General features: G+C 53.3%; 56 protein-coding genes (1 of these 56 running past the window's edge). 7 read left to right on the top strand and 49 right to left on the bottom strand.

Annotated features, from left to right (window positions below; translation table 11 throughout):
* Window positions 1-951: the 5' portion of a glycosyltransferase family 2 protein gene (locus B5E84_RS13200; protein WP_087223499.1), read on the bottom strand. The gene continues 69 nt to the left of window position 1, outside the view; 951 of the gene's 1020 nt are visible here — the first part of the coding sequence; it begins with the start codon at window positions 949-951; the stop codon falls past the left edge of the window.
* Window positions 952-964: 13 nt separating this feature from the next.
* Window positions 965-1768 (bottom strand): CPBP family intramembrane glutamic endopeptidase, encoded by an 804-nt coding sequence (locus tag B5E84_RS13195; RefSeq protein ID WP_087223497.1) that lies wholly within the window; start codon window positions 1766-1768, stop codon window positions 965-967.
* Between the two features lie 122 nt (window positions 1769-1890).
* On the opposite strand from B5E84_RS13195, the gene arcC reads away from it, so the two are divergent.
* The gene (arcC, locus tag B5E84_RS13190; protein WP_087223495.1) at window positions 1891-2829 is read left to right on the top strand and encodes a carbamate kinase; all 939 of its coding nucleotides are present in this window, start codon (window positions 1891-1893) and stop codon (window positions 2827-2829) included.
* Between the two features lie 130 nt (window positions 2830-2959).
* Here the strand turns inward: arcC and B5E84_RS13185 are convergent, their stop codons facing one another.
* From B5E84_RS13185 to B5E84_RS13140, 9 genes are all read right to left on the bottom strand, one after another.
* The gene (locus tag B5E84_RS13185) at window positions 2960-4384 is read right to left on the bottom strand and encodes an AbgT family transporter (RefSeq protein ID WP_087223493.1); all 1425 of its coding nucleotides are present in this window, start codon (window positions 4382-4384) and stop codon (window positions 2960-2962) included.
* Between the two features lie 76 nt (window positions 4385-4460).
* A complete protein-coding gene (locus B5E84_RS13180; protein WP_087223533.1) occupies window positions 4461-5627 on the bottom strand; it encodes a M20 metallopeptidase family protein in 1167 nt (388 codons plus the stop codon).
* A 737-nt stretch (window positions 5628-6364) separates the two neighbouring features.
* Window positions 6365-6877 carry a MarR family winged helix-turn-helix transcriptional regulator gene (locus B5E84_RS13170; RefSeq protein ID WP_087223491.1) on the bottom strand — a complete coding sequence of 171 codons (513 nt, stop codon included), beginning with the start codon at window positions 6875-6877 and terminating at the stop codon, window positions 6365-6367.
* A gap of 65 nt (window positions 6878-6942) precedes the next feature.
* Window positions 6943-7965: a DMT family transporter gene (locus tag B5E84_RS13165; RefSeq protein WP_087223489.1), complete on the bottom strand. Its 1023-nt coding sequence runs from the start codon at window positions 7963-7965 to the stop codon at window positions 6943-6945.
* A 123-nt stretch (window positions 7966-8088) separates the two neighbouring features.
* Window positions 8089-8868 carry a PhzF family phenazine biosynthesis protein gene (locus tag B5E84_RS13160; protein ID WP_087223487.1) on the bottom strand — a complete coding sequence of 260 codons (780 nt, stop codon included), beginning with the start codon at window positions 8866-8868 and terminating at the stop codon, window positions 8089-8091.
* Window positions 8869-9201: 333 nt separating this feature from the next.
* Window positions 9202-10320: an iron-containing alcohol dehydrogenase family protein gene (locus B5E84_RS13155; protein WP_087223485.1), complete on the bottom strand. Its 1119-nt coding sequence runs from the start codon at window positions 10318-10320 to the stop codon at window positions 9202-9204.
* Between the two features lie 46 nt (window positions 10321-10366).
* Window positions 10367-11323: a 2-hydroxyacid dehydrogenase gene (locus tag B5E84_RS13150; RefSeq protein WP_087223531.1), complete on the bottom strand. Its 957-nt coding sequence runs from the start codon at window positions 11321-11323 to the stop codon at window positions 10367-10369.
* 246 nt (window positions 11324-11569) lie between these two features.
* The gene (locus tag B5E84_RS13145) at window positions 11570-13369 is read right to left on the bottom strand and encodes a CE1 family esterase (RefSeq protein ID WP_087223529.1); all 1800 of its coding nucleotides are present in this window, start codon (window positions 13367-13369) and stop codon (window positions 11570-11572) included.
* A 54-nt stretch (window positions 13370-13423) separates the two neighbouring features.
* Window positions 13424-14710 (bottom strand): SLC13 family permease, encoded by a 1287-nt coding sequence (locus B5E84_RS13140; protein WP_242963370.1) that lies wholly within the window; start codon window positions 14708-14710, stop codon window positions 13424-13426.
* A gap of 165 nt (window positions 14711-14875) precedes the next feature.
* Here B5E84_RS13140 and B5E84_RS13135 point away from each other — a divergent pair, with 165 nt between their 5' ends.
* The 4 genes from B5E84_RS13135 (at window position 14876) to B5E84_RS13120 (ending at window position 20012) form a co-directional block, all read left to right on the top strand.
* On the top strand, window positions 14876-15859 hold the full coding sequence (locus B5E84_RS13135; RefSeq protein ID WP_087223483.1) for a LysR family transcriptional regulator: 984 nt from the start codon (window positions 14876-14878) through the stop codon (window positions 15857-15859).
* On the top strand, window positions 15850-16764 hold the full coding sequence (locus B5E84_RS13130) for a LysR family transcriptional regulator (protein ID WP_087223481.1): 915 nt from the start codon (window positions 15850-15852) through the stop codon (window positions 16762-16764). Before B5E84_RS13135 ends, B5E84_RS13130 begins: the two co-directional genes overlap by 10 nt.
* 230 nt (window positions 16765-16994) lie before the next feature.
* On the top strand, window positions 16995-18224 hold the full coding sequence (locus B5E84_RS13125) for a hypothetical protein (RefSeq protein ID WP_087223479.1): 1230 nt from the start codon (window positions 16995-16997) through the stop codon (window positions 18222-18224).
* A gap of 33 nt (window positions 18225-18257) precedes the next feature.
* Complete coding sequence (locus B5E84_RS13120) at window positions 18258-20012, top strand: RHS repeat domain-containing protein (RefSeq protein ID WP_087223477.1); 1755 nt, start codon at window positions 18258-18260, stop codon at window positions 20010-20012.
* A 199-nt stretch (window positions 20013-20211) separates the two neighbouring features.
* Here the strand turns inward: B5E84_RS13120 and B5E84_RS13115 are convergent, their stop codons facing one another.
* From B5E84_RS13115 to B5E84_RS13055, 13 genes are all read right to left on the bottom strand, one after another.
* Window positions 20212-20496 (bottom strand): DUF4160 domain-containing protein, encoded by a 285-nt coding sequence (locus B5E84_RS13115; RefSeq protein WP_087223475.1) that lies wholly within the window; start codon window positions 20494-20496, stop codon window positions 20212-20214.
* Window positions 20480-20719 (bottom strand): DUF7723 family protein, encoded by a 240-nt coding sequence (locus B5E84_RS13110; protein ID WP_087223473.1) that lies wholly within the window; start codon window positions 20717-20719, stop codon window positions 20480-20482. Before B5E84_RS13110 ends, B5E84_RS13115 begins: the two co-directional genes overlap by 17 nt.
* A complete protein-coding gene (locus B5E84_RS13105; RefSeq protein WP_087223525.1) occupies window positions 20706-20990 on the bottom strand; it encodes a DUF7724 family protein in 285 nt (94 codons plus the stop codon). Before B5E84_RS13105 ends, B5E84_RS13110 begins: the two co-directional genes overlap by 14 nt.
* Window positions 20991-21769: 779 nt before the next feature.
* Window positions 21770-22822 (bottom strand): minor capsid protein, encoded by a 1053-nt coding sequence (locus tag B5E84_RS13100; protein WP_087223471.1) that lies wholly within the window; start codon window positions 22820-22822, stop codon window positions 21770-21772.
* Complete coding sequence (locus tag B5E84_RS13095) at window positions 22819-23061, bottom strand: hypothetical protein (protein ID WP_087223469.1); 243 nt, start codon at window positions 23059-23061, stop codon at window positions 22819-22821. Before B5E84_RS13095 ends, B5E84_RS13100 begins: the two co-directional genes overlap by 4 nt.
* Window positions 23062-23067: 6 nt before the next feature.
* Window positions 23068-23280 carry a hypothetical protein gene (locus tag B5E84_RS13090; RefSeq protein WP_087223467.1) on the bottom strand — a complete coding sequence of 71 codons (213 nt, stop codon included), beginning with the start codon at window positions 23278-23280 and terminating at the stop codon, window positions 23068-23070.
* A 12-nt stretch (window positions 23281-23292) separates the two neighbouring features.
* Window positions 23293-23562 carry a hypothetical protein gene (locus B5E84_RS20420; RefSeq protein ID WP_143469222.1) on the bottom strand — a complete coding sequence of 90 codons (270 nt, stop codon included), beginning with the start codon at window positions 23560-23562 and terminating at the stop codon, window positions 23293-23295.
* 64 nt (window positions 23563-23626) lie between these two features.
* Complete coding sequence (locus B5E84_RS13085; protein WP_087223465.1) at window positions 23627-24472, bottom strand: major capsid protein; 846 nt, start codon at window positions 24470-24472, stop codon at window positions 23627-23629.
* A gap of 3 nt (window positions 24473-24475) precedes the next feature.
* The gene (locus B5E84_RS13080) at window positions 24476-24922 is read right to left on the bottom strand and encodes a capsid assembly scaffolding protein Gp46 family protein (RefSeq protein WP_087223463.1); all 447 of its coding nucleotides are present in this window, start codon (window positions 24920-24922) and stop codon (window positions 24476-24478) included.
* 261 nt (window positions 24923-25183) lie between these two features.
* Window positions 25184-25366 (bottom strand): hypothetical protein, encoded by a 183-nt coding sequence (locus B5E84_RS13075; protein ID WP_087223461.1) that lies wholly within the window; start codon window positions 25364-25366, stop codon window positions 25184-25186.
* 128 nt (window positions 25367-25494) lie between these two features.
* Window positions 25495-25758, bottom strand: a complete 264-nt coding sequence (locus B5E84_RS13070) for a hypothetical protein (RefSeq protein ID WP_087223459.1) — start codon at window positions 25756-25758, stop codon at window positions 25495-25497.
* Between the two features lie 418 nt (window positions 25759-26176).
* Window positions 26177-28081, bottom strand: coding sequence for a virulence-associated E family protein (locus tag B5E84_RS13065; RefSeq protein ID WP_087223457.1), 1905 nt, complete (start codon window positions 28079-28081; stop codon window positions 26177-26179).
* 431 nt (window positions 28082-28512) lie between these two features.
* Window positions 28513-28719 carry a helix-turn-helix domain-containing protein gene (locus B5E84_RS13055; RefSeq protein WP_087223454.1) on the bottom strand — a complete coding sequence of 69 codons (207 nt, stop codon included), beginning with the start codon at window positions 28717-28719 and terminating at the stop codon, window positions 28513-28515.
* Window positions 28720-29010: 291 nt separating this feature from the next.
* Between B5E84_RS13055 and B5E84_RS13045 the strand changes: the two genes are divergently transcribed.
* Together B5E84_RS13045 and B5E84_RS13040 are read left to right on the top strand one after the other, a co-directional pair.
* Window positions 29011-29496 carry a helix-turn-helix domain-containing protein gene (locus tag B5E84_RS13045; RefSeq protein ID WP_087223450.1) on the top strand — a complete coding sequence of 162 codons (486 nt, stop codon included), beginning with the start codon at window positions 29011-29013 and terminating at the stop codon, window positions 29494-29496.
* A 59-nt stretch (window positions 29497-29555) separates the two neighbouring features.
* On the top strand, window positions 29556-30614 hold the full coding sequence (locus tag B5E84_RS13040; protein WP_087223448.1) for a tyrosine-type recombinase/integrase: 1059 nt from the start codon (window positions 29556-29558) through the stop codon (window positions 30612-30614).
* A 183-nt stretch (window positions 30615-30797) separates the two neighbouring features.
* Here B5E84_RS13040 and B5E84_RS13035 read toward each other — a convergent pair whose 3' ends face one another.
* The 25 genes from B5E84_RS13035 to B5E84_RS12915 all read right to left on the bottom strand — a co-directional run bounded on the left by B5E84_RS13035 (window position 30798) and on the right by B5E84_RS12915 (window position 57545).
* Entirely contained in the window at window positions 30798-31808 is a 1011-nt protein-coding gene (locus B5E84_RS13035; protein WP_087223446.1) for a GGGtGRT protein, read from the bottom strand.
* A 61-nt stretch (window positions 31809-31869) separates the two neighbouring features.
* On the bottom strand, window positions 31870-32562 hold the full coding sequence (locus B5E84_RS13030) for an iron-sulfur cluster assembly scaffold protein (RefSeq protein WP_087223444.1): 693 nt from the start codon (window positions 32560-32562) through the stop codon (window positions 31870-31872).
* Window positions 32563-32777: 215 nt separating this feature from the next.
* A complete protein-coding gene (locus B5E84_RS13025; protein ID WP_087223442.1) occupies window positions 32778-34166 on the bottom strand; it encodes an MATE family efflux transporter in 1389 nt (462 codons plus the stop codon).
* Window positions 34167-35519: an MATE family efflux transporter gene (locus B5E84_RS13020; protein WP_204248587.1), complete on the bottom strand. Its 1353-nt coding sequence runs from the start codon at window positions 35517-35519 to the stop codon at window positions 34167-34169. It lies immediately after the preceding gene.
* Window positions 35520-35597: 78 nt separating this feature from the next.
* On the bottom strand, window positions 35598-36992 hold the full coding sequence (gene gltA / locus B5E84_RS13015; RefSeq protein ID WP_087223438.1) for an NADPH-dependent glutamate synthase: 1395 nt from the start codon (window positions 36990-36992) through the stop codon (window positions 35598-35600).
* Window positions 36992-37882, bottom strand: coding sequence for a sulfide/dihydroorotate dehydrogenase-like FAD/NAD-binding protein (locus B5E84_RS13010; RefSeq protein WP_087223436.1), 891 nt, complete (start codon window positions 37880-37882; stop codon window positions 36992-36994). Before B5E84_RS13010 ends, gltA begins: the two co-directional genes overlap by 1 nt.
* 44 nt (window positions 37883-37926) lie before the next feature.
* A complete protein-coding gene (locus tag B5E84_RS13005; RefSeq protein ID WP_087223434.1) occupies window positions 37927-38817 on the bottom strand; it encodes an aldose 1-epimerase family protein in 891 nt (296 codons plus the stop codon).
* Window positions 38818-38906: 89 nt separating this feature from the next.
* Window positions 38907-39410 carry a dihydrofolate reductase gene (locus B5E84_RS13000; protein WP_087223432.1) on the bottom strand — a complete coding sequence of 168 codons (504 nt, stop codon included), beginning with the start codon at window positions 39408-39410 and terminating at the stop codon, window positions 38907-38909.
* 125 nt (window positions 39411-39535) lie between these two features.
* Entirely contained in the window at window positions 39536-40165 is a 630-nt protein-coding gene (locus tag B5E84_RS12995) for a hypothetical protein (protein WP_087223430.1), read from the bottom strand.
* Between the two features lie 47 nt (window positions 40166-40212).
* Window positions 40213-40830: a nucleotidyltransferase family protein gene (locus B5E84_RS12990; RefSeq protein WP_087223428.1), complete on the bottom strand. Its 618-nt coding sequence runs from the start codon at window positions 40828-40830 to the stop codon at window positions 40213-40215.
* Window positions 40827-41648: a selenium-dependent molybdenum cofactor biosynthesis protein YqeB gene (yqeB, locus tag B5E84_RS12985; protein ID WP_242963368.1), complete on the bottom strand. Its 822-nt coding sequence runs from the start codon at window positions 41646-41648 to the stop codon at window positions 40827-40829. Before yqeB ends, B5E84_RS12990 begins: the two co-directional genes overlap by 4 nt.
* Before the next feature lie 25 nt (window positions 41649-41673).
* Complete coding sequence (gene yqeC / locus B5E84_RS12980) at window positions 41674-42690, bottom strand: selenium cofactor biosynthesis protein YqeC (RefSeq protein ID WP_204248586.1); 1017 nt, start codon at window positions 42688-42690, stop codon at window positions 41674-41676.
* A gap of 227 nt (window positions 42691-42917) precedes the next feature.
* Entirely contained in the window at window positions 42918-43154 is a 237-nt protein-coding gene (locus B5E84_RS12975; RefSeq protein WP_087223424.1) for a putative Se/S carrier protein, read from the bottom strand.
* A gap of 9 nt (window positions 43155-43163) precedes the next feature.
* Window positions 43164-44336 carry an aminotransferase class V-fold PLP-dependent enzyme gene (locus B5E84_RS12970; protein WP_087223422.1) on the bottom strand — a complete coding sequence of 391 codons (1173 nt, stop codon included), beginning with the start codon at window positions 44334-44336 and terminating at the stop codon, window positions 43164-43166.
* On the bottom strand, window positions 44312-45364 hold the full coding sequence (gene selD / locus B5E84_RS12965; protein ID WP_087223420.1) for a selenide, water dikinase SelD: 1053 nt from the start codon (window positions 45362-45364) through the stop codon (window positions 44312-44314). Before selD ends, B5E84_RS12970 begins: the two co-directional genes overlap by 25 nt.
* A 245-nt stretch (window positions 45365-45609) precedes the next feature.
* Entirely contained in the window at window positions 45610-46407 is a 798-nt protein-coding gene (locus tag B5E84_RS12960) for a class B sortase (protein WP_242963371.1), read from the bottom strand.
* Window positions 46408-46588: 181 nt separating this feature from the next.
* Window positions 46589-47356, bottom strand: a complete 768-nt coding sequence (locus B5E84_RS12955; RefSeq protein ID WP_087223416.1) for a Spy0128 family protein — start codon at window positions 47354-47356, stop codon at window positions 46589-46591.
* A 26-nt stretch (window positions 47357-47382) separates the two neighbouring features.
* Window positions 47383-48108 (bottom strand): class B sortase, encoded by a 726-nt coding sequence (srtB, locus tag B5E84_RS12950; protein ID WP_330374260.1) that lies wholly within the window; start codon window positions 48106-48108, stop codon window positions 47383-47385.
* Window positions 48109-48222: 114 nt separating this feature from the next.
* Window positions 48223-49422 carry a DUF7601 domain-containing protein gene (locus B5E84_RS12945; RefSeq protein WP_087223412.1) on the bottom strand — a complete coding sequence of 400 codons (1200 nt, stop codon included), beginning with the start codon at window positions 49420-49422 and terminating at the stop codon, window positions 48223-48225.
* 99 nt (window positions 49423-49521) lie between these two features.
* Window positions 49522-50091, bottom strand: coding sequence for a signal peptidase I (lepB, locus tag B5E84_RS12940; RefSeq protein WP_087223410.1), 570 nt, complete (start codon window positions 50089-50091; stop codon window positions 49522-49524).
* A complete protein-coding gene (locus B5E84_RS12935) occupies window positions 50084-50320 on the bottom strand; it encodes a hypothetical protein (RefSeq protein ID WP_087223408.1) in 237 nt (78 codons plus the stop codon). The genes lepB and B5E84_RS12935 overlap by 8 nt, the downstream gene beginning before the upstream one ends.
* Before the next feature lie 19 nt (window positions 50321-50339).
* Window positions 50340-54830: a DUF7604 domain-containing protein gene (locus B5E84_RS12930; RefSeq protein ID WP_162612863.1), complete on the bottom strand. Its 4491-nt coding sequence runs from the start codon at window positions 54828-54830 to the stop codon at window positions 50340-50342.
* A gap of 258 nt (window positions 54831-55088) precedes the next feature.
* Entirely contained in the window at window positions 55089-55343 is a 255-nt protein-coding gene (locus B5E84_RS12925) for a hypothetical protein (RefSeq protein WP_087223404.1), read from the bottom strand.
* A gap of 30 nt (window positions 55344-55373) precedes the next feature.
* A complete protein-coding gene (locus B5E84_RS12920) occupies window positions 55374-56195 on the bottom strand; it encodes an Rpn family recombination-promoting nuclease/putative transposase (RefSeq protein ID WP_242963367.1) in 822 nt (273 codons plus the stop codon).
* A gap of 156 nt (window positions 56196-56351) precedes the next feature.
* Window positions 56352-57545: a bacterial transcriptional activator domain-containing protein gene (locus tag B5E84_RS12915; protein ID WP_087223402.1), complete on the bottom strand. Its 1194-nt coding sequence runs from the start codon at window positions 57543-57545 to the stop codon at window positions 56352-56354.
* Window positions 57546-57671: the final 126 nt, after the last annotated feature.

Here is a 57671-nt window from a genome sequence, read left to right as displayed (position 1 = left end):
GGGCAGATTGGTGCCCTGGCCTAAAAAGCCCCAGCGCAGGCGCAGGTACAGGGGGAAATTTTTCTGTTTCACGTACTGCCACAGCTCTTTCTTCTTTTCCATATTTGCCGGATCCTCCGAGCGGATGGCCAGGATGGAACAGACCGTCATCATAATTTCCAGATATTTGATCATATAGCTGCGCAGGCGGCGGCTGGGAAGTTTCATCACGTCGTGGTAGCCCAGCATCAGCTTTGTCACCAGAAACTGCTGGTCGATGCGGCCGATCATCACCTTCTCATTGACAGACTGGTCGTCCCGTCCGATGAAATACCGGTAGAAATTCACATCCAGGTAATACAGGGTCTTTACGTAGGGCAGCGGCTGGTACACGAAAATATTGTCCACGTAAAAGGTGTGCTTGGGCAGCTCCAGGCCGCACTCCTTTAAAAGCTCCGTGCGGTAAATGACAGAGTGCATGAGGATATACTGGCCCAGCATAAAATGCTTGACCTCATTCCAGGTGATGAGCTGGCGGACCGGAAGGGCCGTGCGGTAATTCATCACCTTCTTGCGGCGGGCCCCCTGTTTCTCATAGACGAAATTGCTGATGAGAAGGTCCAGCGTCTCCTCCCCCTTTACGAAGTCCCGCAGGGTGGAGAGCACTTCCATATAGGCCTCCTCGTTGACCCAGTCGTCGCTGTCCACCACCTTGAAATAGATGCCTGTGGCGTTTCGCAGGCCGGCGTTTACCGCCTCTCCGTGGCCGCCGTTTTCCTGGTGGATAGCCCGGCAGATGCCGGGGTATTTTTTCTCGTACTCGTCAGCGATTTCCCCTGTCTTATCCTTCGTGGAGCCGTCGTCCACGATCAGGATCTCCACCTCGTCCCCGCCGGGGAGAAGGCTTTCGATGCAGTGGCGCATATAATTCTCTGAATTATAGCAGGGAATCGCTACCGATAACAGTTTCATATCCGTACCTCCTTCAATTCTTGCTGCTCCTGGCGTCCCTTGCAGCCTGACGCAGGCTGACGCACAGAAGTCCTCCAAATATAACCACCGCCGCTCCACGGCGGACCATTCCTCCGGAGAGGAATTCCCCCGCTCCCGCCCATGTGAGAAGGACGGAAAGCCCGTTGGCCGCCACGTGGGCCAAAAGGGGGGCCGTCACCGTTCCATACATTTCCATAAGCACGGCCAGAACGGCTCCCACAAACAGGGCGTAGAGGCCCTGAGACAGATTTCCGTGGTAGAGGGCAAACAGAAGGGCGGAAATGGCGATGGACGCCGCCGGCCCCGTTTTCCGGCGAAGCCTCCGGTAAATCAGGGCGCGAAACACCATCTCCTCCGCCAGAGGCGCCGCCAGGCAGGTGGAAAACACCACCACCGCCGGGCTCCCAAGGCGCAGGGCCGTCTCCACCTGTCCCGTTCCGGAAAGCTCCGTCACCCGCAGAAGGGACAGCAGGCAGTTTCCCGCCATGCTGGCTCCCACCGCCGCCCCGACACAGGGAAAAACAGCCCTGCCAGGCAGTTTCCGGCGCAGCTCTCCGTACCAGACCTGCTCTCTCCCGTCGATCTTCCACAGGATCCACGCCGCCCACAGGGCCGCCGCTGAAGATAGGAGCAGGTTTACATCCTCCAGATGGCTGTACAGAAAGCCCAGACGGCTCCCGAACATCATCCACAAAATGCCGAACCCGCTCACCACCGCGGCCGTCACCCCAAAAAAGATGAGCAGCGGATTGACGATCTGCCAGATTTCTCTGGCATATATTCTTATTTTCTCCATAGCACGTATATCATACCACAGGAGGTCTTCCTTTTCCAACTTATTTCTTGCTTTTTTTCCCCCCTGCCACTATAATTGACCGTATAGAGACCTTCAGAAAAACCAAGGAAAGAGGTATTTATATGGCAAAGAAAAGACTTGTGATGGCCCTCGGCCACGACGCCCTGGGGACGAATCTCCCGGAGCAGAAGGAGGCGGTGGCCAGGACAGCCAAAACCATCGGAGATTTCATCCAGGACAGCTGGCAGGTGGCCGTGGTTCACAGCAACGCCCCCCAGCTCTCCATGATCCATACCGCCATGAATGAATTCGGACGGCAGCACGAGGGCTACACTCCCGCTCCCATGTCCGTCTGCTCCGCCATGAGCCAGGGCTACATCGGCTACGACCTGCAGAACGGCATCCGCACGGAGTTAATCAAGAGAGGGATATTCAAGCCGGTTTCCACCGTCCTTACCCAGGTGACCGTGGATCCCTACGATGAGTCCTCCTACACCCCTGTAAAGAAGGTGGGCCGCATTATGACCGCGGAGGAGGCCGCCGCGGAGGAGGCGAAGGGCAACTACGTGACGGAGGTGCCTGGAAAGGGATTCCAGCGCATGGTGGCCGCGCCGAAACCGGTGGCCATCGTGGAAATCGACGCCATCAAGACCCTTCTGGACGCGGATCAGCTGGTGATCGCCTGCGGTGGCGGCGGCATCCCGGTGATGGAGCAGGGCCACTCCTTAAAGGGCGCCAGCGCCATCATTGAGAAGGATATGGTCAGCGGACTGCTGGCAAAGGAAGTGGATGCGGACGTGCTGATGATCCTCACGGATGTGGACTGCGTTTCCTTAAATTATGGAAAGGCGGAGGAGAAACCTTTAAGCGCCATGACCGTGGCAGAGGCGAAGGCCTACCTGGCAGAAGGCCAGTTCGGCGCCTCCAATATGGCCCCCAAGATCCAGGCAGCCGTGGACTTTATCGAAGCCGGAAAAGGACGGACCGCCATCATCACCACCCAGGCCCTGGCAAAGGAGGCCCTGGCAGGACGGGCCGGAACGACTATCCGCCAGCAGTAAGAAGTTTCTTCTGACAATTTCTATCCATGTTTCTACCATAAACAGAGCCGTCCCCCGGCAGCGCCACGATACTGGCGCCGCCGGGGGACGGCCATTTTATTAAGGAATGTTTTAGGAAGATGTCTTCATATTAGAATGCGGTCCAGCCGGACTCTGTGAGGATGAACATGATCACAAAGCCCAGGGCGATAAAGCACAGCACCTTCGGAAGGATCCATTTGAACCACTTCGGGAAGGGCACGCCTGCCATGACGCAGGAGCCAACGGTCCAGCCCAGGAACGGGGAGAACAGGTTGGTAAAGCCGTCGCCGTACTGGAATGCCTGCACTGCCAGGTTCGGATCCATGTTCAGAGTCTGAGCGATAGGCTGCAGAATCGGAACCAGGATGGCCGCCTTGGAGGTGGCAGAGGGGATGATTAAGTTTACTACGGAGATGATCGCCGTCATTCCGATGCTGGCAACGGAGCGGGGCAGATCCATCAGCGGTCTGGTGAGCACATACACCATGGTGTGGATGATGTGTCCGTCGGTCATCACCAGGCTCATCACCCGGGCCAGGCCGATGACGAAACCTACGAATACCAGTCCCTGCAGTCCCTTTGTCCACTCGTCTCCGATGCGGTCAAAGGAGAATCCGCCGATAAACGCGCATACGATAGCAACCACCAGAGCCAGGCCTACCATCAGATCCAAAAGCTGAGAGGAATCGCCGCCTAAGTAGGGGTAAGCCACGATCACTGCGTACTGTCCTAAGAACAGAAGGATGATCAGGATGGTTCTCATGGAAAGGGTCACCTTACCGCCCAGCTTTGCCTCATCCTCGGCGCTCACCGTCATGGCTGCCGGGTTCCAGCCCTCGCTGTACATGGGGGACTTGGTGGGATCCTTGCGGATCTTGCTCTTATACTTTAACAGGAAAAACAGGCCGATGATCATGAAGATGTTCATGCTGATGAACATGGTCACGAAGGCGCCGTACACCGGAACGCCCATCATCATCTGGGTCACGTTCTGCTTGGTGGGGCCGGTGCCGAATCCGATCAGCGTGGCGTAAGTGGTTACGCCCATGGCACAGATGGGATCCAGTTTCATCTTCTTACAGAAGATCACGCCGATGGGAACCACGGCGATCAGGGCGTCGGTGCCGCCAAAGCCGCCTAAGTATACCATCAGGATGAACAGGATGGAAATGAGGATGTTCTCATTTTTGTCCTTCAGCTTGTAGATAGCCCAGTTTAACAGGTCGTCGATGGCTCCTGTGGCCATTACCACGGCGGTCATGGCTCCGGAACAGAGCACGGTCCAGATCACGCTGCTGGAGCCGTCCATGCCGTCCAGAATCTTCATGATCATCTGCACCGGGCTGACCGGCGTCTGATGGCCTAAGTAGGAGAACTGATCTCCCAAAATCTTTCCGCTCTCATCCACGGCGAACTCTCCTGCCGGGACGATGTAGGTCAGGATGCTGGCGATGAGCAACAGCCCGATCATGATCCAGAATAAGTGAGGCATCTTAAACCCCTTTTTCTTTGCCTCTGTTGTGTTCTTACCCATAGTACCCTCCATTTCTTTTTAAACATTTTATTTCCGGCCGCCGCCATTTAAGGCGGCGGATGGTTTCCGTCTGTTCTTATTTCAGATAATCGGCGATGTAGCGTCCCATGAACTCCGCCCCCTTGCGGAATTCCGTCTCCTGGATGTCAAACTTGGCGTGGTGCTGGGGATAGTTGTACTCGTCCGTCTTTCCAGCGCCCAGCACTCCGTAGAAACCGGGATACTCTCTCAGGATCATGCCGAAATTATCCCCGGCGCAGATGGGATCGGTCTGGGAGGAAACCGTCAGGCCCTCTACCTCTGCCGCCAGCTCTCTGGCGCGGGGAATGTAGTCCGGCGTGTTGTAAACCGGCGGGATCTCCCCGCGGTGGGTAACCTCAATATCCACTCCATAGGTGGCTCCCACGCCGTCGGCGATCTGTCTCATAATCGCCTTGATGGCCTGCTCGCCGCCGTCCTTGTAAAACCGGGTGGTTCCGTCAACCTCCGCATAGGAGGGGAAAATATTTCCCTGAGTGCCGGCGTGGATCTGTCCCACGGACACTACGGAGTGATCCAGCACGTCGTAGAAGTTGGACGGGATGGCCGCCAGCTTTAATACCAGGTCGCAGGCTGCCTTGACAGGATCTTTTACCAGATCTGGTCTGGCGCCGTGGCCGCCCTGGCCGTTCACCTTACATTTGAAACCGGTGCCGCCGGCAAACACGGAACCGGGAATCAGCAGCATCTCTCCCTGGGGAAGGGTGCTCCAGATGTGGAGGCCGATCATCCGGTCCACACCGCCCTTCTCATGGAAATAATCCAGAACCTCTTTGTATCCCAGGCCGATCTCCTCCGCCGCCTGGAATACCAGTTTCACGGTGCCGTTTAACTCGTCCTTGATCTGGTTCATCACCTTTGCCACCCCCAGCAGCATGGCGATGTGGGCATCGTGGCCGCAGGCGTGCATCTCTCCCACGTTGCAGGAGGAAAACTCCAGTCCGGTGTCCTCCGTCACGGGAAGGGCGTCGATGTCGGCTCTGGCCCCGATCACCTTTCCGCTGTCCTTTCCCTGGATGGTGGCCACCACTCCGTAGCTGGGTTTCAGCTCCTCATAGGGAATGCCCATGGCCGCCAGCTCCTCCTTGATCTTCTCCGAGGTCTTCTCCTCTTTTAAGGAAACCTCCGGGTGCTGGTGAAACCATCTGCGCATCTCAATGATATATGGCTCCGCCTCCTGAAATAACTTTCCTAAATCTGCCATATTCCTCTCCTTTCTGCTCTCCGGCATATAATTAACTTCCTTGATAGTTAAGTAACTTATTAATTTAATATCTGAATTATATAACATACTCGTTTGCCTGTCAAGGAAAAACCGTGGTTTTACGTCATTTTTGTATAGTAATGACATTTTTTCTCCTGCTTTTTAGGCAAATTATCCTCATTATCTTTTTGAGAGGCCAAAAAAGTTGACAATCAGGGGTTTTTTCCAGGGTGGCTGAAGGGATGGGAAGATGGTTGTTTTCCGTTTCAGAGGTTTGCAGGCTGTTTTGGCTCTGCCTTTCCAGAGGGATTCCCAGAGGGGTTCCATGGAGAAGATCCTTTTTGATTTAAAAGTGTGAGCAGCAGCGCACACCTGTGCCGGAGCGCAGCCGCGCCAGCAGTCATTTTTCTTTGCCCGGAATGCGCCTTCCGCCGGAACTTTTGTGTCATGGGGGACGCCGTTTTCTCTGGTAAAAAAAGTGTGCGCAACAGCGCACACCCGCGCCGGAGCGCGGCTGCGTCAGCAGCCATATTCCTCTGCGCGAAGTGCGCCTCCCGCCGGAGGCTTTTGTGTCATAGGGAACGCAGTTTCCTGTGACACAAGTAGAAAGGCCGCAGGTCATCTTCGGGTTCCTTCCCGAAAAATAGCCTGCGGCCTTGCCGCGCTGTCTCTGTATTCTATTTTCTCTTTGATTCGTTTCCCGAATCCGGGTGTTTCCCCTCCGGTTCCAGTGCCGGTCAGTCCAGCCCTTCTCCCGGACGCCTCTTGGTGCCTAACATCCGGCTTTCCTCCACATCCATGGCGAAGGTGGAGTTGATCTTCTGCTGGATGGCGATGTAGGTTCTGATCTCCTCCGCCGAAAACCCGTCCAGGCTGTGAAAGGTCCGCTGGTAGCACCGCTCCTCAAACTGGCGGTGGTTTTCGTAGATGGCGTTCCCCTCATCGGTGAGGTACAGGTTGTAGAGCCGGTTGTTCACCTCGTTTCGCTCCTGGCGCACCCAGCCCTTTTCCTTCAGCTTACGGATGAGCTGTGAGGAGGCGCTGCCTGTCTTTCCGAAGGATTTGGAGATTTCTGACGCGGTGATCCCCGGATGGTTTCCGATCATCTTGATCATCTGGGACTCTGCCTGAAACAGGATGATCCCATTGTAGTTGTGAAGGAGGGAATCATACTCCTCTGTCAGATCGCACCCCCGGTCGAATTCATCAATCAGTTCCATAAATAATTGATAACGCTGTTCATTTTCCATATTTATTTCCCTCCGGATCTATTGGGCAGATGCCAATTATTCCCATTATATCATGGTCATGCGGCTCATGCAAGACTTTGATGGGACGGGCTCTCCACCTCCTCTGCCCTCTCGTCTCCGGCGTTTAAGCGGTACACTCCGAGAAGAATGAGGGCGGAGCCCAAAAGCTGCGCCAGCCCGAACGGCTCTCCTGACACCAGCACCCCGGCGGCAATGGACACCACGGTGGAAATGCTGGCAAAGGAGGCAGAGCGCCTGGCCTCGATTTTACCAGCGCTGTAGTTGATGAGCATGAAGGCGGCCACCGACGAGATCAGGGATAAATAGATCACCGCCAGCAGAAAATCGGCCCGCCCGCAGCGGACAATCTCCGCCGCGATGGCCGCCCCGTCAAACCGTAGCTGGGCGGCTGCGGCCACGGTGAAGAAGGCCCCGCCCACCAGAAACATCACGTACGTCCGCTCAAAGGCCGTAAACTCCTCCGACAGTTTCCGGCTGCACACCATAAACAGGGAGCTGGCAAACACCGCCCCGATTAAGAGCAGGATTCCCTTGGCGGACACCACTCCCGCCTCGCTGCCGGAAAGGGAAATCACCGCCACGCCTATGAAGGAGCAGACGGCCCAGCCCACCTGGCGCAGGCCGCATTTTTCCCCCAGGAGGAAAATCCCCAGAAACAGGGTGGCCAGAGGAATAAGGGCGATCATGGTCCCGGCGAAGGAGGAATTGGTAAACTTGATGCCGTAGCTCTCGCAGAGGAAATAGATCACCGGCTGCAAGATGCCAAGAGGCAGGAGCCTGGCGGGCCGCTTGCCTTTTAGCCGCAGCTTTACCGCTCCCACCGCCACCAGGGCCGTCATAAACACCAGGGAAAACAGGAACCGGGCCGCCAAAAGCACCAGCGGCTCCGCCGCGTCCATGGCGATCTTGGACGCCAGAAAGCTGAAACCGAAAATGGCGTTGCCGCAGAGAGCGGCGGCGCAGGCCTTGCGCTCCGTCTGTTTTTGCCTCTTTAATCCGCTGGAATCCGCCGCTCCGGTTCCCCCTCCGGCAGCCGCGGCCCGTCCGTTTTTCTCAAACTGTTCCATTGCTGTGTAACCTCCCCTTTTCACGTTGCAGTTTCTTAATAATTAATGTACTTAATGACATCATAGCGGGGGCGGGGAGAATTGTCAACTGGGAAAGGAGGGATTTTCTCTCTGCCTCCCGCCTTACTTTTCCACCAGCAGCTCCCCTTCCAGGTACAGCGCTGCTTTTCCCGCCAGTTTCACCCGGTCTCCCACCTTCCGGCAGTAGAGGGTTCCGCCCCGTTTGGAGGCCTGCCGCGCCCGGAAGATTTCCTTTTTCGCCTTTCCGGCCCAGAGGGGGATGATGTGGCAGTGGCCGGAGCCGCAGACCGCGTCCTCCGCCACCCCCATTTTCGGCGCGAAGGTGCGGCTGACGCAGTCGTAATCCGTTCCCTTCGCCGTCACGTGGAGCAGCAGCCCGTCCAGGGTTTCCACTTTGGCCAGATCCGGCTGAAGGCTGTAAACCTGTTCCTCCTGCTCCAGGACGCAGACCAGATCCCGCCCCTTCCAGACTTCCGCCGGGCGCAGGCCGATGGCATCCACCAGCTCCTTCGTCACCGGCACCGGGGTCAGGGCATAGGCGGGGAAATCCATTTCCAGACGGTCCCCGTCCCGAACCACCTCCAGAGTTCCGCTTTGGGTCTGGAAGGTGACCGTTTTCGCCTCCGGCTCATAGAAACGAAACAGGATGTAGGCCGTGGCCAGGGTGGCGTGGCCGCAGAGGTCGATCTCTCCTCCCGGCGTAAACCAGCGCAAACGATAGCTGTGCCCCTCTTTTACGGCGAAAGCCGTTTCCGCAAGGTTGTTTTCACTGGTAATGTCCTGCATGAGACTGTCGGACAGCCAGCTCTCCAGGATGCAGACCCCGGCGGGATTTCCCTCAAACACCTTCTCCGCGAACGCGTCAACCACATAGTACTTCATTTTTCATTCCTCCTGTCTCTTTTTCCCTGTGAAATGGTTTTTTTTCTTTCAAAATGCCTATATAGGATTGCATTTATTGTAGTCCGGGAAGTGAAATAAGTAAAACAAATATTCTTAATGTAAATATTAGGAAATCCGATACGTCCGGCAGATGGATTTCCCTTTCCTGGGCAGATTTGACGGGGCGTCCGGGGCGAAACGAAAGGGATCGGGAATGTGTCTCCTGTGACGCAAAAAACGGACTCCGAAGAATCCGTTTTTTGCAGGCTGATCCGCTTGAGCGGCAAATCCATTTCCGGGCAAAACCGCATTTCGCCCGCCGGTCATTTCCCTTTATCCGCGGACCAGGGATTTCCGGTAGATTTCCCGCACTTCCTCCTCTGTCAGCTCAAAGGGGGCGTTTTTGATATTTTTCGCCTGTACGGCGATGGCGGCGTAGCGCAGGGCCTCCTCCTCCGTGAGGGGCGGCTCCGGGCCCAGGATGGCTTTCAGCATTTCTCCCAGCTCCTTCACAGAGTTCATGGAGAGGGCCTCCAGGATGTCCGCCGTCTTTTCCGGCATCCGCTCCGCGGCGATCTTTAAAAATTCCGCCATCAGCAGGCCGTTGGCACGGCCGTGGTCCGTCCCGTGGAAGTAGGTGAGCTCATAGCCCATGGAGTGGACGGCGGTGGTGCCGCTGTGGGCGATGACCATGCCGCCGATGGTGGAGGCGCAGAGCAGCTCCTCCCGCACCTCCAGGGGCAGCTCCGTCTGTCCGTCCCAGGAAAGGAGGGCCTCCAGACAGAGGCGAAACCTCCGGATGCCTTCTTTTGCCAGGGCGTCGCTGATGACGGTGGCCCGCTTGGAGATCATTCCCTCCACGTTGTGGGAAAGAGCGTCCACGGCGGTGTGGATGGTGGTGGCACGGCCCAGGGACTTCATATAGCCAGCGTCCAGGAAGGCCACTGTGGGAAACAGCAGGTCAGAGGCCACACTGGTCTTGGTCTCCTTGGCGTCGTTGGTCAAAATGGCGTACTGGGTTACCTCGGAGCCGGTGCCGGCGGTGGTGGGGATCATGGCCATAGGCGGCAGGCAGTCCTCATAGGAGCCGCTAAACAGGTTCTCCTCCTTCACCTCCTGGCTGTACAGCAGGGCGATGGCCTTGGCGGAGTCCATGGGGGATCCGCCGCCGATGCCGATGACAAAGTCCGCCCCGCAGGCCCGCATCCGCTCCGCTCCGCGGTAAACCACCTCGATGGTGGGGTTGCTCATAATCTCGTCAAACACTTCCCAGGAAAGTCCGGCCTCCGTCAGGGCGGCGGTCACGTCGTCCAGGGAACCGTTTTTCCGGGCGAAGTGCTTTCCTGTTACAATAAACGCTTTCGTACCCAGAGAGGCAAAGACTGCGGCGCTCCGGCGGACGCAGCCCTGGCCCTGGATGAGGCGGGTGGGCATATAAAAGGAATAGTTCATCTGGTATTACCTCCTGTTTTTTATTTTCCTGCGTACTCTAAGTATTTTATTTCCCAACGATGACGTTGATGGGGTTTCCGTCCATATAGGCCTTAATGTTGGCGGCGGTCAGGTCTAAGAGGCGCTGTCTCGTCTCCAGCCCCCTCCAGCCCATGTGAGGGGTGAGAAGGACGTTGTCCATGGTGTAGAGGGGATTGTCCTCCTTTGGCGGCTCCTCCTCCTGCACATCCAGGCCGGCCCCGGCGATGACGCCGTCCTGAAGGGCTTTAATCAGGGCCTTTTCGTCGATGAGGGCGCCTCTGGCGGTGTTGATCAAAAAGGCGGTGGGTTTCATCATAGCCAGCTTTTCCCCGTCGATCATGTGGCGGGTCTCCTCCGTCAGGGGGGAGTGGAGGGAAATGTAGTCGCTCTCCCGCAGCAGCTCCTCTAAGGACACATAGCGGATCCCATCCACCTCTCCCCGCTTGCTGCGGGAATAGGCCAGAATCTCCATATCCATGGCCTTCGCCACCCGGATGACCTCCATCCCGATGTGGCCGGCGCCCACCACGCCCAGGACTTTGCCGTTCACCTCCCGGTGGTCTACCATCAGTCGCTTGGTGAAGTTGTCGTGGTTGCCCTCAAAGAGCATCCGCTGCTGCTTTACCATGGAGCTGCTTAAATTCAAAATCATCATGATCACGGTGTGGGCCACCCGCTGAGAGGAGTAGGACGGCACGTTGCAGACCATGATCCCACGCTCCTTACAGGCGTCTAAGTCGATGTTGTTGTAGCCGGTGCCGGCCTCACAGATGATTTTCACACTCTCCGGCAGGCGGCGGATCAGCTCGCCGGACACCGGCAGCTCCTTGGTCACCAGCACCTCAGCCCCCTGGGCGCGGGCCTCCATCTCTCCTTCCGTGCTGTCCCGATAAATCTCCACCTCTCCCTCTACCACAGAGAAGTCCAAACGGTGGTCATAGTCCATCTTTTCCGCGTTTACGATTACAATTTTTCTGCTCATCTTTTCCTCCCAATCTTCCGCCCGCAAAGCGGTTTTCCACAATCTGTAAGAAGTATAGCACAGGGAGCGGGGCGGGACAAGTGGGAAACGGACGGGGCGGGAAACACCGGAAAACAGGGGGCCGGAAACTGCAAATGCCGCCGGCAGCTTTTTTTCTCTGCGCGGCGTGTGCATCCAAAAAACGCCAGCCCCGCGGATTTTCCCGCGCAGGGTTGACGTTCTTCTTTTCTCTATTTTGCGGAAACTCTACGCCTCGATCTCCACCTTTTTCCCTTCATAATACAGTTCCTTCGTCTCCGGGTCCTTGGAGAACTTGGTGAACCACTCCGTCCAGGCCATTTCGCACTCAGAGGGCCAGATGGCGTGAGCCTTTGTGGCCGCCTCCACGCAGCGCAGCAGGGGGACGCCAGCTTTCGTGCGGAAGATGTAGTTGGTAAAGAGGCCGTCCTGGAAACTGCAATTTTGGCCGCCGTCGTCGTAGGTGTAGCCCTCCCAGCCCGGCTCCAGATGGAACCGGCCGCACCAGTGATCCACCAGGAATTTGGCGTCGGGGGTGCCGTAGCCGCCCTTAAACATATTATCCTCCAGCCCCAGGTTCGTCATCACCGGGATGATGGAGCCATCCACCGGGGGATTGGGGTGCTCCGACTCAATGTCAATGCACTTGGCGGAAACGGGGGCCGTGGCCGCGAAGTAGTCGGGGCGGTAGGCGGCGCAGGCCCAGGACATCATGCCGCCGGAGGACTGGCCGCTGGCGTAGATCCGGCTTTTATCCACGTTGTAGTGGGCGGTGAGCCACTGGTACAGGTAGTCGATAAACAGCATATCCGCCGGGCGCTCCTTCTGGGGGTTGCCGGTGTTCCACATACTGCGGAGCATCTCGTTGGTCACCATGTTGCTCACGTGACGGACCCGGTTGGGGACAGAGGCGCCGGGGCAGAGAATGAGAAAGCCGTACTTCTCCGCCACGTAAGCCCATCCGGAGCGGTCGGCGATCTCGTCGCAGCTGCCGCCGGCCCCGTGGAACACAAACACCGCCGGCATAGGCTTAGAGGTGTCCGCCGTCTCCGGCACATACACCCACCACTCTCTACGGTAGCTGTCCCGGCCGTCCTCGTAGAACCCGCCGGCCACCTTGGCGGAGAATTTTTCAAAACCGCGGGCGCGGATGTCCTGGTTGTAGCGGAGAGCGCCGTTTCCGTTTCCCGGATAGCGGTAGACGCCGCGGAAAACTTCTTCGTAGAGGGCGGCGCTGTAGGAGTAGCCCACACAGTCCTCCCAGGACTTACGGTCAAACACCACCTTGGCGCACCAGTGCTCGTCCACCGTACCTCCCTTTTTCGGGAGCCAGACCGCGGGGGCGCCGTCCGCCGGGCAGGCGCATTCTTCCCCGCTGTGGTTGGCCGTTCTGTAATAGGAAAGCTCCCGTTCCACCGTTTCTGAGCGCTCCGGGGCGGCGATCCACACCGGCATCTGCACCTGGCTGCAGGTGACGCCTGGCACCTTGGTAGGTTTCTCCTCCAGCCACTCCTTTTCCTCTTTTGTCATTCCCCGGGAGCCCAAAATGGCCGCTCCCGCCCAGCACTTGGGGAATCTCCTGGTCTGCTTTGCCAGGATGTCCGCCGCCGCGCCGTAGGCCACTCCGTAGAAATTAGAGGGGAAGGCGCAGAAGAAGGGGCGGAAGCTCACGTCCTCGTTTAACGCGGTGATGTACTCTATCTCCGCCTCCTCATCGCCCCAGGCGCCGTTTTCCGGCTCCATGACCACGATGGAGAGGGATTTTTCGTCCGCCATCTGTTTCCAGCCGCTTTTTACCAGAAACTCCCAGCTGTCCTCCCCGTCCGGCACCGCCACGAAGATGGTAGGCTGATTGAACACCGTGTTTTCCGGGATGTAGAATTTCGCGGAGCGGGTCACATTTTCCTTCACCGCGCAGTCAAACTGATAATAGCCGCAGATCACCTGCCGGTAGTAGTGTTCCGGGTCGATGGTCAGGCTCTCCGGGTCGGGAAGGGCCTGGGCTCTCATTTTCAAGATGTCTTCCATGATCGTTTCCTCCTTTTCCATATTCCAAAGGCCTGAAATCACAGGCATTCTCTCTTACGGGTACACCGGGAAAAATATGCTGACGCTGATAACCAAAGTAATGACGGCCAGCGCCAGGTAAGGCAGGGTAAATTTCAGCAGGCCCACCGGGCTGTGACGTCCCGCGGCGAACATCAGGGCGCACTCCGCAGAGCCGCTGGGGAAGGCGATTGCCATGATGGAGGCAATGTTGATGATCAGCACGATTCCCCTGGGATCCATGCCGGCCACAAGGGCCATGCTGGCGGCGATGGGGGTCAGGATGGCTGCCGTTCCCGTGTTGGACATAAATGTGGTCATCACGATGGTGGCGATGGCAAATACGGTGAGCACAAACCAGCTGCTGGGGTTCTCGCCCAGGATGCTCAAAATGCCCTTTCCGATGAGCTCGCCCACGCCGGAGCTGCCCATGGCGTCGGACATTACCAGCACGCCTGCGATCATCCAGACCATGTCTCCCGTCATGCTGTTGACCGCCTCTTTCACCTTCAGGGACTTGGTGTAAATGAGAATCAGGACGCCTACGGCGGGAGCCAGGTTCATTAAGCTGCCCAGCTTGTTTCCAAAGAAGAAGGCGATCATCACGCCGATAAACACCACGTTGATGCAGATTTCATCTTTTTTGGAGATGGCCTCCGTCTTTTTCACCTCTTTGACGTCACTGCTGTCAATGGGATGGCTGGGAATCAGTTTCCAGGCAAACAGGCAGTAAACGGTGAGGGCGACGCAGGGGATCAGGGACACCTTGATGAAATCCCCGGTCTGGAGCATCAGGGCCGGGTCGGAGACGATGCCTTCATAGTAGGCGTTGGCGGTGGCGGACATGGTCGCGCCCAGGGCCACCGGCACCTTTAAACTCCACGCGGCAATGATGGCAAAGATCGCCGCAACCATTCTGGAGGGGGACATCTCATCCGCGTCGTCCAGGGATGCCACGAACAGGATCATAATGGACAGAACCGCCGTTCTTCCCATGAGCTGGGAGAGAATGATGGTGATGCCAAACAGGAACAGCAGCAGCACCATGCCGCTCTTTCCCTTGATTGCCGTCATTTTCGCCCGGATCTTATTGATCAGGCTGGTTTTGCCGAAGGCGTATGCCAGGGCGAACATTCCAGCGATGAGAATGGTGGTTTTATTTGCCAGGCCGGAAAATGCCTGGGGGACATCGTAATAGCCTGTGATCGCCAGCAGGGCGCAGCAGGTCATAGTCGTCACTCCGTAGGGGATCTTTCCAATCAGGAAGGAGATGATCATAAACGCTGTAATCGCCAAAACGATATACATCTGCATATTTTCCATTACTTTTCCTCCTAAGATTTTCTTATTAGTTTCTTTATGGCTTTTTCATTATTTTTCCTTGCCCTGGGCTTGATTTTAGTATAATCTATACATAGTTTCTTGACAAACTCGTTTTGTTTATATAATATTTTAGAAAAATTTATAATATTTTCAGGAGGATTTTTCATGAATACCCGCCAGATGCAGTACATGGCCGCCATCGCGGAGGAAGGATCTTTAAACCGGGCCGCCGCAAGGCTGTCCGTCTCCCAGCCCGCCCTAAGCAGCTGGCTGGCCGCCCTGGAGGACGAGCTGGGCACACCCCTGGTCATCCGCTCCAAAAAACAGGCCGTCCTCACTCCCGCCGGAAAGATCTATCTAAACGGCTGCCGCCGGGTTCTCCAGCTCAAGAGCCAGATGGCCCACGCTATGGCCATTTCCGCCGGCGGCGGGACGGAAGCCATCGTCATGGGCGGAAGCCCCATCCGGGGAGCCAGGACCTTCGCCTGCGTGTTCCAGGATTTCCGCAGGCGTTTCCCGGAGGTGGACTTAGATTTCATCTCCGGCCGCAACAACGAGCTGCGCCGCTCCCTCCTGGACGGTTCCGTCACCTTAAGCCTCTACGGGGCCACGGAAACCAGCCTGCCGGACCTGGAATTTATCAAAATCGCCGACGAGGAGCTGGTGCTCATGCTGCCGCCGGGCCATCCTCTCTCCTACGACGCCTCCGCCATCACCCCGGAGAGCGAGCTGCCGGCCATCCACCTGGAAAAGCTGCGGGATACCCCTCTGCTCATCAGCAAGTCGGAGACCTCCCACTACTCCACCGTCATGCACCTGTTAAAAAAGGCCGGGCTGGAGAACAACATCGCCTTCCGTTCCAACATTCTCCCCCTGCTCTACGACATGGTGCGAAACGGCTGCGGCGCCACCCTCATTCCCAGGGCCTATTTCTCCCCGGGAGACTCCATCTCCGTCTACTCCTTCCGCCCCAAGCTCATCGCCTACCAGGGCATCGCCCTGAAACAGGGGCACCGGCTGACGGAGGCGGAGCGGTATCTCATCCAGCTCACCATGAAACACTGGGGCGCTCCGGTGTACCTGCGCAACTACGCGTCTTACTATATGGAAAAAAACATGGAACAGGAGGAAACGGGATTATGGACGTGACGGTCACGGAATATCTGCTGGCTCTGGCCAGAGAAGGGAGCCTGACGAAGGCGGCGGAGCCCTTTTTTATCTCCCCCTCCGCCCTCAGCCAGAGGCTGGCCAGGGAGGAAAAGGAGGTGGGTTTCCCTCTGTTCCGGAGGGAGGGCGGCCGCTTTCTCCCCACCAGAGAGGGGGCTGTCTACCTGCGCTACGCCCAGGAGATCCTGACGGTGAAACAGGAAACCTATCAGCAGATCGCCAGGCTTTCCTCCCGGGCCGTTTCCCTGCGGATCGCCTCCTCCCCCCAGTTTTTCCAGGCGGTTTCCGAGGAACTCCTTCCACAGCTGCAAAAAGAGTTTCCGGATGCCCGCTTTGATTTGCAGCCGGCGGATTCCCACGTGGTCCGCCACTGGCTCTTAAACGGGCTGGCGGACATGGGCCTGCTCTGCCTCCTCTCCACCGGGGACAGCCTGCTGGAACAGGTGACGCTGGGGACAGACCGCCTGGCCGCCGCCGTTCCCGACGTCCTTCTCTCCCCAGGACAGGAGAATGTGTCCCTGGAGGATCTGCGGGAACTGCCCTTTATCCTGCTGCGGGAGGGCAGCTCCTTCCGTACCCTGGAAAATGAGATTTTAAGCGAACGGGGCCTCTACCCCGGAAACGTGTACGAGGCGGAGGATTTTCTCGTAGCCAGGGACTTAATGCGGGCCGGCACCGGCATCGCCCTTCTCCCGGAATCCATGATCCGCCCCGGGACGGGCTGCCGCCTTTTATCCCTCTCTCCGTCCAAGCCCTATTACCGGATTCTGGCCTATCCCAAATACGCCGCCCCCAACCGGGAATCCCAGGCCTTTCACCGTTTATGCCTTTCCTTTTTCTCCAAAAGGGCGTACAATAAGGAGGAAGCAAACGGGAAACATCCATAATTTTCCACTGCCGTTCCGCCATGGGGAACCATAGGGCAAAACGCCGCGGGGAGCCGGTTCCTTAAGGGATGTTTTTTCCTATATTTCTATGGGACGGACGCCCGGCAGGAATCCTTTGACGGCCCATGACATTTCCCGTCAGCCGGCTCTGCGGCGGTCGCAACAGGATAAATGGCACGGCGGAACGGTTCCCAATTTTCATGTTTTCACAGTATAAGGAGATGAGGAATATGAAAACGTGTATCAGCAGGGGCGCGGCGGCGGCCTTGGCCCTTGCCCTGGCCGTCCAGCCGGCCTTTCCGGCCCTGGCAGCCAATCCTACCACCATCACCACGGAGTACACCGACGGCACCAGGGATCAGACAGAGTACGTCTATGACAGCAGCGGAAACCTGATCCGGGAAACGCAGGCCATGGCCGACGGCTCCCGCACCAGCACCTCCACCACCTATGGGGAAAACGGCCTGCCTCAGTGGAAACAGACCGTTTCCTCCTCCGGGACCTCCCGGATCACCGAGGAATCCACCTACGACGGCAGCGGAAACGTCACCCATTACGTGAAAACGAGGGAGGACGGCACGGTGCTCCTGGAGAGAACCACTTCTTACGGGGAAGACGGCAGCACCCTCTCCCGGGAACAGGACTACCTGGGAACGCTCTGCCAGTCGCGGGATTCCCTGGGGGAGGACGGCAGCTTTTCCCTGGAAGTGAACATCTCCCGAACAGACGGCTCCACCCGCACCATGGCCTGGTCCACCGCCAATCCCTTTGCCATGTACCTGGGCAGCCTGTATCTGGATGACACATCCCTTATGGACGCAGGGGGATTTTTCACGGTTCTGGACTACTCCGTGGACTACGGCGACGGCCGCAGCGGCAATTTCCACATGGAAACACAAGGGGATGGCACTTCCTCCCTTTCCCTGCGCACCGCGGACGGCCTTTCCTTCCTGCTGACGGGGAACGCGGACGGGGAAACACTCTCCTCCCAGCTTGCCAGAGGGGATCAGCCCGCCGTCTCCGGCGCCTGGAGAGTGGACGACAGCAGAGCGTCTGCCTCCATCACCACCGATACCGGGAAATCCTTTTCCATTTCCGGCTGGGACGGGGAGTTTCTCACCTTCTCCGATACGGAAGACGGAAATCATTTCCTCACCTTTATGGAACAGGAGGACGTGGCGGAGCTCCGCCTTTCCAACGGCCGCACTGCCGTCCTCTCCGAGGCGAATCCGGAACCGGGCCTGGCCCAGTATCTGATCACCTACAGTCACGGGGACGTGGCTCAGGAAATTTTGGAAGTGGACGAGGGCATTGACGGGGGATCCAAGCTTAGGACCGTTTACCGGGACGGCACCGTGAAGGAAGAAATCCTGATCAACGACACGGAGCGCAACTTCCGCCTGATGGAAATCATCGGCCGGCTGGCGGACTACGCGGAAACATCCTGGAACGCCGGCTGACCAGCGCCCAGATGACAGGAAGGAGCATATGAAATGAAAAAAATGAATCATCCCCTTTTCCTCTGTCCGGTACGGGCTCCCAGAGCGGCAGCTCTCGCCGCTGCGGCGGTTCTCGCCTTCTCCGCGACGGCGTTTCCCTGCTTTTCCATCACGGCCATGGCTCAGGAAAAACAGGTTTCCAGGATCACTACGGAGTACGACGACGGCACCAGGGAAGTAACGGAATATCAATACGATCAAAACGGCAACAATACGGTCACGGCAGACCGCTACCGGGACGGTTCCACCCGCACCATCACCCGCTCTTACGGGGAAAACGGGGACGCCGTCTCGGAACAGTCCGTCTATTATGACGCAGAGACCAATACCACCTACACCTATGAGTCTATACAGAGGGACGTTTCTCCCCGCAGCTACTACCGCACCACCACCGAATACGGGGACGGGACCTGGGAGCAGCAGGAGACCTGGGGAGACAGCCTGCTCTCTCCCACAAAGGAAGTGACCGTCTCCGTGGACGGAATCACCACCCAAACGGACTACACCTACAATGAAACGGGACAGCTGCTCACGGAGCGCACCGTCTCCTCCGACGGCAGCTGGGCGCAGGGAGAAAGCGTTTACGGGGAAAACGGCGAACTTCTCTCTTATTACGACGCCGCCTATACCGCTCAGACGGGAATCTTAAAGGAGCGGACGCTCTCAAGCGAGGGAACTGGCCCGGCCGCCGCTTTCCGCCTTCTGGTCACCTCCACCTCCCCATCCGGAAATCAGACGAAGGAAGAATCCTGGCACCGGCCTGACGACCTTCAGGTCACGAAGAAGATTTCCTTCTTTGGGGACGCCTCCACCGTGGAGGAATACTCCTATGACCGGGACGGCCTGCTCTCCTACTATGTGAAACGGGACGGGGAATCCGGCCGGCTCATCGCCGACACCCGTAACACCCGCTCCCCAGGCATGGAGGAAATCATTTCCACCGACGAGCTGGGAACGATGACCACGTCCAGAACCGTTTCCCAGGTGGGCATCACCTCCACCTATTCCCGGACGGAGGCAGCGGACGGCGCTTACTCCTGTACGGAGTATTCCACCAGGGACGCGGACGGGGCCTACCTCTCTTACCGTTCCGAAGACGGAGACGAAAACGGCCCCACCTCCTCCCAGGAGATCCTCTACAGCGAAGACGGCAGCTATACCTCCACCAGCCGCTCTGCGGACGGCGCGGTGACCGTGTCCCGCTATAACGCCAGCCACTCGCCCCTTTCTCAGACCGTGACTAAACCAGACGGCCGGACGGAGACCACGGTCTGGGAGTACCGGGAAGACGGTCTGCCCGCCAGGAAGGTCACCAGCTATTCCGACGGCACCGGGGACACGGTGGTGACCTACCAGTATGATGACACCGGCACCTTGACCGATTCCACAGAAACCAGGGCAAACGGAATGTCCGCCGTCACCCGCTACTGGTCGGACTACGACGGGGACGGGGATTTCTATCAATATCAGGAGGACGTTACCTATAACGGCGGCCAGTCCCTCTCCCGCCTGGACGAGGAGAGCTGGACGCTCTCCCGCTCCACCATCACCTACAGCACCGGGGACATCGCCCAGGAAATGCTGGAAGCGGACTACACCGGCGACAATCCCGTCTACCGCCACCGGATTTCCTACCGGGACGGAAATACGGAAGAACGGGTTCTGGCTGGTGATTTGGAGTATTGGAATCGCAGCTCGGAGCTGGAAACCCGGGTGGAGACGTATTTAGAGACGGGTTGGATGGGATAAACGGAACTACATAGGATATGGGACAGAATGGAATGAGACGGAGTGGATTCCAGTGGATATGATGGAATGAATGGATATGAAATGGGAGCAGGCAGCGGGAGGGCGGCCTGCTCCATTTTTTGAGGAGTCAAAATGGGGATGGTTGGTTGTACGCTACGGATATACTGCTCTGAACTGTTGAATATCAATCACTGCAAATTTATAAATAATCGTTGTAAAATCCTTCTGAACTGTATTCTGCCCATTTCAGATACATTTCCTGATAATTCTGTTTGATAAATCCTTGTATAATGCGAATTTCTCTGTCCTTCAAAATTCCCCTGTTCTGCAAAACGGCATCTCCGTTTTCCCTGACGAAAAACTTCGCCGAGCCTGCTTCTGTCAGCTTTCTATCACTCGCATGGACGTGCATACATTCAATTACACAGTGGGATGTAAAATACAGATAATATCCAGACACTTTAAACTCATAATACTTCGGCATCCCATCCCTCCATGAATTGTCTGTTTTTTTCAAAATATCCCTTTACAATTTGTATTTCAATATCATCCATACTCGTTTCCAGCACTTCGCCTGACTTTGAAAGTACAACTGCCTTATCTGGTCGGTTCAGGTTCAAAACCCGGCAGCCTTCCTCGCCTTGTGTAAAAGCATACCCATTAACAATCATATCGGCTGCATCTGCTACTTTTCTAATATCTATCATTTACTACCTTCACCTTCTCAATCGGGGCCAAAAACGTTTCTGAATCAAAATATAAATTTTCCAAGATAGGAGGCAGGTCAATATATTCTTCTTCCTCCTGATCCCTGTGCCTGTACTTAGCCATAACGACAAGATAGCCATGATCCCACTCTTTTACCTCAGTATAATACTCAAGGGAATACGGCGCTCTGAAACGAATCGTATGTCTCCCGTAACGAAAAACGGTAAAATTCTTTTCATTGCTTAAAATAGCCTCATTCGCTGCTGCCATGTGTATCACCTCTAATACAAGTATAGCACAATTTGCGGTAAGGAACACCTGAAAAGTGTGCGCAACAAACATACATCCGGTGCAGTCTCTTGATTTTCTTATATCCTTTATATGAGAATATGTTTTCGGCTGCTTTGCACGTAACTTTGCGGCTTGGTTTTGTTGGGCCAGAGGTTTGAGGTGGTACGCTATAAGCGTACCATCACAGACATTACAGAAAAAACCTACACTCACAGAACTATGGAACAGCTCCACAAAGAAATATGCAGGATAACAAAATAAGAGATGTTTCACTCAGAAAATCTCAGGAAACATCTCTTATCCATTCAAATCAATCATTCATTCTATTTGTGTGCTACGCGTGCGCTGCCTGTGTGCTACGCACTGATTTTCACACCATTTCAGCACACCTCAGAAATTCAGAAACCCTTATAAAATGGGCATTTCTTAGAACTTCCCAGCCTTCGCCGCTTCCTCAATCGAAACAGTATATAGCTAAAAACCCTTGATTTTCCGATATTGTTCAGCGTATTTGTGTATTACCAGTGAACAATTCAATCTGTTGTAGCAACGTGACCGTCTGAACACGCTGAACCATTATTAGAATCACACCTACATTTTACCATGTTTCTATACCGCTGACAACTCATATAAAGCCCATATACAGGTTTTTAAGGCTTCAATGATAATTTATCCATGTACGAAAAAAGCACCGTCCATTTCATCACGCTTAATGGACTACCCCGAAGCAGAACTGTGGGGAATAGACCCAGAGAGATTTAAGTACCCGATTCATCATTAATCGCAAACGTCTTTTTCCATTCCTCATAAGTCATATTGGCAGGAATAAATATTGTTTTTCCGTTTTTGTCTCTTGCGGCCCGCTCACCGATGTCATCAAAGTCATCATCAAAGTACGGTACTGTGTCACACCTGCACCAGACATGAAAAGGCGGGGCAGTGACGCCCACTTCCCACTGCGACTTGGGAAAATGCTTTCCGTCCATACTTTGGCAAATGTCACAAGTGTGTTCATCATAAGAAATGACTATTTCATACTGTTCAACATCCAATTCATCATAGCAATCTTTTCGTGCTGCGTTATGAAAAAAGGCTTCTTCTGTCATCACAAGACGCCCAGCAACATTCTTTGACACATTCATCCGCTTGGATATGGCATCAATGGCTTTCTGCGGGTCTTGGCCTAAGATGATGTTCTTGGTCAGTTCATTGTTCAGTTCATTAACCAACTTCTGACGGTTTGACCATACCCTTTCAGAAAAGTTCTTCCCATCTACGGCCCAAGGCTTGTTGATAACCTTGGAAATGTGCTTTTCATCCAGCGTGCCAAAGTCCCAGCCAATCCCCACGCCTTTCTGAATCTCAAAGGCCGTGTGATAGTACCCTGACTTGTAGATGTCCCGCATGGTGGAATCAATGCTGTCAAGCTGGTTCCCAAACATGACTTCAAGGCTCTGTTGCATCTGCAACTGGATTGCTTCAAGCCTGCTGATATGATACCGGGCAGATGCGTTTTCCAGCTGCTTCATCCAAGTCCCATTGACCGCATTTTCTTCCCCATATCGGATATACTCGTTGACATCCCATTTCAGTTCTTCCAGTTCCTTCTTGGTCAGCATCCTGCGGGCATCCGCAAGGGAAATCTGGTTATTGTCGGCAAATCTCTGATACCACGCACGAATCTGCGCTTCAATCTGTCGTTGCGCCTTTCGATACTGTCTTTCAATATCCGCAAAGCATTCAAGGCCTATCTGATGTGCCCTTTCTTCCATCAACTTAAAGCGTTCTTTCCAATATTCTTTAGATTTCATTTACTTCGCTCCCTTAACAGTTCAATGACATGTTCAAAAAATTCAATCATTTCCTGATTGCCTTTATTGGCTGCCAAATCAATAGTGACTGTCTTTCCCATATGCACCCCTTCACTATTCGACCATGACGGCTTAGATACTCCCAACCGCTGACTATTGCGGAACAGGCGCAGTTCTCCGCTTTTTACTATGACGATTTCCGGCTGCTCTTTCTCATAGAATTTGTCATAATCTCTCATATATCATCAGTCCCTTTCGTTCAAAATCTGTTCCAGTTCTGCAAGTTTCTTTTCCTGTTCATCCGTTCTGATTCCGCTTAGAATAGCATTACAAGCCAAGATAATACTATTTGCGGTTTTAGTATCCAGTTCGCCATTCAAAACCATATTCGCTATCCTTGCAAGGGCTTTTCTTACTGCCTGCGGGGTATCAAGTTTCAACGATTTTCTTCTTGCCAAATAATCACCTGCCTATCCATCCAAATTTTCAATGATTATCGGCACATCTTTATTATTAGGGTGTTTTTCTGATAATTCTTCCAACGCCTGTAAGGCATCTTCAACAGATAGGCAAGTACAGATTGCACTTGTCATGCCGCTGCCTGACACGCCGTTCCAAATATCACCTCGTGCAATCCACTTTCCTGACTCTGAATCCGATGGATATATAAAAGCAATCGTAAGCCCATCAGCACCGCATTTCTTTTTCGCCTTAATAATCAATCTATCTATTGGTTTCATTCTCTCGCCCTTTCAAAATACCCCGGAACAGTCCAAAAAAGGAATGTCCGGGGCAATTCATAAATTATTCCGTTGCGGGCTGTGCCTGATAGTAAATAGCTTTTGCTTTATTATCCAAAACAAAGGCATCATAGGCAATTCGACCTTCTACCAGTGAACCGCTGATTCCCGGCGGGTCTTCATGGATTTTGTAGTCCTCCAATTTGGTAGGGGCTACCGTTGCACAGGGATGTGCAATCATAAAGCCGAAGTTTTCCGGCAGGCGGTTAGCGGGTACTTTGATAACCGCAGCACCGTCAATCATGGCAATAACACCTTTGATTCTTAATTCATTGCCTATATCCGTTTCCATGGTAATATCTTTGCACTGCTTCATCAGCATATACACATCAGGCGTAACAACGATAATGCGCCCCGTTTCCGGGACTTCCGCATTGTCAAGTGCATTGTTCCCGGCAAGGATTTCAAGATAAATGTTCTCCTTGGTGAGTGCCTTTGCTGCGGGTTTCTGCCCTGCATTGGCACACATCACGCCGTAAGTGTAAGTGTCCACTTCCGGGATCACCACTTCACGAAGTTGCCTTTCCAGTGCGGAAGCCGCCTGTAAATTCTGCGCCGTTTCGTCCGTGTCCAGCTTGTCAATGGCGAAAGTGAAGGAACGATCCTTCTTCAAGGTCATTTCCTCTGTGGCTGCGTCAAGGTCTTTAATAGTGCCATAGCGTGAACCCGTCATTCCGTCCGGCGTGTTCCGGTTGTAGTCGTTCATAGCCGAAGTGCTGATCTTATACACCTTGACAGTATGCGCCCCCGTCCAATCAAAATCCTGATTGGTCAATAATGATTTTTTGCTTTCCGTACTGAATTTTTCATCCACATACGGCAAAAATTTCGTTGCTAAATTTATAGCCATGTTTTACGCTTCCTTTCTGTTAAGTGCTAGCCCCATAGCCTGTCTAAGTGCCGCATCTTCTGCTTCTTCCGCTGTTGGCTTTGCATTTCCGCCGCCCGGCTGGAATCCCTTAAACTGTGTCGGCTTTGCGGCATTCGCTTTTAATTCATTGAATATTTTTTCTATAGTTCCAATGCTCTTTTTCATGGTTTCTTCATCAGCGCAGTTCAGAGCATCAAACAACTGCACTGGCAACCCTTTTTCTGATAACAGTTCCTTGGCGGTCATATGAAGTTCCCGCCGTGCAAGTTCCTGTTCCCTTTTCGCAAAATCAGCTTCACCGCTGTTCTTGGCTTTCTCTTTTGCAAGCCGTTCCTGCACAATGCGGTTCACGTCATCCTGCGTAAAAGTCTTTTCCCCTGTTCCCTGTCCAGCTGCCGGGTTTGCGTTCTGATTCGTCTGTTCAGACATTGTTCAATTCTCCCTTCTTTTTACGTCCGAAGTGGACTATTTACCAAACAAAAAAGACATGAGTATAACTGACCAAACAATCAAAATCAGTTATTCCCATGTCTTTATTACAGCCTGCCAAACTGCCAAGACTAACACCGCCCCAAAACATAACCTGAAAGGATGGAAAACAGCAAAAAAAGGGGCAGTGCGGTACTCATGCCTTATTCTGTTCTGTTGCTTATCCTACCACATATAGGGGGTACAGTCAAGAAAAACCGCTTATTTTGTGGGTTTGTTAGCATTCTTAGGTGTGATATAAATGTGTTTATACGGGGGGTGATTGTACTTTTCCCGCACTTTTGCCCCCTTTAAAACAGGGTTCAGCAGGTTCAGCACCTGTTCAGCCTGTGAATCATTGACCCCCGGCTGAAATCTCAAAGTAATCTGCAAATTATCACTCATTCTGTTCGCCTTTCTTACCTCATATAACCGTCGTATAGTCTTAAAAAATCAACTCTTGATAAAATAACCGTCCACATGGTAAACTATGGTTGTTTGGGTCATATGTTTATCATGTGGCAAGCCCCTGTTTAGTCTGCACCAGATTTTTCAGGGGCATTTTTCAATAAAGGCTGCAAACCTTTACGGATATGCTTCATCTGCTTCAAAATCAGTTCCGATAAAGCCCACACCCCGGCAGATTCTTCCCGGAATACATCAATGTCAACCGTTTCATCACCAACCCTTTCATAATTTGCAAATGTCCGGTTGGTCAACAGCTTCTGCACCATTTCTAATTCATCAAGTTCACTGTCCAGATTATCCAGTAATTCATATGTAAGTTCGTTCATCATCTTTTTACCCCTTCCTAAAATTCTTTGTTGTACAGTGTTGTGTTCAGCTTGTCTAAGCCCTCTTTAATCTGCCGCAGTTCCTTGACTGCATTCACGGTGCATGTTCCTTCTACATGGTCTTTATATTTTCTTCTGCTCTCCACAAACCAAGCGCAATCAGACCTACACTCTGCATTCATCAATGGACACCATACCATAACTTTTTCACCTGCCTTTCCAAAGGTGACGGTGACTGTAAAATCTGCAATTTCTATATAGACCCGTAATTTATAAGTAAGTTATAAATAACTTTATTTTTACGAGGGTCTTAATTTATTTATTGTCACTTTCGTCACCAACACCTAAAATATATTGATTTTTCAAGGCTTTCGGCGGTGACAGTGACCTGTTTTTTCATCGTCACCTACCGTCACCTTCGTCACCTATTACGGAACCTGTCCGTATTATTAATTGATGGTGGAATCAAATACATAGTCCCTTTTTTAGTGTGTTTGTATCGAATTTTAGGCACATCCTTCATAATAATTCGTATTGCCGCCCCTATTTCTTTTGCAGAATATGATGTTACGTCATATTCAGGCAAATTTTTCAATGCTGACGGCTGCACCCAATTCCACCGTTCAATAGGAGCGTCAAAATCTAACCTCAACCTAAGTTCATCTTCTGCCGGCAGCATCTCCATGACTTCCTTGTTGCATTCTTCAAGCTGTTGCCTTTCTTCTTCTGTAAGTCGGAAGCACTGTGGATTTTCGCAGAATGCCGCATAGCATTGTGACCAGAATTGATGAAGATTATCAGCTTCTGCAAACACCCCTACATCTATCTTCTGATTGACTGGAATAACCCACCAACGCCGAAATCCTGTATCATCGTTTAAGAATTCAGCCTTATTCGTTGTCCCGCAAAATGATGTAGACCTTGGTTTCGTGACTGGTTCCCGTGCGTATGGCTTTCTAATTGAATCCTTTGTCAGCGTCATAAAATTCTTCACATCTGACCGATTTGCCCGGAATGTTCTGTCAATTTCTCCAAGTTCCCCTATCCATGCACTAAGCATCTGAATAAGAACATCCTTATTCTTTGTGGTCAACTCTTTATCAAGGCTCTGGAACCACAACGGATTGAATACCAACTGTTGAAAGAACCGTGTTTTCCCTATTCCTTCCGCACCGTGCAATATCAACACTCCTTCCGGCTGAATCGGTTTTTCAAGTGTATTGAAAGGTAGGGCGGCGGTCTGGTAGAACCATTTTCTGATTAAACTTTGTTCAAAATCACTCTGAACTCCCAGTATTTTAAAAATATCAGGAAAACGGTCAACACCGTCCCATGTAATTTCCTGCAAGTACTCCCTGACCGGATTGTAAGAATTTTCATCCCCTTCCAAGATAATCAGGTCTGTTACTTGCTGTTTGCTGATATTTTTCAGCCCGGTGTATTGCCGGAATCCATATTGTAGTTTTATGGGCATGACATTTTGCACATCTGTAACCGTCCGGTATTCATCCGGGACATTGTTAAATTCCACTACGTTCAGAAGTTCATTGTATGAAATATTCATTCCCAAACCTATCAGGAATTTTCTAAATGTTTCCGGGGTCACATCCTTCTTTTTGGTGTCATTTTCCATTCCGGCCAGCTTATCAAATGTACTGTCATTTAAAATCTGACTGTTCAGCAGTTCATCCGGGATGGGAGATTCAAAGATGTACTGGTTCATCAGCCGGACAATTTCAAATGCTTGTTCTGTAGAATATCCTTTCTTCCCTACAAGATAGAACAGATATGCTCCTAAGTGCTGCGTTCTGTCACCTTCCGGGAATTCAACCTTGAAAGAAGCATTATCCATCTGCAACGGGTAAAGAAAATACGGCAATTCGTCAACGTCCTCATTATCAATCGAACCTTTGAAGAATTTACGCTTTACTCCATTGACTTTTAGCGGGATATGGTCATCAGATGTCGGGAACTTCCATTCCATCTTGACCCCCAAAGGACAGAGCCACCGGGGATTTTTATTTTTCTTTTCCAGACCTTCAGGGACACGAAAAAACAGATGCTTCCCATGCTCTGTAATGATGCCGTTATACTTAATCCCCTGTGCATCCAATATTGCAACAATCGTTTCACTTCTTGCTTTGCCGTGAATAGGGTTTTCAAGTTCTCCGGTTTTGTGGTTGAAATCATCAATGTCCACTTTCAAGTATTTGGGGCTGTAAGATGCCCCATAATCTCCCCGTTTTGGCGGCGTATCCAAATAGCGCCTGTTCTCTTTTTTCTCTGCTGGATGTTTCCCCGTGAAGGTTATATACTTCACGTTCATTTTTTTTGCGTCACCGCCTTTCACTTAATATTAAATTGAACATTCCTTGTTTGGTTATCATCTAAGGTACTGTCTGTATATATCCAGAACAGAATCTGACACGCCGCTTTTATATAATTTGCGGATGTCCTCAACCGTTCCCTTCTCAAGCGTCTGCAACCGCTCAAGCAGGTCTTTCCGGCTGCCGACAATGTCGCAGGCCCGCCGATTAACATATTCAATTCGGTATCTCATAAAATCACCTCTAATCTGGAAGTTCTTCAACCGTCATACTAAGCACCCGCTGTAATCCCGGAAAGCCTGAACCAAGGTGAACATATAATCCGCCGACCGTCAGGTTATTTTCAAAACTGAAATATGTCCTTGCCCGTTTGCCCCGGCTCCCGTCCAAACGTTCCCGGATGACCTTATACTTGTACAATTTACACATTCTAATCACCCTCCATATCAATCAGGCTTTCAACTGATACGCCCAGAGCCTTAGCGATTTTACCAAGTGTTTTTGTCCTTGGATTGGTATTTCCTGAACTATACTGTGTTAAAGATATTCTTGAAATCCCCGCCTTTTTTGCCAATTCATCCATACTTAAGCAAGCATTTGCCATAGCAATCTGTAATTTCAGCTTATTGATTCTCAATTTTTTCACCCTCTTTCTTCTGGTATTCCGTCACACACTTCACAGCGGCTTCACGGTATTCCGCTTACAGGTGGCAAGCCTGTTGTGGATGGATTCAGTTGTCAAGGTTCAACAGAAATACAACAATCAGCCGTTTCCCTTTCAATCTAAGCCGCCCGGCTTTGTTATCTTTGATAACATTATAGTAATCTTTGATTATCTTGTCAATACCTTGTTGTTATCTTTGATAACTTTTTTCTTGAAACTTTCTTTTGATTGTGTTATCATACATTTTGAAAGGGGGTATTAAAAATTAACGAAGAAAATGAACGTGTATATCAAATACGCACGGCTCTGAACTTGACATTGGAAGAATTTGGCAAAAGATTAGGTGTGACCAAAGTTGCAATTTCTAATATAGAAAAGGGACATAGGAAAGTCACTACACAAATGAAAAGAGCCATTTGCAGAGAATACAGTGTCAACGAAACATGGTTATCTTTTGGTACTGGCAAAATGTTTTTAGCCGATGAAGTAGACCGATTAGATATATTTGATAAATACTTAAATTCTGTAGGATTTACAGTCAGTGAAAACGTTTCGGAATGGCATTATGAAAATCCAAATGAAGCAGACCGTGCAGAAAGAATTCCTATACCGGACAAAGTTGAATATGTTCTATCCAAAGACGGAAAATCTGTAATCTTCACGCCAGAAGAATTTGAAGAACTTCAAAACAGGACAAGAGAAACCATAGAAGGAATATTTTACAAAAAACTTGCACAATCAAAAAAATAAATACCCACATTTTCCTTTCAATCTAAGCCGCCCGGCAGATAGAAAGGATGTGCTTATTTATGAAACTTCCCAATGGTTTCGGGTCTGTCCATAAGCTGCCGGGAAACCGCCGCAACCCATGGCGGGCAAGGAAAACCGCCGGATGGGAAACAGATTTGGAAAAAGGTACTTGCACGCAGAAATATATTACCATTGGTTATTATCCCACCCAAAAAGAAGCGTTGCAGGCGTTGGCTGACTACAATGCCAACCCCTATGACATCGCAACGGATACCATAACCTTTGAAGAAGTCTATGAAAAATGGTCAGAGGAACATTTTAAAACAATCGTTCCCTCTGCCAGAAGGACGTGGAAGAGTGCCTTTAGTTACTGCAAGCCGCTTTATAGAATGCGGATGCGGGACATACGGGTGAACCATCTGGAACAGACAATCAAAGATGCCACCGTAGGAGCGAACACCAAAGGCAGAATGAAAAGCCTGTTTAATCTCATGTACAAATACGCTATGAAGCATGAGATTGTTGATAAGGACTATGCTGCCTTATGTGACAGCATCAAAAAGCCAAAACCGGAAATTGTCAGGATTCCATTTTCTGATGAAGAAATTCAAAGGCTGTGGGATGATATTCATTTCCCGTTTGCCGATATGGTTATAATTGGTATTTACACCGGATTCAGGCCGCAGGAACTGGCAATCCTGAAAATTGAAGATGTGGACTTTGAAAACCTGACTATTCAGGGCGGTCTAAAGTCAGAAGCGGGCAGGAACCGAATTGTTCCCATTCATCCGTCAATTCTGGAACTGGTCAAGAAGAATTATGACCAAGCCCAGGCGATGCACAGCGATCACCTGTTCAATGATGAATTCGGACAGCAGGGAACTTCCCTCACATATGACAAATACCGGGGACGGTTTAATAAAGTGATGAAGCGTATGAACATGAACCATAAGCCCCATGACACCCGGCATACGTTCATCACCAAGGCAAAGGCTGCCGACATGAACGAATATATTCTAAAACTGATTGTTGGTCATGCGGTTGAAGATATAACAGAAAAGACCTACACCCACAGAACCATAGAAGATTTGCACCGAGAAATTCAGAAAATCAAATAGAAAAAGGCTATGCCGGAAATCAATATTCTGATTCTGGTATAGCCTTTTCTTATACTTCAATTTGTGTATTACCGCCGTTTCCCCTTGTGTATTACCTGTGTACTACCTGTGTATTATCGGGCAGGATTCACAAGGATTTGACAGGCTTTTCACTATGAACAACCCTTGATTTTACGGGATTTCTTAGAACTTCCCAGCCTTCGCCGCTTCCTCAATCGCTACCGCAACAGCAACCGTCATACCAACCATCGGGTTGTTTCCGGCGCCGATTAAGCCCATCATCTCTACGTGAGCCGGAACGGAGGAAGATCCTGCGAACTGAGCGTCAGAGTGCATACGTCCCAGAGTATCCGTCATACCGTAGGAAGCCGGGCCGGCTGCCATGTTGTCGGGATGAAGGGTACGGCCGGTGCCGCCGCCGGATGCTACGGAGAAGTACTTCTTGCCTGCCTCCACGCACTCCTTCTTGTAGGTGCCTGCTACCGGATGCTGGAATCTGGTGGGGTTGGTGGAGTTTCCGGTGATAGAAACGTCTACGCCCTCTTTCCACATGATGGCAACGCCCTCACGAACGTCGTTGGCGCCGTAGCAGTTTACCTTCGCTCTCGGTCCCTCGGAGTAAGCTTTGCGGAATACTTCCTTCAGCTCGCCGGTGTAGTAGTCATACTGGGTCTCCACATAGGTGAAACCATTGATTCTGGCGATGATCTGAGCAGCGTCCTTTCCAAGGCCGTTTAAGATGACGCGAAGGGGTTTCTGACGAACCTTGTTTGCCTTCTCGGCAATACCGATCGCGCCCTCAGCAGCTGCGAAGGACTCGTGGCCAGCCAGGAAACAGAAACAGTCGGTCTCCTCCTCTAACAGCATCTTGCCCAGATTGCCATGGCCTAAGCCAACCTTTCTCTGGTCTGCAACGGAGCCGGGAATACAGAATGCCTGAAGTCCCTCGCCGATGGCAGCGGCAGCGTCCGCTGCTCTGCGGCAGTCCTTCTTGATGGCGATGGCAGCGCCTACGATATAGGCCCAGCAAGCGTTCTCAAAGCAGATCGGCTGGATCTTCTTTACCTGGTCATATACCTCCAGGCCTGCATCCTTCGTGATTTTCTCAGCCTCCTCAATGGAAGCGATACCATAGCTGTTTAAAACAGAATTGATTTTGTCAATTCTTCTCTCATATGATTCAAATAATGCCATGATTCTATTATCCTCCTTAATACGTCGATCGAACTAAATTCTAACTAAAGGCCGAAACCGATCACTCTTTTCTCGGATCGATGATCTTCACAGCGTCAGCCACGCGGCCGTACTGTCCCTGAGCAGCCTTGTAAGCCTCGTTGGGCTCCATGCCGTTCTTGATGTTGTCGGTCATCTTTCCAAGGTTTACGAACTGGTAGCCGATGATCTGATCGTCAGCGTCCAGAGCGATACCGGTTACATAGCCCTCAGCCATCTCCAGATAACGAGGACCTTTCTTTAATGTTCCGTACATGGTTCCAACCTGGGAACGAAGGCCTTTTCCTAAGTCCTCCAGACCGGCGCCGATGGGCAGACCCTCCTCAGAGAACGCGCTCTGCGTTCTTCCGTAAACGATCTGTAAGAATAATTCTCTCATAGCAGTGTTGATCGCGTCACACACTAAGTCCGTATTCAGAGCTTCCAGGACCGTTCTTCCCGGCAGAATCTCAGCCGCCATGGCTGCGGAGTGAGTCATACCGGAGCATCCCAAGGTCTCAACCAGCGCTTCCTGGATAATTCCCTCTTTTACATTCAGGGTCAGCTTGCAGGCGCCCTGCTGGGGAGCACACCAGCCCACGCCGTGAGTCAGTCCGGAAATGTCCTTGATTTCCTTCGCCTGTACCCATTTTGCTTCCTCCGGGATAGGCGCTGCACCATGATTGACCCCCTGTGCTACTGTGCACATCTTCTCTACTTCATGTGAATAAATCATGTTTAAAACTCCTTTCAGATATGTAATTGAGAAGTATTCTCAAAATATGGTAGATTGTTAAAACAATCACGCCATACCTGGTATCATTTTCTCACAAAATGTCGATTTCGTCCATACCTTTTTTCCCTGTCCGCACAGAAAAATCATCCCGTATTTTCCCGATTATACAGCATAATTGCCCACAGAAGATTTCCCTCTCCAGAGCGGCATTTTCCCTATGCGTTCCGGGCCAGCCCGCGCTGTTCCTGATCCATGGTTTTTAACTCCCGCAGGATCTGAAAAACCACTGCCGTACTGAGGATCAATGTGCACACATCCGCCGCCGGCTGAGAGATGAGAATGCCTGTAAGCCCGAAAATCCCCGGAAGAATCAGAAGGGCGGGAATCAGGAAAATCCCCTGGCGGGCGACGGACACTACCGCGGCCCGGAACCCGTAGCCGATGGACTGGGACAGCATATTCACCATGGTGATCCAGCCCATGGCCGGAGCCAGGAGCAGCTGATACCGCAGGGCCCTTGTGCCGATGGCGATCACCTCCGCGTCGTCCTTGCGGAATAAAGAAATGATCTGTCCGGCGGGAATAAAGCAGACCACTGCCAGCACCGTCAGCATCACCACCGCCACCTTCACGCAGAACCAATAGGCCTCCAGCACCCGGTCATACCGTCTGGCGCCGAAATTAAACCCGCAAACCGGCTGAAAGCCCTGGCCAAAGCCGATCATGGCGGAATTGATAAACATCATAAACCGGTTCACAATGGACATGGCCGCAATGGCCGCGTCCCCGTAGACGCCTGCGGAGAAATTTAAGAGAATCGTCCCCACGCTGGCGATGGACTGACGGCAGAAACTGGGCAGGCCGGCGTGCAGAATCTTCCCGTAAATCTGAAAACTGGGCTTAAAATCCGACCAGCGGATGGAAATGCAGTCCCCCCGCAGATTGCACTGGCAAAGCAGGATCCCAAAGCTGATGAGCTGGCTTAAGCCTGTAGCCAGAGCCGCCCCGCTGGTTCCCATCTCAAAGGTGAAAATAAAAATGGGATCCAGAATCATGTTGAGAATTCCGCCGGTGGTGATTCCCACCATGGCGTAAACGGCATTTCCCTGGGAACGCAGCACATTGTTCATCACAAAGGCGCACATCATAAAGGGAGATGCGATGAGAATGTATCTGGCGTAGTCCTCCGCATAGGGCGCGATGGTGGGCGTAGCCCCCAGCATCATCACCAGGGGATGGAGAAACAGATTCCCCACCACGCCGATCACGATCCCCAGAAACAACACGGCGAAAAAGGAGGCTGCCGCCGCCTCTCCCGCTTTGGCTGTATCCTTGTTTCCCAGGGACTGGGAAATGTTGATCCCGGCGCCCTGGCCAAAGCCGAACCCCAACGCCTGAATGATGGCCATGGCGGAAAAGATCACGCCTACAGCCCCGGACGCGCTGGTGCCCAGCTGGCTGACGAAAAATGTGTCCGCCATATTATAAATGGATGTGATCAGCATACTGATGATGGTCGGCACCGCCAGACCCGGAATCAGCCGGGATACCGGCATTTCCATCATCTGCCTGTACTTTTCTTCCTGCGTCTTTGCCCGTTTCATTTAAAGTTCCTCCCCCGGTAATTTTTTTAATATCATCATATAGTTTATAAAAAATACAAGCCCCTTCGCGACGCTGGAGATGGTCAGCGCCCACCAGATTCCGTTAAGCCCCAGGGACGTAGCCCCCAGAAACATGGCCAGAGGAATCCTGGCGGAGGTGAGGGAAATGCTGATCACCGAGCACAGGAAGGTCTTTCCCAGCCCAGACAGCGCTCCCACCGTCATCAGCTCCATGCACATAAACAGCTGCCCGTAGCCGATGATCCGCAGATAATCCATCCCCGCCGGCACCACCTCCGGTTCCGTGATAAAAAGCCGGAACAGCGGGCCACAGAAACCCACCAACAGGAACGTGGTGATGGCACCCCATACCACCATCAGTCCCGCCGCGCTGAAATACCCCTTTCGCACCCGGCTGTAACGGCCGCCCCCGTAGTTTTGGGCCACAAAGGCGTTGATCGCCGTGCCGAATCCTTCCGCCGCCATCCAGGAAATGGACTCGATCTGTCCGCCCACCCGCTGCACCGCCACCGCCGTGACGCCCCAGGCGGCCACAAACCTGGTCAGCACCATAGAGATCCCGCAGTAAAGGGAGCTCTGCAGAGCCGCCGGCAGCCCGATGGCCGTGATGGTCTTCATACAGCCAAGCTCCGGCCGCTGAAACACCTGAATGCCGTCGAACAGGATCCTGTCCCGTTTCACATTCCAGATCATAGCCGCGGTCACAATCGCCTGGGCCGTCACCGTGGCGATGGCAGCTCCCGCCGCCCCCATGGCTGGAATGGGACCGATTCCAAAGATCAGCAACGGATCCAGAATCATGTTGGCCGCCAGGCCGATGCAGTTTGCAAAAAAAGTGGGTTTGCTGTTTCCGATAGCGGTAAACAGACAGGTAAGGGTCTGATTTATGAATGTAAAGAAGATCAGCCCTCCGGCAATCCGCAGATAATCCACGGCCTGTACCAGAGTGGCCTCATCCGATAATTGAAAGAAATTGAGCAGCGGACGGGTAAAGAGTACCATCACCAGCCCGTATAAAATCCCCAGAGCCATGGTCATCTGGATGGCAGCGCCTCCGTAGCGGGCCGCCTCCCCTTTGTTTCCCTCTCCCAGGGACTGGGCTACTTTTACCTGGCCGCCCATCTTCGCCAGGGTCACAACCCCCGCCGACAGCCAGGTGTACATCCCGGCTCCGCCCACCGCCGCCACGGCGCTGCTGCCCACCCGGCCGATCCAGGCCATGTCCGTCAGATTGTAGGCCATCTGGACAAGGGATGTGGCCATAATGGGCACCGCCAGCTCCGTCAGGGCGGTTAAAATATTTCCGTTTAAGAGATCTACATACTTTTTCATATCAAACAACAGGTTTTATAGAGAAACGGCGCCGCCAATCAGGCGGCCGCCGCTGCTGTCCGTCCTCCGTTTCTCCCGTCAGTCCTCCCCTGCTCCCGACAGAAACTCATGAATTCCCCTGGCTCCAGCCTTTCCGGCCTCCATGGCCAGGATCACCGTGGCCGCTCCCGTCACCGCGTCGCCGCCGGCATAGACGCCTTCTTTCGTGGTCTTGCCGTTTTTCTCGTCCGCCACGATGCAGCGCCACTTGTTCACCTCCAGGCCCTCCGTGGTGGAGGAAATGAGAGGATTGGGGGAGGTTCCCAGGGACATGATCACCGTATCCACATCAATGGTGTAGTCGGAACCGGGGATCTCCACCGGGCGTCTTCTCCCGGAGGCATCCGGCTCTCCCAGCTCCATCTTTCGCACTACCATGCCCTTTACCCAGCCTTTCTCATCCGTCAGGATCTCCACCGGGTTCGTCAGGAGGTTGAATACAATGCCCTCCTCCTTGGCATGGTGCACCTCCTCCGCTCTGGCGGGCAGTTCCGCCTCGCTGCGGCGGTACACAATATGTACGTCGGCGCCCAGACGCAGAGCCGTCCTGGCGGCGTCCATGGCCACGTTTCCGCCGCCTACCACAGCTACCTTTTTCCCGGCTGCGATGGGGGTGTCATAGTCGTTCCGGAACGCCTTCATCAGGTTGCTTCTGGTGAGATATTCGTTGGCGGAAAATACGCCGTTGGCATTCTCGCCGGGAATGCCCATAAACTTGGGAAGTCCGGCGCCGGAGCCGATAAATACGGCCTGGAATCCTTCCTCCTCCATCAGCTGGTCAATGGTAGCGGATTTTCCCACCACCACGTCGGTCTCGATGGTCACGCCCAGTTTCTTTACGTTCTCAATCTCGGCCCGCACCACCGTCTCCTTCGGCAGACGGAACTCCGGAATGCCGTAGGTGAGCACGCCGCCCGGCTCGTGAAGGGCCTCAAAGATCGTCACCTCATAGCCCATCTTCGCCAGATCACCGGCACAGGTTAAGCCCGCGGGGCCGGAACCGATGACGGCCACCTTCTTCCCGTTGGTGGTCTCCGGTTTCTCCGGGACGATCCCGTGTTCCCTGGACCAGTCAGCCACAAAGCGCTCCAGCTTTCCGATGGAAACCGGCTCGCCCTTGATTCCGCGGATGCACACGCCCTCGCACTGGGTCTCCTGGGGGCACACACGGCCGCAGATGGCCGGAAGGGCGGAGGAACGGGCGATCACTCTCGCCGCCTCGGCGAAGTTCCCCTCCGCCACCTCTTTGATAAATCCGGGAATGTCAATGGAAACGGGACATCCCTTCATACATCTGGCATTTTTGCACTGAAGGCACCGTTTGGCCTCCGCCACTGCCTCCTCCTCATTGTATCCCAGGCAGACCTCCTCAAAGTTGGTCGCTCTTACCTTCGGATCCTGCTCTCTCACAGGCACTCGTTTCATCAGATCCATTATTCGTCACCTCCGCAGTTTCCGCAGCCGCCGTGATGGGTGTCGCCCTCCGCCAGTTTCAGCATGGCCCGGCCTTCCTCCGTCTTGTACATCTGCTGCCGTTTCATCGCCTCGTCAAAATCCACCAGATGGCCGTCAAACTCCGGTCCGTCCACACAGGCGAACTTCACCTTTCCGCCCACCGTCAGACGGCAGGCGCCGCACATTCCCGTTCCGTCCACCATGATGGGGTTCATGCTGACGATGGTGGGGATCTCAAGCTCCTTTGTCAGAAGGCACACAAATTTCATCATGATCATGGGGCCGATGGCAACGCAGACGTCGTACTGCTTTCCCTCGTCCTGCACCAGGTTCTTGATGACCTCCGTCACCATTCCCTTGCGGCCGTAGCTGCCGTCGTCGGTGGTGATGTAGAGATTTCCCGCTGCCGCCTCCATCTCCTTTTCCAGGATCACAAGATCCTTCGTCTTGGCTCCCACGATCACATCCACGTCAATGCCGTGCTCGTGGAACCATTTTACCTGAGGATACACGGGAGCCGCTCCCACGCCGCCGGCGACGAACAGATACCGTTTTCCCTTTAACTCCTCCACGTCCTCTTTGATAAAATCAGAGGGGTTGCCCAGGGGACCCACAAAGTCCTGGAAATACTCTCCCGCCTTGAGCTGCACCATCTTTTCCGTAGACGCGCCTACCGTCTGCACCACGATGGTGACGGTGCCGGCCTCCCGGTCAAAATCGCAGATCGTAAGGGGGATCCGCTCCCCTTTCTCATCCATCTTTACGATCACAAACTCTCCCGGCTCGCAGGAACGAGCCACACGGGGAGCCTTTACGTCCATCAGATAGATTTTGTCCGCAAGCTTTTCGGATCTTGTAATCTGAAACATTTTACTCTCCTGCCTTTCTTACCTTCCTCTTTTTGTATCCTTCACTATTTGGCGGCGTCCGCGCAGATCACGTATTCCGCCGCAAACTCCTCGCCCGCCCCTAACTGGCAGACGCCTTCTCTCTCTTTAAAGTCCCCCTGGAACCCTTTTTCCGCGCAGCGGCCGTACCACGGCTCCAGGCATACAAAGGGATGGGTCTCCTCCATGGTCCAGATGGCCATATAGGGAAATCCCGGGCACTCCACCGTCACAAACGGTTTGCCGTCCACCAGAAGGCTGATTTTTTCCACCTGGCCCCGGTCAAAGATGTAGGTGAGCACATCCTGGAAAAATCCCTTTTCCAGGGGGATCCGGCCGTCCCTTACATCCAGCTCCCCGTCCAGCGCCGCCTCCCGGTAGCCGGCCTCGTCCGGCGCCTGGTAATGGAGTTTCCCGGACTGGTGGAAATCAAAGGTATAGTCATAAATAGTCTTTCCCTTCGGCGTCCGGAACGCGGGGTGGGCGCCGATCATGAAATACAGCTCGTCCTCACCGGGATTTTTCACCCGCCACATCACATGGATCCGGTTCTCCTCCAGACGGTAGCCCACTTCCAGCCGGAAACGGAAGGGATATTTCTTTAATGTCTCCTCGCTATCCGCAAGGGCAAACCACACCTCGTCCGTCCCTGTTTTCACCGGCTCAAACTCCATGTCTCTGGCAAATCCGTGCTGTCCAATGGCATAGGTCTTTCCATCATAGCTGTACTGATTTTCAAAACATCTTCCCACAAAGGGGAACAGAATGGGGGAATGTCTGCCCCAGACCTTCGGATCTCCTTCCCAAAGCATCTCGCAGTCATTCTTCTTATCGTAAACGCGGGTCAGCTCCGCCCCAAAGGGCTCAACCTCCATCAGCAGCTTTTCATTTTCCAGGATCACTTTCTTTTCCGACATACGGCTTTCCCTCCCTTTCCTTCGCCGCGGCCCCGTCCGGGCCGTGCCATTCTCTTTATCTTAACATCATAGAACGGGATTGGCAACTGCTATTTCCGAAGGCCTTTCACCCTGCGGTACAGCCGGAATTCGTAGCACAGGTCAAAATACGTCTGCTCCTCTCCCGCTAACAGCATCCGCCACTCCTCCGACTCATCCAGATTGGGAAACCGGGTGTCGGCCTCGTAGCCGTAGTCAATATAGGTGATGTGGGCCACATCGCAGTAGGGCAGAAACAGCTCGTAAATCTCCTGCCCGCCTGCCACGAAAATGTCCTCCGACGGATATTTTTTAAGCTCCTCCAGGGCCTCCTCCAGGCTGCGGCAGACCACCGCTCCCTTCGGCTGAAACTGGGGATCCCGGCTGAGCACAACGGTGGTTCTGCCGTGAAGGGGCTGTCCCCCCGGCAGGCTCTCCAGGGTCTTTCTCCCCATGACCACCACTTTTCCCATGGTCTCCTCCCGAAACAGCCGCTGATCCTCCGGAATGGACACCAGCAGGCGGCCGCCGTTTCCGATGGCCCAGTTTTTGTCAACTGCCGCGATCAGATTCATCCTCTCGTCTCCTCTCTCATCTCTCTCCCGGCACCGGCGCTCTGGCGGGGACATAAATGGCCGCAACAGGGACACTTCCCCCGCTGCGGCCTCCTCGCCAGTCACTCCTGCCTTATGCCGCAGGCCTATTTCTCGTTTTCCTCCGCAATGATCAGCTCTTTTCCGTAGGGCAGCTCCGCGATCCAGTCGCAGAAGGTGTGCCACTCCTGCAGCTTGTGATTCCGTCTGGCAAAGTAAATGTTTACCAGGGTCTCATAGTTGAAGGTGCAGGTGCGCATCTGGTTGTAGCTGGAGGGCAGGAGCTGGATCATGTCGTACCAGTCCTCCTTGCTCTTGGTCTCCATATAGCGCAGGCGGATCTCCTCCAGTTTCTCCACCACCGTCTCCATATAAGCCAGGGTAGACGGCGTCATATGGTCGTGGCTGAAGTCGTCTATGGAAAAGGGCTTGCTGTGGATTTTGTGCATGGTGCTGGTGGAATTGGCCACCGTGGCCACTTTGTAGGTATCGTACTCCTTCCACCAGTACAGAGGAGCCGTAATATCCACGGACACAAAGATCTGCCGGATAAACTTCCGGTGGTCGCTGCCTGCTTTCCGCAGCCGCCTGGCCAGATCCAGATCATTGGGGCCCAACACGTAGTTTCCCTCCGCGTCATAGCCGCTGTCCATCCTGGCCCAGCTGTTCATGGGATTCCTGGCGCCGCGCATGGCGTTCTCCAGGTTCATCACGCTTGTTCTCTCTAATAAAATCATAGTTACCTCCGCAATCCCTACTAATATAAGCGATACGACTGGAAATGTCAAAATGAATCTACAGCAGAGGATCGCCCTATATCTGTTTCGGCTCCCGGCCTTTGGTCCAGATCCCGCAGCTCCCGCCCGTCTTCCACTTCATAGAAAAAGACGTCCTCCGGGTGGCGGTCCATCACCTGCCGTCCTCCCCGGTCGCCGGATAAGGCTTTTAACTCCGCCCGGTACGGTTCCGCAAATACTGCCGGGTTTCCCCGCCGGCCCAGATGGCACAGGCAGCCCATGCCCTTTCCGCTGGCCTTCCAGGCCTCCAGAAAGCGCTCCAGGGTGGCTGCCGTAAGCCAGGGCTGGTCACAGACCATAAAGCACAATCCGCCCGGCCGCGTCCCGGCCTGCTCTACTGCCAACCTCACGGAATGGGAGATCCCAAGCTCCGGCTGCCGGTTTTCCACGATCTCAAAGCCGTCCCGGCTCAGCTCCTCCATGATCTGCTCCGAACCGGTGACCACCATGCGCCCGGCCGCAGCCTCTCCCAGCTCCAGGGCGAGATCTGCCGCCAGGCGGTACATGGGCCTCCCATCCACCTGGTACAGCAGCTTATCCCCGCCAAACCGCTTTCCCTCGCCTGCGGCCAGCAGCACCAGGATCACCGGCTGCGAGGCCGTCATAGGGACTGCCTCCGGCTTTTTTCCATGGTCAGAATCGCCTCCAGGACGCCGCCGCCGATGGCGCGGGCCTTGTCGGAGACGGTGAAACAGTGCCGCTCCACATCCCTCGGATCCACATCCCCGGCCTTCATGCCCTTCCACACCGTCACGCCGTCCTGGAGAATCCCCCGCAGCACGCCGTCGATCTGGGCAGTCACCGGCACGCGTCCATCGCCGGTATCCACATAGCCCACTGCCTGATCCTTTTTCACCCGGCTGCCGATGGGCTCCACCGCCGTGAACACGCCGTCCGCCGATGCCCGCACCAGCCGCTCCAATCCATAACCGCCGATGATTCCCGGAACGCCGGTGTTCGGTACGGCACTGCCTTCCCAGATGCAGCGGCCCAGATCGTGGCCCCGTTTCGTCTCCACCACACAGTGGCAGTCCACACCGGCGGTAAATCCCGGCCCGACGCCGATCACCGTGGGGGCGTCCTCCAGCCTGGTGCCTGTATTTTTCTTGGCAATCACGGCATCCACCAGCACATCCGGTTTCCAGCTTTCCCGGATCCGGCACCTTTCATCCACCAGTACGGCGATCCGGTCCTGATCCACCGCGGCCAGCAGTTCTGCCTCACTTTTACACAATACTCCGGTGATGTTTTCCACTTCCGCCCATCCCTCGTAAACGGCCCTGGAAAACGCCACCGTCCGGCGCACCGTGGTGGGAACGGCAAGCTCCGTCATCGCCACCTGAAACCCGCTGTTGTGCAGGCGGCAGGCAATCCCTGTGGCCAGATCTCCGGCTCCCTTTATCAATACTTTTCTCTGTCTCACGTCTCTATCCCTCCATCTGTAACGGTCAAAATATCCATCTCGGCTGTCCCCAGGACAGAGCCGCCCCGTGGATTCCCTGGCTCTGGAGCATGGCTCCGATCTCCTTTGCGGCCTGCAGCTGTTCCTCTGTGTCACACTGGTTCAGCACCGCCCGGTACTCCAGGCTGCGGACCTGCTTTCTCGCCCCTTGAGGGGAGGACAACAGCTCCGCGATCAGCTCCGCCGTCACGATCTGGTCTCCGTCCCAGGCGGACAGCTCCCGGCGAAACAGCGTCTCTCCCACGGGACGCCCCAGGGCAGACAGCCCTGCCACCCCCAGCACTGCCGAAACATCCGGCCAAATCACCGGCTCATGGGCGGCAGGCACCTTTAGAGGATGGCGTTTTGCCCCGTCCGCCTCCACCACTGCCACGTCCACCAGGGATTTCAGGCGGCTGTAAAGAGGCTCCGGCAGAGCGGTGAGCTTTCTCTGAGGCGGAACACTCCCTAAAACATCCCCTTTGTCCCCGGCCGGCAAAGGAGTCTCCAGCGCCCCCGCTGTGAACACAAAGCCGCCGCTGGCGGGAATTACATTCAGAAAGGGGAAATCATCCACCGGCCCGGAAATCCCGGCGGGAACTGTGCAACCAGCCGCCAAAAGATCCCGGCGGGATGAGTTCCCATCTCCCAGAGCCGGAGCCTGTTCCAAACCGCCGCCGCCGAAAAAACGCTCCCCCGGCTCCTCCCGCCGGAGATATTCCAGACGGTTTCTCTCCGGATCCAGGATCAGGACGTTTCCCGTCTCCGGGAGGGCGATGTGGGTGGATGTGGTGAGAAGAACCCTGCGGTCTGTCTCCGCCAGCTCTCTGCCGATGGTATTCATCAAGGTGGTTTTGCCGCCTCCGCCTACCAGGGCTATGACAAACGGGGAGTGGGGCCGGGGCGGACGCAGGGAGGACAGCCGGGAATCGTCTCCCGCGTCTTCATTCTCTCTCTCCAGAGTATCCGTCTCCAGCCATTCCTCCAGCCCCAAAGCCGCCAGCACACCGCTCTCCTTCTTCACCGCCGCGCTCCTCCTTCTCCATTTCCTTCGCCATTTCCTCCGCATTTTCCCGGAACATCCGGAACATTTGGAACATCCGGGACATCTGGAACATCCGCCATTCTTCTATTCCCTCATGGTTCCCTCATTATAAAACAGAGAGTCACCGACTGCAAACACTTTATCGAACATTTGTTCTAAATTTTTTATAAACAATGACTCTCTCTGGATTTCTGCCGCCAAATTCCTCACAGCAAATACTCCCCCACCCGCTCATATCCCAGTCCCTGGGCCTTCATATATTCCAAAATCCGTTCCCGCTCCCTCTTAGGCGCTTTCCAGCCGAATCCGCACCCGGCGGACACGAAGGAGGGAATGGGGATCAGGCGGCCGGGGATCCCGTCCCTGCCGCAGTGATCCTCCATGGCCATGGCCTCCGCCGTCGTCCGGAAGGAAACCAGCACCGACTCCTCTCTCTCCCGCATCGTTTATCCCTACCCTTCCTTTGCCAGTATTTCCATCGCGCGGACGGCCGCCTCCACGTCCTCCTCCGTATTAAAACAGGAGAAACTGAACCGCACCGCCCCCTGTCTCTCCGTCCCCAGGGCCTGATGGTACAGAGGCGCACAGTGGCCGCCGGATCTGGTCTGGATGGCGAACCGCTCATAAAGCTCCTCCGCCACCTGCCCGGAGTCGTAATCCAGCAGGTTCAGCGCCACAATGGGAGCCCGCAGCCTGCGCTCAAAATTCCCGTAAACCGTCATCCCCGGTAGCTCTTTCACGCCCTCGTAAAAGGCCGCGGCCAGCTCCAGTTCCCTTTCCCGCAGGCCGGCCTCCCCCGCCTCCTTCCGCCACTCCAGGGCGGCCAGAAGGCCGGCGATGCCGTGGGTATTGAGGGTGCCTGCCTCCAGGGCTGTGGGCATCTCCAACGGCTGTCTCCGGTCATAGGTGCGGATCCCGGTGCCCCCCTCCAGCAGAGGGCGGACAGACAGTCCCTTCCTCACACAGATCCCGCCGGTTCCCTGGGGGCCGAACAGGCTCTTGTGACCGGTGAAACACACCACGTCAATCCCCATGGTTTCCATATCAATGTCAAACACCCCCGCTGTCTGGGAGGCGTCCAGCACGAACACCAGGCCGTGGCGGCGGCAAAGGGCTCCCACCGCCTGGATGTCCACCAGATCGCCTGTGAGATTGGAGGCGTGGGTACAGATAATAGCCTCCGTATTGGGGCGGATGGCCTGCTCAAAGGCCGCCGCCGGGATCTGCCAGCCATCTGCCGGTGACAGGGGGAGAACGGTGACCTCCACCCCCTGGGCCTCCATCCGCCTTAAGGGACGGAGAACGGAATTGTGCTCCATCACGGTGGTAATCACGTGGGCGCCAGGCTCTAAGAGGCCCTGAATGGCCATATTCAGGCTTTCCGTGGAATTGGCCGTAAACGCCGCCTGCTCCGGGCTGGGACAGCCAAAGAGCTCCGCCACCGCCTTTCTGGCCCGGTACACCACCCGTGACGCCTCCAGGGAACCGCCCACGGCTCCCCGCTCCGCGTTTCCCATACGGCCGCCCTGGATGGCATCGTACACCGCCTGGGCCACCACATCCGGCTTTTTCGCCGTGGTAGCCGCATTGTCCAGATAAATCAGTCGGTCAGTATCACGTTCCATGGCCCCTCCTTTTCCCGCACACGGCCCACAGCCCGGAATGGGAAACGCAGTCCGGCATTTTCTCCGTCCCGTTCCAGGGCCGCCGCGTCCTCCTCTCCCAGGCTTACCAACAATCCGCCGGAGGTCTGGGGATCAAAGAGCAGATCCGCCGCCCAGGCCGGCTCCGCCCGCACCAGGACGCGGTCCCGCAAAAACTCCCGGTTGCGGTAGCTGCCCTCCGGCACCAGGCCCATTCTGGCGCACTCCACCGCCTCTTTCTGCACCGGCAGGCGGGATAAGGACAGCTCCAGGGTCACGCCGCTGCCGGCCCCCATCTCCGCCCCGTGGCCCGCCAGGCCAAAGCCGGTGACATCGGTGCAGGCGTGGACGCCGAACCGCCGCAGGCACTCCGCTGCCTTCCGGTTTAACTCCGTCATCACCTGGGCCACCTCCCGCTCCGCCTCCTTGGAGGCCATACCGGCCTTCACCGCCGTATTCACCAGGCCGGTTCCCAGAGGTTTCGTGAGAAACAGCACGTCGCCGGGCCTGGCGCCGCAGTTGGTGTACATCCGCCGGGGATGGACAAAGCCGGTGACGCTTAAGCCGTATTTCGGCACGTCGTCCTGGATGGAGTGGCCCCCGGCCAGCACCGCTCCCGCCTCCTTCACCTTTTCCGCTCCGCCTGCCAGAATCCGGCCCAGAATAGCCGGATTGACGCAGTTTGGCCACGCCACGATATTTAACGCCACCTTCGGCTCCCCGCCCATGGCGTAAATGTCGCTGAGGGCGTTGGCCGCCGCGATCTGGCCAAACAGGAAGGGATCGTCCACCATGGGCGGAAAAAAGTCCAAAGTCTGAATCATAGCCAGATCGTCGGAAATGCGGTACACCGCCCCGTCGTCATTGGTCTCAATCCCCACCAGGAGATTGGCATCCTCAAACCGCGGCAGCCCCTCCAGAATGCCCTGCAGGGTGCCTGGGCCGATCTTCGCCGCGCAGCCTCCCCCCGGCGCCATATGGCTTAAACGGACTTGTTCGTCTGGTATCATATCATTTCCCTCCTTGTTTTGTAGAAAAGCATTGCAAAATAGGTATGAAAACCGGTGGGATATGGATTTCACCGGTATGTTTTTCCCCATTATAGCGCAGATCGCGGCAGAATGCAACAGGTTTTTCGAACATTTGTTCTATTTCAAGAAATAAACGCAAAAAACCGCCCGGCCCCGCCGCCCCGGCCCAGAATAGCTGGGAACTTTGGCAGGATTCCGGGCGGTTTCTTCCGCCGGATCGTTTCTTATTCTGTCACCCGTCTCGCCGCCACCACAAACCGTCCGTTTTCCGTGTGATAGCTGCAGGTGGAGAGAATCAAAATCTGATCCCCGTACTCCGGGACAATGCCGGTGTCAATGCTGGAGGCCCGCAGGGACTGATCCACAAACTCGTCAAAATCCTCCTTTTCCAGCTCCCCGGCATACTGATAATACCGGAAACCGGCCTCCCCCTCATAGAGCAGCCGGGTGCGGAAGGCGGCGAACACCTCATACTCCCGCTCCTCCTTCAGGCTGTCAAACTGGATGATGGGGTGGGCCTGCCAATAAGCCTCGTCCTCATACTCGTCCAATTCGCCGAACATGGTGCCGTTTTTCATATTGTGGCCGTAAATGAGCACGCTCATGCTGTCCGCGTCGCAGTTGTCGCCGATAAAGGGCGTACCGCTGGCGGACTCCTTTCCATAGAAATCCCGGTGGATGTAATACTGCATATCCTCCGGCGTGTGCATCACCGGGTAATCCATCTTCGTCCCGTCGATTTTCAGCCATCCAGCCATGTCCGGGTTCATCTCGTGAAGGGTGGCGTAGCGGGGCAGGGCAAAAGGCTCCTTCTCCTCGCCATCGCTGTCCCCAGAAACCACCGCGACAGTCTCCGCCGCAGCCCCTTCATTGGCGATCTTCGCCAGCTCCGTAAAGGTATTTTTCTCCCGCCTCACGTTTAAGAGAATGGTGCTGAACACAACGGCAGAGCCGATAAACACCACCGCGCACACTGCCATCACCAGCCACCTGAGGGTTTTTCCCTTTCTTCTGTCATTCATGCTGTCCAAAACCGGTTACCTCCTGAGTTTCCTGTGTGGATGGGGCAAAATAGTCAGGCCGCCTCACGCGGATAAGCCCCCGCCGGATGTCCGGCCCGTGCCCCTGGTATCCTGTGTAACAAAAAGGCGGAGCAGCCGAAACTACCCCGTCTTATTTGCTGTTGTCATATGATCCGCATTTTTATGCGTTCCGGCGTTTTCCCGTCACCGCCAAAAAGATCAGGCAGCCGCCGGAAATCGCCATCAGAGCCGCCCAAAGGGCCAGGTTCGTGGTGTCTCCCGTCTTCGGCAGCGCCAGCGGAACGAGATCGTCGTCAATCTGTGTGCCTTCGCCAAATCCAGGGGCCAACGGGGTTGCATCGTCATCAATCTCCGTCAGGCCGTCGCCCTCCACGCCAGGGCCGCTGGGATTGTAGGGGCCGCCGCCAGGTGATGTGCTGCCGCCGCCACCACCGCTGTCGCCACCGCCAGGTCTGTAGTAGCTGTTGGTGAACAGAAGGTCGTCTGCCTTTACCGTCTCGTCCGCCTCATTGGCGATCCATACCTGATAGGCCAGGCCGCCCTCCGCCGTAGCGGAATTGGTCACCCGAACGGTCAGCAGGTACACGGTTTCATCGTAGGTGAAACGATTTACCGCCTCTGAATTCTGGAAAATGCGGTAATGGTAATCGTTCGGCGATGTATAGGTAATCGGCCCGAAATTCACCTCTCCGGCGCCTGTGCGGGTCACTTCCGTGACTTCCGGCATCGGAGCGTTTTCGGTCACTCTCTCCATGACCAGCTTGTATTCCACATCCGACGGAATAGAACTGCCAGTCACCTGAATCTCCGCCGGAATGGTTACGGTACAGGACTTTCCCTGACCAAATGCCGTCGTGGGAATCATCATGGCCGCAAGCACAGCCGGAACGAGCGTACGAAAGAACAATTTCCTGATTTTCTGATACATTTCTTCACTGCACCTCCTTCTTGTGCTTATTCTTCTAACCGGCCAAACAGAACCACCCGGCCATTGGTCACCGCGTCCACGCAGGTGGACATTCCTATGATCTTGTCATCGGCTGTGACGCCAATGTCTCTGTAATTGGTGGAGTCTGTTTTCAGGTAATCCAGCAGCCGCTGCATATCGCATCCCTCTCCGTGTCCGTAGACGATGGAGTCGTAGGCGTCCACTTCCATGCAGGCAAACAGCCGGATTTGATACGTCTTGTGGGGCAGGTACAGGACCCCTGTCTCCCGTGCGGAAAAATATTCCTCATCCGTAAACTCGATCACATCTCCAAACATTCCGCCGTTGTCCATGTGGTGTCCATAGAGCAGGCTGTAACCGTCTGAAAAATCGGTCTTGTTCTTGCAGGAGAGAAAAATCGCACCTGACAGGGAAAATTCTCCAAACACATCTGTGTTTACATACTTCAGATCGTCCTCCCCCTGCACAACGGGGTAGTCGATATGAGTATCGTCAACGGTGATCCAACCACAGGTTTCCTCGTTGATCAGCATCAGATCCTCCAGGGAAAGATTTTCCCCGCCGGTATCCGCCGGTTTGTATTTGAGAAGGTCTTTGCTGAGGAAGGCCCCATGGTTCACCATGTAGTTGTCCCAGAGGGAATAGCCTCCATATGTAAGCATGGTAAAAATCATCAGTACCGCGAACAAGCTAAGCAACTTATCCCCAATCCTGGCTGCTCTGGCCGCCATCTCCACTCTGGGACACCTCCTGTCTGCTTTTCAGTAATCATTCTGTCTCAATGGTTATGCCGTTCCTCATGATACCACATCTTCATAGTATGTACAAGATCATCCGATCCCGGATTAGAACTCCTCTCTTCTCTTACGAAGGAACAGAACTGCAAATACGCCTGCGAATGCTACGAGAAGGATGTAGGGAGCGAAGTTGAGGATGATACCGGTCATGGGGATGTCATCTGTAGTTCTCGTATTTGTAAAGCTTACTGTATTTGTAGACTTTGTTACATCAATTCCAATGGCTGGATCTGCTGTTTCATTCCCTGTACCAGTTCCAAATACAGTATCATTGGAACCCCACGTATGGAGATCACTCATTCCCTCTGTTGTCGTATCATTATTAATAACATACTCTACAGTTTTATAGTTATAGCTCGGATTTACCTCATTTATCTGATATTTTACATTAGACGGAATACCCGAAATAGTAACTGTTCCTCCATCTTTTAAAGAAACTGCTCCTGCTGCGTTAGCCGTTCCATCTGTTCCCAATGTAATTTTCTCTTCCCTTAAATTACCCTTAGTTGTGTCATTAAGAACAAGGTTAAATTCTGTTCCACTCTGTCCACCATAAAATTCAATATTAAAGGTAAAGGGTCTATCTGTTTCTCCCATATCACCCTTTACAGTCTTACTTAAATTCAAACTATAAGTTGTGTATGTATTTACGAATGTCCCATCTTTCGCTCTCTCTGTGTCTACTACATAAGTATTATCTACTTTCTTAGCCATACGGAAAACAACTAAATCAATTTTCTTTTCCTTTTGCTCACCCTCACCGACATTAATCACCCTCACATCTAAAAATCTAGCCATATCATCATTGGAGATAGTTCCAATATTAGTAGGGAGAGCATTTTCTTCAATTAAATAACGATATACTCCAGGCTCTGGAAACGTCACAGAATCAAAATTAATCGTAACAGATTTGGTTAAATCCTCCGCCGTAGTATCATCTTTGTCAAAAGACACTCCATTTTCACCACTCGTGCCATATACCAAACTTGGAGTACCAACTCCCTGTCTAATTCCAGTCCCACACTGAGCCTCAGAAGCTCCTTTTATAGAGAAACCAAATGTAACCGTAGGAGTTGTCGCATTGGCATCTGATTTCTGTAATGTTTTATTAAATTTAATACCATTTACTACAGATTCATCATCACCCGTTATTCCCGCTGCAAATGCCGTCATTCCTCCCATAGTCATCACCATAGCCGCTGACAAAGCTACCGCCGTAAGCATTTTTGCGATTCTCGTCTTTTTCATAGATACTTCCTCACTTTCTTATTTTCTTACATTTCTTTTATATATATTGCCGCAGGCTTTTTCGGCAATATGTATCGTTTTCACTGCCTGTCGTTTGTGTTACAGGCTGGAGCGGCGGATCACCGCGAGCACTTTTCCTTTCATCTCGCTCATTTCCACGGCTCCGAAATACCGGCTGTCTCTCGCGCCATCCCGGTAGTCACAGAGGATAAAGAACTGATTTTCCTCCAGCTCCAGCGGGTAGCTCACCTCATCCCCATACCGGGGAGTGGAGTAGAAAATATCCGTTTCCACAATGGTGCTCCCGTTGACCCGCAGAGTGGAGTTTTCCGTGATTTCCACGCTGTCTCCGCCTACTGCGACGATTCTGCCCACATACTGTCTGCCGTCTTTTTCAAATACGACCACATCCTGAGCACGGAGCTTGTTCTCCAGGCGGTAGTAGAGAAGTACATCGCCGGAACTGATTCTGGGGGACATATCGTTGTTTTTCATGGGGGTGATTCCAAACAGGACCCCGAACATGATATACAACATGACCGCCATCATAATCAGTTTTCCAAAAAAGGATTTTACGTCCTCATAGTCAGCCAACCGGCGGAGCCGGAAATGGATCACCGTTTCCGGCGTCACCGGTTTGACTTCTTTTGCTTTTTTCCGTTTACTCATGGGCAGTTCCCTTGGAAATCTGTTCCCTCAGAGAGGCGATCTCCTCGTCCCTTTCCTGTAAACGGGCCTCGTACCGTTCCTGTTGGATCTCGTAGGCGGAGCGGTACTCCTCCTGGATCTTGTTCAGTTTCTTCCAAACGTCGATCTCGCTGACCCCACCAACGATTTGCTTCCGGAAGCGCAGTGTCTTGAAAAGCTCTGCGATGTCGTCCATATTCTTCGCTCCCATAGGCTCGTCTCCTTATTCCTTATTCTTCCTCCCGTCCATGTCTCCGTCTGACAGAGCTGTTAAACATAGCTCCCGCCGTGCAGATCATGGCAATGCTGAACATCAGCAGGTAGGGCAGTTTGTCGGTGAAGATGCCGGTGAGCGGGATCTTACTGGAGTCCTTTGTGTTAGTGAATACTACTTCTGTATTCTTTTCTGCCGTTCCTTTAGCCTCCGCTGTTATTACGCCGTCCACCTTAATCTCTGTATCGTATCCAAAAACTGGAGTTTCCTTAATCTCCCACTCATAACCATACGGAATTGTGATTGCAACAGTCTCGCCATGAGACAGTTCAAACGGGTATCCTTTCCTATTGTCTTTGTATTCAAGAGAACTTTGATCTTTTACAGTAAGATCCTCAGTATACTCTGTGTTGTTCTTTTCCAAAGTCAATACAAAGTTAAATGAACGATTTGTTTCTCCCATATCTCCTGCTACAGTCTTAGTTACTTTTAATTCTACATCTTGTTTTGAATATGTATTTACAAAAGCAACTGTTTCTGTAGTTCCTTTAGAAATTGTTCCTGTTACCGGATCCGTCGTAAGAGATACCGGAGTTCCAGTTCCCTGTTGATAAGTGGTCGCACGGGTATAGCCAGTTACGTCTGCGCCATTCTCTGTAATAGAATATTGCGTGTTCGGAGAAAGATTTTCAATCGTGAACGTGTATTTTCCGTTCTGATCCGGAGTTACATCTTTCAAAGATAACGTCTTGGTGTCTGTTTTATCCTTTAAATCATCGTCATGCCACTTAAGTTCTACTTCAAAAGATAACGCATTGACTAATGCCGTTTTCTCCGCAGAAGTTAAATTACCAGCAATTTCTTTTGTGATCACCAAAGTTCCAGGATGGATCTGAATTACAGGCTTTGCAAATTCTTCTGTTTTACTACTTCCTTTGTAGGTATAAGTAACCGTCGCTTTTTCTGTATCGGTATACTTATTAGAATAGAAACCTGGCTGCTCTGCGTGATACCCAGTTCCCTTATCCCCTGTATTGGGATATAGTTCGGTGATGGACTTTTCTGCATTATCACGATAAGTTTGATATGCTTTTTCTGTCGCCTCAATTCCCATGGTAACTGTATAAGTCCAGTTTTCTTCCAGCTGATAATCCTCCGGGAAATTCAGGGTGATCTCTCCGTCACTGTAACTTGCTGTTATTGTCGTTGCAGCATTATTGTCTGTCTTCACAAGGGATACTGATCCCACTCCCGTCTGAGAATTACCATTACCCTTATCAACTGTAATTGTAAGTTTCGGATCCGCCTCAGCCGGTTTTACATACTCACTCAGCGGATCAATTACTGTTACATTTGTGCACAGATAGGAAATAATTTCGCCTGCGATTTTGTCAAAAGCATTCTTCAGGGCATCTCCGTCAGATGCAGTTATTGGATTCAACTTGTTTTCTGCTGGCACAGCATTTACTAATTCCTGCAAAGCTTTTTCAAAGTTTCCTCCTAATCCAACAGCGAAAAAGCCATCACAATTCATTTCTGTAATTGCTGTTTTAGCGGTATTTAAGCATGATATAACATTTCGTTCATCTTCATTCGGATACACAGCCTCTGGGTTATATGTGTCTCCCTGTCCCGTACCGTACCAGTCATATCTCTTCCCGTCTGCCGAGTATTTTTTTTCGTTAGCTGTTATGTTACTATTTCTAAACGTAGGAAGTCCATCCGATAAGAAGATCACATATCGTTCTGCACCATCTCGGCAGCTTTGCAACTGTTGTATTCCTTTTGTAATTGCATCTTCATAATTGGTACCGCCATATTGGCTATTATTAAAATGCTCTTGTGCCAGTTTTATTCCATTTGTATTTATTGAAGTACTCCAGCTGCTATTCAACAAGTACGATTTACTTCCGAATTCTATAACATTATATCGCGCATCAATATTACTATTTTCATTTATATTAGTAATTGCAGTACTTATTGCATTTTTTGCAAAAGCTAACTTTGTGTCCTTGTTTGGCCAGGTACCCATCTCATCATTCATACTAGTTGAGGTATCCACAATAAACAAGACATCTACTTTCGCTTGTATCGTATCGGTTCCCTTAGAGCCGGAAACTGATAAATTCAAGCTATACGCACCCGTCTTCTCGTCGTACGTTACTGTCTTACTCTTGGTCAGCATATTTTCACTGGGTTGCGGCGGATCAACTGTCTCACCTGGGCCAAATACAAGATAGATATTTGCGGTTTTAGCCCACTCCCAATCTCCGTTCTCTATCGTCGCAACACACTGTCCACTCTCATTATAAAATTCAATTTTGTATGATTTATTTGGCCACTTTCCACTTTCAATAGCTTTAAAGGACACAACTTCTGATCCGTCTACCTTCCCATAATGTGCGCCCAAGTACTCTAGGCTGCCCTCAGTTGGCTCTCCTATATAATCCTTGAAGTAAATAAGTCGTCCTTCAGTTATCGACTGATTCAAATCACTAGTATCAATCTTCCCCTGCGCCAAAAGATCATTTCCTTCTGAAACATAGTGCAACTCAATATTTAATGTTTTTCCGAGACTGCCAGTATTCCACGTAATCGTAAATGTCGAGAAACTCTCCACACTAAACGCAGCCACTGCCTGGGCCTCATCACTAACTTCAATCTCATCCGTATCCGTCAGTTCCTCCGCCAGAGCCACGATACCATTCGTATCCTCAGCGGCATCGGCCACTTTCTCCACTTCAACCGAATCCCCAGTCTCTTTCAGATGCTGAACTACCACCGTAGACGGATCTGCGTCCTCCGGCAGAGTGCCTTCCTTCAGCTCGATGGATACCTGAACCTCTCCATTGGGTTCCACTTCCACACCTTCGCTGTCGCGGAAAGTAATATCCAGGGCCATCATGCCTTCGTACTGCGTTCCAGCCTGCTCCAGAGCGGTTACTGCCTCGTTGTACTTCTCCGGATGTTCTTCTGCGGTCAGCTGTTCTACGCGCATTTCCTCAGCGTCTCTCAGCACGCCTTTCCTGGCAATCGCCCGCACCCGGAACCCATCAATGTCCGCCTCAAACTTCTGCCCAAACACAATCGGTCCCCAGCCATCCATCACTCCCAGGTCATCCAGGGTGGTCACGAAGGCAACCGCGCCGTTCTCTCTCAGTCTTACGGCCTCGTAGAGTTCGCCGTCGATCAGTTTCTCCAGATCGGAGTTCGTCGCCAGATCAGAACTCGTGGCTACCGGCATATCGGAATCTGTGGCTACCGGTGCTGCTACCCAACTGGCTTTGTGGAAAGAAATCGCCGCTGTGGTGGTGGCGCTGTCGGAACCGCTGTTTCCACTGTCGCTGCTATCGGAACTGCTGTCTCCACCGTTGCTGCCAGAACCGCCGTCAGACGTGGTGCTGTCGCCGCCTGTGGAGCTGTTTCCGCCATCGCTGTTTTCTGTAGATCCGCCGCCGTTTTCGGTATTTCCGGTATTCTCAGAACCGCCTTCTCCGGCACCAGTCTGGCCGCCGGACTGATTCTCATTTCCGGCATTGTCGGAATCTGTATTAGGATCTCCGGTGTTTTCGGCGTCTCCACCGTTACCGCCGTTTTCATTATCTCCATCTTCAACGCTTGTGCTGTTGTCGTTGTCGCTGGTTGCGCTGTCATCGGTTTTATCGTCAGCGCTGTCTCCCGTCTCCCCGTTTCCGTCTGTTACGGTTTCATTGCCCTCTGTCGAATCGGTGGCGCCGCCGGGAGTGGTGACGTCATCCTCGTTCTCCGTGCCGGTGGTTTCCTCCGGCTGGGACTCTGTGGGGGCCCCTCCGTTGTCCGGAGCCTGTCCGCCCTCATCTGCCGGGCCGGTGGTCTCGGTGTCCGCCGGGGTCTCTCCGCCTGCGGCTGAACCGCCGCTTGAGGATCCGCCGCCGTTTCCGGCTCCGCCACCTGCCGGGCCCTGGGAGGTCTCATCCTCCTGAACCGCAATGGCTTTGCCGGGGGCCACCTCGATTTCCTCCGTATATTTGTCATCCATATAGATGACGGCTTTCTGAGCCTCGTCAGACCGGTTCGTCAGGAGGAACATAATCTCCTCGGTGCCCGCCGCCTCGTATTCGCTGTCCAGATCAATGTCCTGATCCAGTTTCGCGAACACACGGAGCTGCACCTTGCCGTCGTTGTCCTCAATCTCCGGTTTCAGCTCATACAGGCTGCCGCTGGGAGCGAACATCTCGCTGTACTCCTCCGCCGCGCTGCCCCGGAACTCCATGTCCTCATCCACCGTGTCGCCGTTTAATACGGCGTCCTGAAGGGCCTGATACAGTGAGGCCCGGCTCAGCTCAAACTCGTATCCATCGTCGTCTGTATCCTTATTTGCCGCGACTGTCGTATTCAGCACACTGCCAAACAACAGGCTGACACACAGCGCTGCCGAGCAGAGCTTTTTCCCTTCGCGGTTCAGGAATTTCCTGGCCTGCGAAATATTTCTTCTGCGGCTCTTTCCCCTACCGTTTTCTTTTCCCATATCCTGCCTTTTCCTCCCTCTTTCTATTTTGTCCATGCACAAGCGTCAAATATGTCTTTTATTCTTTTCGATGATTCTATCAAATTGGGTATCATGAGACCTATCAAAACATGGGATTTTTTTGTAATTTATGATTTTTTTGTGAAAAATAAGCGGACAGACAAAAACCGCCGTATGATTTTTTCATACGACGGTCGTAAATTTGAAATGAAATAGGGGAAATCACCAGCCCTCGCCCCCCCGGCAGCGCGGGACTGGCTACGACACCTCTGTAAATTTCTGGATTGTGTACTCCACAATGTGGGGATCCAGGCACAGGCGGGCGGCGATTTCATTGGCTGCAAGGCCATCTACGTGCAGGCGGATGATTTTGGCTGTGCGGGCCATTCCTTCTGCCAGACCTTCCGCAAATCCTTTGGCATATCCTTCTGCATATCCTTCTGCATACCTTTCCGCATACCCTATCTCTCTCCCAATCTCAATATTCTCCCGATCTCTCCACATCAGCAACATATTCTTGCCTCCCTCTATTTCTTCCAATCTTCATCCCTCTCCCATAAAGCCCTGAATCGTCTTCTCCACAATATGAGCATCCAGGTTCAGGCGGGCAGCGATTTCATCTGTTCCAAGTCCATCCACATACAGGCGAATAATTTTGTTTGTGCGCTCAGTACCTTTCTCTATTCCAATCTCAATATTCTCCCGATCCCTCTGCATCAGTGTCATATACTCAACCTCCATTTCTTTACTCTGTTTCACCTTCCGCACCCGCTCATGGATCTTGGCGATCAGGGGGTTGGCTGCCTCCTGAGCGAAGGCGTCGGTGGTGTTTTCCACGTACTCCAGAAACTCCCGCAGATCCGGCTCCACGTCCTCCGCCGTTCCCCTGGTGTTTAAAAACAGCTTTGCCGTCTCATCCCCCAAAGGCAGGGACGGATTCTGCCTACAGATATTTTCAAATGTATACAGATGCCTGCCGTCCTGAAAGGGGTCAAAGGTGCAGATAAAAATAACGTACGTCCGTTTCAGCGCCGAGTAGGGCTCTCCGGCGGAAATCAGGTCCAGATCCACATTTCCCTGATAATACCTGGCCCGCTTGGGAAGATCCCTCCTGCGGCCCCTCTGCATTTCCACATTGTAAACGGTGCCTTCCCCGTCGCTGACATATACGTCCAGCCGGATCCCCTTTCCTTCATATAAAAGATCAATGGTCCGCTGGGCCTCCGGCGAGACCACCCGTTCAATGGGAATCCCCAGAATCTGTTCCAGTACGCCCCGGCAGACCTCCGGGTCGCTCATCACCTTTGCGAACAGAAAATCGTCCTCCAGATCCAGCTCCTGGATGGTTTTCTCTCTTTGTCTCACGAAAGTATATCCCTCTCTTTCCTAAATTATAACACGACCGGCGGTGGGACGTCAGTCTTTTTCTGATTATATCAGGGAATTTTCGGAAATTAGGGCGACAAAAAACCCGGAATGCCGGAAACATTTCCATCCAGCCCTTCCGGGTTTTCCCATTTTTTACTCCCAGTCGTAGGGGGGCCGCAGCTCCGCCAGGGACAGCACGTCGTATTCGATTTCCGCCCGGCTGCCGGCCTGCTCTTTCAGGCTGCGGTTGATGCGGCGGTAAATGATTTCACAGTTTTTCTGGTCAATTCCGCTTAACAGGATGAGATACTGGGAATTGCTGTAGCGGGTGTAAACGTCGCCCTTGCGCAGGCTGCTGCCGATCACCTCTCCCAGAATATCCATGCGGGATTTCAGCTTTTCCTGGTTGCGGATCATTTTCCCCTCGTAGTCCACCAGGGTGCAGAGCATGAGAAATACAGAACGGCCGGACCGTTCCATATTGCGGTTGGTCACGTGGCACACGTCCACGAACCCGCGGTAAGCGCAGTAATAGGCCTTGCGCACATTCTTCACCGGCTTGGCGCACTCCCAGATCTCCTTGCCGATCTCCCCGATTTCCCCGGTGAGCTGATGGGGGATCTGGCTGATCCGCTCGTAGCAGCGCAGCATTTCCGCCGTGGGCGGCATTCCCATTTCCTCGGAATACTGGCTCACCATCTCATTGTAAAGGCTCTGGGCACGCTTGTACTCGCCCCGTTCAAACACCAGGTCAATGAGACGGATCTGCCAGCTGCTCTCCGGATACAGCCGGATCACCCGCTCATAGAGCTGCTCCAGCTCGCCGTACTCCTCGTGGCGGCGGTAGTAGTTTTCCATCCAGTACACACAGCTCTCAAATACCTTTTTCAGCCGGGCGTTCTCGCTCATCACCCAGATTTCCGTGGAAATGGAAGGGAGCAGCTCTCCCTGGTACAGCTCCAGCGCCTCCCGGTAGCAGGCGCAGGCAGTCTCCTCGTCCGCCTCCTCCTCTCCCCTGGCGGCCCACTCCTCAAACTCGTGGACGTCCACCGCCAGCGGAAAGTTCTCATCCGGCACGTACAAGCCATTTTTTCGTGATATATATTCTCCCTTGGGCAGGCCGGCCTTTACCATCTGGCGGCGCATCCAGTACAGGAGATTGTTAATACTGTTGTTGGAATCCGAGACCTCGCTGCGGTCATAGATGGCCTTCATCAGCTGTTCCTTCGTGATTCCCTTTTCGCCCCGCAGCCACACAAGCTGCAGCATCTGAATAAATTTCAGCGTGCTCTTGCGGCCCAGCAGCAGTTCCTTCCCCTCGCAGGTGATTGAAAAATCCCCCAGCATCCGAACATAAAAAACTCTTTGCCTGTCTCTTTCATTGATAATTCTCCACTCACACCTTGCCGTCCGGAACCCACACGAAAAAGAGGGGTCCGGCTATTTACAACAGAATCGTTCTTCTGTTGTAAA

Source organism: Lachnoclostridium sp. An14, assembly GCF_002160755.1.
GTDB lineage: Bacteria > Bacillota > Clostridia > Lachnospirales > Lachnospiraceae > Lachnoclostridium_A.
Note: the sequence above shows the minus strand (reverse complement) of the source record. Positions and strands in the feature narration are given on the sequence as shown.

What these genes read in the sequence shown, in the direction of transcription:
- B5E84_RS13185 (WP_087223493.1), bottom strand. Translation starts at nt 4,384, where the DNA reads ATGGGTAAGAACACAACAGAGGCAAAGAAAAAGGGGTTTAAGATGCCT.
- B5E84_RS13135 (WP_087223483.1), top strand. Translation starts at nt 14,876, where the DNA reads ATGAATACCCGCCAGATGCAGTACATGGCCGCCATCGCGGAGGAAGGA.
- B5E84_RS12955 (WP_087223416.1), bottom strand. Translation starts at nt 47,356, where the DNA reads ATGTATCAGAAAATCAGGAAATTGTTCTTTCGTACGCTCGTTCCGGCT.
- lepB (WP_087223410.1), bottom strand. Translation starts at nt 50,091, where the DNA reads ATGAGTAAACGGAAAAAAGCAAAAGAAGTCAAACCGGTGACGCCGGAA.
- B5E84_RS13020 (WP_204248587.1), bottom strand. Translation starts at nt 35,519, where the DNA reads ATGAAAAAGTATGTAGATCTCTTAAACGGAAATATTTTAACCGCCCTG.
- B5E84_RS13170 (WP_087223491.1), bottom strand. Translation starts at nt 6,877, where the DNA reads ATGGAAAATGAACAGCGTTATCAATTATTTATGGAACTGATTGATGAA.
- B5E84_RS13120 (WP_087223477.1), top strand. Translation starts at nt 18,258, where the DNA reads ATGAAAAAAATGAATCATCCCCTTTTCCTCTGTCCGGTACGGGCTCCC.
- B5E84_RS20420 (WP_143469222.1), bottom strand. Translation starts at nt 23,562, where the DNA reads ATGAAACCAATAGATAGATTGATTATTAAGGCGAAAAAGAAATGCGGT.
- B5E84_RS13065 (WP_087223457.1), bottom strand. Translation starts at nt 28,081, where the DNA reads ATGAACGTGAAGTATATAACCTTCACGGGGAAACATCCAGCAGAGAAA.
- gltA (WP_087223438.1), bottom strand. Translation starts at nt 36,992, where the DNA reads ATGGATCTGATGAAACGAGTGCCTGTGAGAGAGCAGGATCCGAAGGTA.
- B5E84_RS13130 (WP_087223481.1), top strand. Translation starts at nt 15,850, where the DNA reads ATGGACGTGACGGTCACGGAATATCTGCTGGCTCTGGCCAGAGAAGGG.
- B5E84_RS12915 (WP_087223402.1), bottom strand. Translation starts at nt 57,545, where the DNA reads ATGCTGGGGGATTTTTCAATCACCTGCGAGGGGAAGGAACTGCTGCTG.
- B5E84_RS13145 (WP_087223529.1), bottom strand. Translation starts at nt 13,369, where the DNA reads ATGGAAGACATCTTGAAAATGAGAGCCCAGGCCCTTCCCGACCCGGAG.
- B5E84_RS13095 (WP_087223469.1), bottom strand. Translation starts at nt 23,061, where the DNA reads ATGAGAGATTATGACAAATTCTATGAGAAAGAGCAGCCGGAAATCGTC.
- B5E84_RS13030 (WP_087223444.1), bottom strand. Translation starts at nt 32,562, where the DNA reads ATGATTTATTCACATGAAGTAGAGAAGATGTGCACAGTAGCACAGGGG.
- B5E84_RS12945 (WP_087223412.1), bottom strand. Translation starts at nt 49,422, where the DNA reads ATGAAAAAGACGAGAATCGCAAAAATGCTTACGGCGGTAGCTTTGTCA.
- B5E84_RS12960 (WP_242963371.1), bottom strand. Translation starts at nt 46,407, where the DNA reads ATGAATGACAGAAGAAAGGGAAAAACCCTCAGGTGGCTGGTGATGGCA.
- B5E84_RS13005 (WP_087223434.1), bottom strand. Translation starts at nt 38,817, where the DNA reads ATGTCGGAAAAGAAAGTGATCCTGGAAAATGAAAAGCTGCTGATGGAG.
- B5E84_RS13040 (WP_087223448.1), top strand. Translation starts at nt 29,556, where the DNA reads ATGAAACTTCCCAATGGTTTCGGGTCTGTCCATAAGCTGCCGGGAAAC.
- B5E84_RS13100 (WP_087223471.1), bottom strand. Translation starts at nt 22,822, where the DNA reads ATGAAATCTAAAGAATATTGGAAAGAACGCTTTAAGTTGATGGAAGAA.
- B5E84_RS13075 (WP_087223461.1), bottom strand. Translation starts at nt 25,366, where the DNA reads ATGAGTGATAATTTGCAGATTACTTTGAGATTTCAGCCGGGGGTCAAT.
- B5E84_RS13025 (WP_087223442.1), bottom strand. Translation starts at nt 34,166, where the DNA reads ATGAAACGGGCAAAGACGCAGGAAGAAAAGTACAGGCAGATGATGGAA.
- B5E84_RS13155 (WP_087223485.1), bottom strand. Translation starts at nt 10,320, where the DNA reads ATGAACTATTCCTTTTATATGCCCACCCGCCTCATCCAGGGCCAGGGC.
- B5E84_RS13085 (WP_087223465.1), bottom strand. Translation starts at nt 24,472, where the DNA reads ATGGCTATAAATTTAGCAACGAAATTTTTGCCGTATGTGGATGAAAAA.
- B5E84_RS12930 (WP_162612863.1), bottom strand. Translation starts at nt 54,830, where the DNA reads ATGGGAAAAGAAAACGGTAGGGGAAAGAGCCGCAGAAGAAATATTTCG.
- B5E84_RS13165 (WP_087223489.1), bottom strand. Translation starts at nt 7,965, where the DNA reads ATGGAACAGTTTGAGAAAAACGGACGGGCCGCGGCTGCCGGAGGGGGA.
- arcC (WP_087223495.1), top strand. Translation starts at nt 1,891, where the DNA reads ATGGCAAAGAAAAGACTTGTGATGGCCCTCGGCCACGACGCCCTGGGG.
- B5E84_RS13115 (WP_087223475.1), bottom strand. Translation starts at nt 20,496, where the DNA reads ATGCCGAAGTATTATGAGTTTAAAGTGTCTGGATATTATCTGTATTTT.
- B5E84_RS12970 (WP_087223422.1), bottom strand. Translation starts at nt 44,336, where the DNA reads ATGGAACGTGATACTGACCGACTGATTTATCTGGACAATGCGGCTACC.
- B5E84_RS13000 (WP_087223432.1), bottom strand. Translation starts at nt 39,410, where the DNA reads ATGAATCTGATCGCGGCAGTTGACAAAAACTGGGCCATCGGAAACGGC.
- B5E84_RS13010 (WP_087223436.1), bottom strand. Translation starts at nt 37,882, where the DNA reads ATGTTTCAGATTACAAGATCCGAAAAGCTTGCGGACAAAATCTATCTG.
- B5E84_RS12975 (WP_087223424.1), bottom strand. Translation starts at nt 43,154, where the DNA reads ATGCGGGAGAGAGAGGAGTCGGTGCTGGTTTCCTTCCGGACGACGGCG.
- B5E84_RS13110 (WP_087223473.1), bottom strand. Translation starts at nt 20,719, where the DNA reads ATGATAGATATTAGAAAAGTAGCAGATGCAGCCGATATGATTGTTAAT.
- B5E84_RS13180 (WP_087223533.1), bottom strand. Translation starts at nt 5,627, where the DNA reads ATGGCAGATTTAGGAAAGTTATTTCAGGAGGCGGAGCCATATATCATT.
- srtB (WP_330374260.1), bottom strand. Translation starts at nt 48,108, where the DNA reads ATGGCGGCCAGAGCAGCCAGGATTGGGGATAAGTTGCTTAGCTTGTTC.
- B5E84_RS13105 (WP_087223525.1), bottom strand. Translation starts at nt 20,990, where the DNA reads ATGGCAGCAGCGAATGAGGCTATTTTAAGCAATGAAAAGAATTTTACC.
- B5E84_RS12995 (WP_087223430.1), bottom strand. Translation starts at nt 40,165, where the DNA reads ATGATTTTATTAGAGAGAACAAGCGTGATGAACCTGGAGAACGCCATG.
- B5E84_RS13140 (WP_242963370.1), bottom strand. Translation starts at nt 14,710, where the DNA reads ATGGAAAATATGCAGATGTATATCGTTTTGGCGATTACAGCGTTTATG.
- B5E84_RS13125 (WP_087223479.1), top strand. Translation starts at nt 16,995, where the DNA reads ATGAAAACGTGTATCAGCAGGGGCGCGGCGGCGGCCTTGGCCCTTGCC.
- B5E84_RS13080 (WP_087223463.1), bottom strand. Translation starts at nt 24,922, where the DNA reads ATGTCTGAACAGACGAATCAGAACGCAAACCCGGCAGCTGGACAGGGA.
- B5E84_RS13035 (WP_087223446.1), bottom strand. Translation starts at nt 31,808, where the DNA reads ATGGCATTATTTGAATCATATGAGAGAAGAATTGACAAAATCAATTCT.
- B5E84_RS12990 (WP_087223428.1), bottom strand. Translation starts at nt 40,830, where the DNA reads ATGACGGCCTCGCAGCCGGTGATCCTGGTGCTGCTGGCCGCAGGCGAG.
- B5E84_RS12935 (WP_087223408.1), bottom strand. Translation starts at nt 50,320, where the DNA reads ATGGGAGCGAAGAATATGGACGACATCGCAGAGCTTTTCAAGACACTG.
- selD (WP_087223420.1), bottom strand. Translation starts at nt 45,364, where the DNA reads ATGATACCAGACGAACAAGTCCGTTTAAGCCATATGGCGCCGGGGGGA.
- B5E84_RS13195 (WP_087223497.1), bottom strand. Translation starts at nt 1,768, where the DNA reads ATGGAGAAAATAAGAATATATGCCAGAGAAATCTGGCAGATCGTCAAT.
- B5E84_RS13160 (WP_087223487.1), bottom strand. Translation starts at nt 8,868, where the DNA reads ATGAAGTACTATGTGGTTGACGCGTTCGCGGAGAAGGTGTTTGAGGGA.
- B5E84_RS12925 (WP_087223404.1), bottom strand. Translation starts at nt 55,343, where the DNA reads ATGTTGCTGATGTGGAGAGATCGGGAGAATATTGAGATTGGGAGAGAG.
- B5E84_RS13070 (WP_087223459.1), bottom strand. Translation starts at nt 25,758, where the DNA reads ATGATGAACGAACTTACATATGAATTACTGGATAATCTGGACAGTGAA.
- B5E84_RS13150 (WP_087223531.1), bottom strand. Translation starts at nt 11,323, where the DNA reads ATGAGCAGAAAAATTGTAATCGTAAACGCGGAAAAGATGGACTATGAC.